This is a genomic window from Burkholderia sp. Bp8991, assembly GCF_003853795.1.
Taxonomy (GTDB): Bacteria; Pseudomonadota; Gammaproteobacteria; order Burkholderiales; family Burkholderiaceae; genus Burkholderia.
In genome coordinates this window covers 1-57,281 of record NZ_QTQJ01000040.1, presented here as the reverse complement: position 1 = coordinate 57,281, position 57,281 = coordinate 1, and the positions used below count along the sequence as shown (strand labels likewise).

The following is a 57,281-nucleotide window of genomic DNA, read 5'->3' as shown; positions in this document are numbered from 1 at the left end:
TACGCGAGCGGCAGGCCCGGGTTCGCCGCGCCGGCGAGCGTGTAGCCGGCCTGGTTGCGGTTGCGCAGGTACGACAGCGCGCCGTAGAAGCTCGTGCGCTTCGACAGGTCGTATTCGTACATCAGCCCGAACTGGTCCGCGTTGTCGCCCTGCGAAGTCTGGTCATGCAGGTACGCATAGCCGAGCGCGACGTAGTTCGCCGGATTGAGCTGGTACTTGACCGACAGCCCGTACACGCGCGAATCGATCCCGAGGTCGGCCCACTTCACCGCGGAGAAGCCGCCGTACACGGTCGCCTTGCCGATTGCGTACGACGCGCCGGCCATGATCGTGCGATCGGTCGTGGTCGCGGTCTTGTTCTTCAGCCACTGGCCTGCGACGAATGCCGCGAACGGCCCGTGCTCGTAGGTCAGGTCGAACTGCTGGCTCGAGCCTGCCGAGCGCACGCCGCCCGCGTCGCCGAATCCGAAATACAGGCCGGCCTGGAAACCGGCGATCTCGGGGCTCTGGTACGACAGCGTATTGCTGGTGCGGAACGCGAACACGGTCAGGTTGTCCATGCCGGACGCCTGCGTGACGCCGCCGAACGCGTCCTGCCCGCCCTGGTCGTTGAACAGCGGCGAATTCTGGCGGCCCGCGCGCACCTTGCCCCACTGCCCCGCGATGCCGACCCACGCCTGCCGGTTGAACATGCTGCCCGAGCTTGCCAGCGAACCGTCGTTCGCGTTGAAGCCGTTCTCGAGCGCGAACTCGATCTTCTGGCCGCCGCCGATGTCCTCGCCGCCCTTCAGCCCGAAGCGGCTGCCCCACTGGCCGCCCGAGCCGATCGCCGCCGTGTAGCCGTTGCCGGTATTCACGTACTGCGCGAATTCGTCGATCACGCCGTACAGCGTGACGCCGTCCTGCGCGAGCGCGGCGCCCGACCCACCCAGGCATGCGGCCGTAACGGCCATGCGAAGACCGGCATGCGCCGATCGCGCCCGGGAACGATTGTCTCGTGCGTTCATCTGCTTAGTCATACTATTCAATGAAAGGAGAATGGAACGATGCCGGGCACGGTGGTCTGCCATGCCGGCATCGCGGATAACGAAGGTGAGGTACAGCGCGGCAGCCGGTCGCGCCCGGTTCGGCGCGGCGGGCCGCTCAGGCCGGCTGCAGGCCGGCCCGGCGGACGACGCGATGCGTCAGTGATGAACCTCGCCGCGTTCGAGCGGCAGGATCAGGCGCTCGGGGATGCTGCGCCGCGACGCACGCGCGCCGACGTAGTACAGCACGGCCGGCACGATGAGGCCGAGGATCCACGAGATGTCTGTGCCGCCGAGCGCGTCGACGAGCGCACCGGTATAGATGTGCGTCGACATGAACGGCAGCTGCACCAGGATGCCGACCACGTAGATCGTGATCGCCATCGCGTTCCAGCGGCCATAGCGGCCGTCCGGATCGGACAGCGCGGGCACGTCGTAGCGCGAGCGCGTGAAGCAGTAGTAGTCGACCAGGTTGATCGCGCTCCACGGCGTGAAGAACGCGAGCAGGAACAGGATGAACGCGGTGAATTCCTTCAGGAACGAATGGCGGCCGGCGAGCGCGATCAGCGTCGACACGCAGATCATCCCGAAGATGTACACGAGACGGCTCTTCGACGACACCGCGCCCTTGCCGCGGAAGCCGCTGACGATCGTCGCCATCGACATGAAGCTGCCGTACGCGTTGAGCGCGGTCACCGTCACCTTGCCGAACGCGATGCTGAAGTACAGCAGCGCGGCCACGGCGCCCGTCGAGCCGAGGCCGACGATGTACGACACCTCGTGGTGCGCGAACTGGCTGCCGGCCAGCGCCGCCGCGAACACGCCGAACACCATCGCCGCCTGCGCGCCGATCACCGAGCCGAGGCCGACCGCGAGGAACGTGGCGACCGACGACGTCGAGCGCGGCAGGTAGCGCGAGTAGTCGGCGACGTACGGGCCGAACGCGATCTGCCACGACGCGGACAGCGACATCGACAGCAGGAAGCTCGCGAGCGAGAAGTGCCGGTTCGCGAGCAGTGCGCCGACGTCGTGGTTCGCGAACAGCTGCGTGAACATGTAGACGAACGCGACGATGCCGATCACGCTCGCGATCCGGCCGACGAAGTGGATCGCGCGATAGCCGAACACCGTCAGCACGACGATCACGGCCGCGAACAACAGGATGCCGGCCGCGTCGTCGACGTGCAGCAATTGCGCGACGGCCTGCCCGGCGAGCACCGAGCCGCTGGCGGAAAAACCGATGTACATCAGGCACACGAGCACGATCGGGATCATCGCGCCGTAGACGCCGAACTGCACGCGGCTCGAGATCATCTGCGGCAACCCGAGCTGCGGCCCCTGCGCGCCGTGCAGCGCCATCACCGCGCCGCCGACGAGCTGGCCGAGCAGCAGCGCGATCAGCGACCAGAACACGTCGCCGCCGAGCACGACCGCCAGCGCGCCCGTGACGATGGCCGTGATCTGCATGTTCGCGGACAGCCACAGCGTGAACTGGCTCAGCAGTCCGCCGTGGCGTTCGGCGTCGGGAATGAAATCGATCGAGCGTACCTCGATCAGACCGCCGGCTTTTCCACTGGGATTCGTTGACACGGGTAAATCTCCAAGATACTGAGGATCACAAATGGTTGGGACGAGACGGAAAACGTGCCGAGCCGCCCTTTCGGCTCGCCGGGTGCGGGGCGCCGTGGATCGCCGGCATGCGCCACGCACGCACGGTCAGCACGCTGGCGCGCAACGGGCACGACGTGTGCCGACATTGCCAGCGGATGATCTTGTATATACAACTTGGCTGATATCGGTGATTACCCGGAATCCGGGAATTTTAGAAATCGTCTGAGAGAACGGGATACGTCCGACCTGCGCAGCAATCGGTTGCGTATGGAAAGTGTATGCAAAATGAAAGCTCAGGCGCCGGCGGGCGACACCTGATCGGGTGCGGCGACCATGTCGGTCGCAGGAAGGAGTGTCAGCATGCGCCGCACGGCCTCGACGTCGCGCGCATGCAGCCATTCGTCGTAGTCGTCGCGACGCAGGATCACGACGCCCCGCTTCTCGTCGCCGGGCCGGTGCATGCGCGCGAACACCGGATGATCGTCGGCGTTGATCGTGAGCATCGTCATGCCGATCCGCTCGCGGCCGTCGGCCGCTTCGTAGCGCCGCCAGAGGCCGGCGACGCAGCACGGTTGCCAGCCGTCGACGCCGATCCGGTGCCACACGTTGCGGCCCGTCTCGTAGCACGGCTCGAAGATCCAGCGCGCCGGAATCAGGCAGCGCTGGCCATTGCGCCAGGCGTTGCCGTAGAGTCGCGACTCACCGACCGTCTCCGCGCGCGCATTCACCGTATCGAGTTTCTTTCGTTTGCGGCCGTGCTCGTCGAGACGCTCGGGCTGCATGAACTTCGGCCAGAAGCCGAACACCGCGCTGACGACCGCGAGACCGTCGCCGTCGGCACGCGCGATGGGCGCTGCGTAATCGGGATATACGTCGGGTTCCCACGGATCGCGGCGGAACAGGTCGCCGATGCCGATCCTCAGCTCGCTGATGCCCGGGTCTTCATCGGGGGCGCGGTAGTGGGTGCACATGGTTGGGCAGACGATGGACGCGATGTCTTCATCGTAGGTCAGCATGCACGCCGCATGTCCGCTATTGCCTGGTATGACGAAACAGTCTTGCAACGGGTCGGCCCGCTTGACGGCGTCGTGCGCGAACCGCCGGTGCTGGCCGTCCGTTCGTTCAGCCGTGCCGCCGGCAGCTTGGCGTCGCCGGTTCCGGTTCAGGCCAAGCGTTCCGAACCGATCACATGCGCGCCCGGGCGCGCGTCGAGCGCGGCGTCGGCCTTGACCGATCGTCGGCAATCCGGATAGTCGAAGCGCGAACCGTCATGTCGAATCCGGCGCGGGAGACACGAAGCCGACGCCCGCGATCGACACAAACAAGAAGCCCCGCCGTGGCGGGGCTTCGATCAGCCGCGCGGGCCGGCTGATGCTCACACGTGCAGCGCATGTCCCAGCGCGCGCAACGCCGCCTCCTGCATCGCTTCGCCGAGTGTCGGATGCGCGTGGATCGTGCCGCCGATGTCCTCGAGCCGCGCGCCCATCTCGAGCGACTGCGAAAACGCGGCGGCCAGTTCCGACACGCCACGCCCCACCGCCTGCCAGCCGACGATCAGGTGCGTGTCGCGCCGCGCGACGACGCGCACGAAACCGTCGGTCGCCTGCAGCGTCATCGCGCGGCCGTTCGCCGCGAACGGGAACGACGCGCCGATGCAGTCGACACCGGCCGCCTTGGCGTCGTCGGGCGACCAGCCGGACGTGACGACCTCGGGATCGGTGAAGCACACGGCCGGGATCGAGGCCGGCGTGAACTTGCGGCGCCGTCCCGCGATCAGCTCGGCCACCATCTCGCCTTGCGCCATCGCGCGATGCGCGAGCATCGGCTCGCCGGCGACGTCGCCGATTGCCCATACGTTGCGCATCGACGTCCGGCATTCGTCGTCGATACGCAGCGCGCGGCCGTTGCGATCGAGCGGCATCGATTCGAGCCCGAAGCCGTCGACGCGCGGCCGGCGGCCGACCGCGACCAGCACGCGATCGGCCGGCAGGGTTTTCTCCGAGCCGTCGGGTGCCTGCACGCGCACCGCGCCGTCGCTCGCGAGGCCCAGCACCTTGTGGCCCGTCCATAGCCCGACGCCCAGCCGCGCGAGCGAATCGGCGACCGGCTTCGCGAGTTCCGCGTCGTATGCGGGCAGCACGCGCTCGGCCGCCTCGACGATGCTGACGTCGACGCCGAGCTTGCGATAGACGAATCCGAGTTCGAGCCCGATGTAGCCGGCACCGACGACGACCAGCCGCTTCGGCAACGACGCGGGCGACAGCGCCTCGGTCGACGAGACGACGTGGCCGCCGAACGGCATCGACGGCAGCGCGACCGGCTCCGAACCCGTCGCGAGCAACAGGTGCTCGCAGGCGATCCGCGTCGTGTGGTCGCCGGCGACGACGTCGACCGTCTTGCCGTCGACGACGCGCGCGTCGCCGTGCAGCACGCGCACGCCGTGCTTCTTCAGCAGCGCGCCGACGCCGCGCGTGAGCCGCTCGACGATGGCGTCCTTCCACGCGACGCTTTTCGCGATGTCGATCTCCGGCGCGCGCACGCGAATCCCGAGCATCCCCTCGCCGGCCTGCCCGCGCGCCTGCTCGAACGCATCGGCGACATGGATCAGCGCCTTCGACGGAATGCAGCCGATGTTCAGGCACGTGCCGCCGAGCCGGTCGCGCTCGACGAGCACCGTCGGAATGCCGAGCTGCCCCGCGCGAATCGCGGCGACGTAACCGCCCGGCCCGCCGCCGATCACGAGCAGCGTGGTGTGTTCGTTCTTCATCGGGCTCACTCCACGAACAGCAGCGCCGGGCGCTCGAGCACCTCGCGCACGGCCTGGATGAATTCTGCCGCGTCCGCGCCGTCGACGACGCGATGGTCGAACGACGACGACAGGTTCATCATCTTACGCGCGACGATCGCGCCGTCACGGATCATCGGCCGCTCGACGATCCGGTTCACGCCGACGATGCCGACCTCGGGATGGTTGATGACCGGCGTCGACACGATGCCGCCGAGCGCGCCGAGGCTCGAGATCGTGATCGTCGAGCCGGTCAGCTCGTCGCGCTGCGCACGGTTCGCGCGCACCGCGTCGGCGAGCCGCGCGATTTCCGCCGAGATCGACCACACGTCGCGCGCTTCCGCATGACGCAGCACCGGCACCGTGAGGCCGCCGTCCGTCTGCGTCGCGACGCCCATGTGCACCGCGCCGTATTGCGTGACGACACCGGCTTCGTCGTCGTAGCGCGCGTTGATCTGCGGGAAGTCGCGCAGCGCGATCACCATCGCGCGGATCAGCAGCGGCAGCGGCGTGAGCCGGCCGCGCGTGTCGCCGTGGCGCCGGTTCAGCTCGGCGCGCAGCGCTTCGAGCTCGGTGACGTCGATCTCCTCGACGTAGCTGAAGTGCGGAATGCGGCGCTTCGCTTCCTGCATCTTGCGCGCGATCGCGCGCCGCAGGCCGATCACCGGCACCTCGGTTGCGTCGTTGCGCTCGGCGTAGCCGCGCGCTTGCGATCCGCGCGCGGCGCCCCCGCCCGTGCGCGCATACGCGTCGAGGTCCGCATGCAGGATCCGCCCGGCCTCGCCGGTGCCGCGCACGTAGCGCAGCTCGATGCCCATGTCCCAGGCGCGCTGGCGCACCGCCGGCGACGCGAGCGGCCGTTCGCCCGGCGCGAGCGCCGCGCGCGGCGGCGCCGCATGTTCCGCGCGGCGCGGCTCGGCCGGCGCGCGGGACGCGGCGTGCGTCACCGCCTTCGACGACGCATGTGTTTCGGATCCCTCAGCGGTAGAAGATGAATCGGCAGGCATGTCGACCGCCGCCGCTCGCTGCGTCGCATCCGGGCCTGCATCGTGTGCTTTCGCGCCCGATTTCAGGTTGCCGTCGCCTTCAACTTCGAGACGAATCAGCTCGCTGCCGACCGCCATCATCTCGCCGATCCGGCCGCCGAGCTCCAGCACCTTGCCCGCCACCGGCGACGGAATCTCCACCGCCGCCTTGTCGGTCATCACATCGGCGAGCGGCTGGTCTTCGGCGATCGTCTGCCCCGGTTGCACGTGCCAGGCCACCAGCTCGACCTCGGCGATCCCTTCGCCGATATCCGGCATCTTGATGACATGAATCCCCATCTCAGGCCTCCATCACGCGTCGCAACGCTTCGCCGACCCGGGCCGGCCCGGGGAAATACGCCCATTCCTGCGCGTGCGGATACGGCGTGTCCCAGCCCGTCGTCCGCTCGACCGGTGCCTCCAGATGGTAGAAGCAGTGCTCCTGGACGAGCGACACCAGCTCCGCGCCGTAGCCGCAGGTGCGCGTCGCCTCGTGCACGACCACGCAGCGGCCGGTCTTGCGCACCGACGCGACGATCGTGTCGAGATCGACCGGCCACAGCGTGCGCAAGTCGATCACTTCCGCATCGATGCCGGTCTCCTCGGCGGCCGCCAGCGACACGTGGACGGTCGTGCCGTACGTCAGCACCGTCACGTCGTTGCCGGGCCGCACGACGGCGGCCGTGTCGAGCGGCACCGTGTAATAGCCTTCCGGCACCTCGCTGCCCGGATGCTTGAGCCACGACGTGACCGGACGCTCGTGATGGCCGTCGAACGGCCCGTTGTACAGGCGTTTCGGCTCGAGGAAGATCACCGGATCGTCGTTCTCGATCGACGCGATCAGCAGTCCTTTCGCGTCGTACGGATTCGACGGCATCACCGTGCGCAGTCCGCAGACTTGCGTGAACATCGCTTCCGGGCTCTGGCTGTGCGTCTGGCCGCCGTAGATGCCGCCGCCGCACGGCATCCGGATCGTCATCGGCGCGGTGAACTGGCCAGCCGAGCGATAGCGCAGCCGCGCGCCTTCCGACACGATCTGGTCGGAGGCCGGGTAGAAGTAGTCCGCGAACTGGATCTCGCAGACCGGCCGCAAGCCATACGCGCCCATCCCGACCGCAGCGCCCACGATCCCGCCTTCCGAGATCGGCGCATCGAACACGCGCGACTTGCCGTACTTGGCCTGCAGCCCCTCGGTGCAGCGGAACACGCCGCCGAAGTAGCCGACGTCCTGCCCGAACACGACCACGTCGTCGTCGCGGCCGAGCATCACGTCCATCGCGGAGCGCAGCGCCTGGATCATCGTCATCGGCTGGGCCGATGCCGTCGTTGTTTCATGTTGCGCCATGATCACGCTCCCAGTTCCTGGCGCTGACGGCGCAGATGCGCGGGCAGCTCCTTGTACACGTCGTCGAACATCGACGCGGGCGACGGAATGCGGTCGTCGGCCAGCGTCCCGAACTTCTCCGCTTCCTTCTGCGCGGCGATCACCTCGGCTTCCAGTTCGGCCGTGAGTGCATCGTGCGCGCTGTCCGACCAGATGCCCTTCGCGATCAGGTGCTGCTTGAAGCGCGCGATCGGATCGCCGAGCGGGAAATGGGCCCAGTCGTCGGCCGGCCGGTATTTCGTCGGATCGTCCGACGTCGAATGCGCGCCGGCGCGATAGGTGACCCACTCGATCAAGGTCGGGCCGAGATTGCGGCGCGCGCGTTCGGCGGCCCAGGTCGACGCCGCGTAGATCGCGAGGAAGTCGTTGCCGTCGACGCGCAGCGAAGCGATGCCGCAGCCGACGCCGCGCCCGGCGAAGGTCGTCCCCTCGCCGCCCGCGATCGCCTGGAACGTCGAGATCGCCCACTGGTTGTTGACGACGTTCAGCACGACCGGCGCGCGATACACGTGCGCGAACGTCAGCGCGGTGTGGAAGTCGGCTTCCGCGGTCGCGCCGTCGCCGATCCAGGCGGACGCGATCTTCGTGTCGCCCTTGATCGCCGACGCCATCGCCCAGCCGACCGCCTGGATGAACTGCGTCGCGAGATTGCCGGAGATCGAGAAGAAGCCGGCTTCGCGGTCCGAGTACATCACCGGAAGCTGGCGCCCCTTCAGGGGGTCGCCTTCGTTCGACATCAGCTGGCAGATCATCCGTTCGAGCGGCACGTCGCGCGCGATCAGGATGCTTTGCTGGCGGTAGGTCGGGAAGCACATGTCGCCGTGACGCAGCGCCATCGCATGCGCGGCGCCGATCGCCTCTTCGCCGAGGCTCAACATGTAGAAGGAGATTTTCTTCTGACGCTGCGCGATCATCATCCGCGCGTCGAAGATGCGGGTCTTCAGCATCGCGCGCATCCCGGCGATCAGGCGCGCATCGTCGAGATCCGGCGCCCACGGGCCGAGGGCTTCGCCGTGATCGTCGAGCACGCGCACCAGGCTGCGGGCGAGATGGGCGGTGTCCGCCGGCGCTACGTCGATCGGCGGGCGGCGAACCGCGCCGGCCGGCGATAGATGCAGATAGGAAAAATCCGTCTTGCAGCCCGGGCGCCCGGTGGGCTCCGGCACATGCAGACGCAATGGCTCTGACAGGCTCATCGTGTCGTCTCCACGCTCGATTGTGTCTCACGCTGATTGGAACGCGCGGCCGGTTGCCGGCTCACGCGCGGGCTGGCACGCGGATAAGCACGCCAACCTTGGGAATGTATGCCTTGCAGTACCGGACGTCGATGCCCAACCCGCTCGTTCGGGGTGAGCAGATTTGCCATGGCGGCGACGATGGGCGAGCGGCATTGCCGGTGGGTTTGAAGGACGGTTGCGTGTGCTGCGATGCGTCAACGCGTCGGGGAGCGCGGAATCGATGCGCGTCTGTCACGCGTGTCGGAGGGTACGAAGCGAAAGACCCCGCGAAATCCTGGATTTCGGCGGGGTCTTTGTCGGTGCGCGTCCGCGTGCTTCAGCGCTCGCGCGCCGGATCGTTCCGGCGCGTAATGGTGCGATGGGCGCGAAAGCGCGAAAGCGCGATGGCGCGATGCGTCGATGATGCAATGCATCACGCGTCGGGGCGCGCGATGTCGAAGCGGCTGTCGGGCGTCACGTGCACATAGGCGGACGGGCCGCCCGCACGCAGAATGATGCCCGCGCCGAACGTATCGAAGATGCCGTCCTTCAGCAGGTCGTGACGGATATGCACGGCGACGACCTCGCCCAGCACCAGCGTGGCCGGCGTCTCGACGCCGCGGTGATCGCGCAGCCGGATCACGTCGGTCACCTTGCATTCGAAGTTGACGCCGCTTTCCGCCACGCGCGGCACGCCGACGAGGCGCGACGGAATCGCGGTCAGGCCGCCGAGTTCGAATTCGTCGACGTCGTACGGCACGGCGGCACAGGTCTGGTTCATCCGGTCGGCGAGGTCGCGCGTCGCGAGGTTCCAGACGAACTCGCCGGTTTCCTGCACGTTGCGCAGGCTGTCCTTCGCGGCGGTGCTCGAAAAGCCGATGATCGGCGGACGATAGTTGAATGCGTTGAAGAAACTGTACGGCGCGAGGTTGAGCGTGCCGTCGTTGCCGCGGGAGGAAATCCAGCCGATCGGGCGCGGGCCCACGATCGCGTTCAGCGGATCGTGCGGCAGCCCGTGGCCTTGCGACGGTTCGTAATAGTGGTAGTTCGAGTCGGTCATGGCGGGTGGTCTTGCGGGAGGGAAACGTCGTTTGATTCCATCGGCCGCGTCACGTGCGCGACGATGGTGGCGACGGCCTGTGCGACGTACGTGCCAAGTATCACACGGCGGCGCTTTCGTCGCAGCGAAGTGGCCCGCCATGGCCCGTCGAGCCGACATTTCCCTTCAAGCCCGAAGTTCAGGACTTTTTTACCCACACATGACCGATAACCGCCCGGATAGCAGCGTCAGAAATGATGCAGCAGCGCGACTCGCGCGACGAATTGATTCGGGCCCGACGAGATATCGGCGGCGCCCGGAACGTACGCGTAGTCGAAGTCGGTTCCAGTGTGCGCGTTCAGCGCATGCTGATAGACACCTTCGACGAATACCGACGTGCGTTTCGACAAGTCGTAGTTCAGCTTCGCGCTCAGTTGATGCCACTTCGGATTGAACGCGCCGACCGTCGACGCGACGCGGGCCTGCGTGTACGTATATGCCGCGCCGACGTAGAACGCGGTCGTGAAGTGATAGAGGCCGTTCACCTCGAAGTTGTCGAATTTCCACGACTGCCACGCACCGCCCGCCGGCTGCGTCGTACCGGTGAAATACGCGTTCGAAGTCGGATCGTAGACGTCGACGTGCGAATACGTGAATCCCACGAGGGCATTCGAGAACGCATAATTCACGCCGATGCCGATGTTCTGCTGCGACGATGCATCGAACGTGTTGTCGCCGGTGATCGCCCCGTTCGAATCGGCATTGCGTGCGTTGTTGATCTTCAAATACGAGGCGCCGACCGTCAGCCCGCCCTGCTGGTATTGCAGCGCGGCGCCATATAGACGGTTGTTCGCGAAGCCGCCCGCCTGATTGCTGAATCCATACATCGCCTCCGCGGTAACGCCGTGCCATACGGGCGACACGTACTTGACCGCATTGTTCACGCGGAACGAGTAGTCGGTGTTGTCGTTGTCGTACGGATGCGAGAACAGGTAGCCGGTCCAGTTGCCGTTTGCGGTGAGCGGCGAGAAGATGTCGACGCTCGGATCGTACTGACGACCGAACGTCAGGGTGCCGTATCGGTCCGACGCGATGCCGACGAACGCCTGACGGCCGAATTCCCGGCCGCCCTGGCTCATTTTTCCGTTGTTGACGTCGAAGCCGCTCTCGAGCGTGAAAATCGCCTGGTAGCCTGCTCCGAGGTCTTCGGTGCCCTTGATGCCCCAGCGGCTGCCGTAGTCATAGCCGCTTTGCAGTTGCACGGTGCCGTGGCCGCGTGCGTTGCTCGTGTAGTTGATACCGTCCTCGATCTTGCCGTACAGCGTCACGCTGCTTTGTGCATGCGCCGCGGCAGCAAGCAAGGCGGCGGGTGCGATGATCCCCAAACGCATGTTCATGACGATTTACCCCCAGGTCTTTCGTTTGCTGGTCGCAACGGTTGCGTGCTGCGAATGTGCGTCGCATCGATGTTTCCCCGCGATGCGACGGGCGCAGTGTAATGAGCCGTTTTTCTGCTGTTAGTGGCCTGCAGCGGAAAGGTGCTCTCCAGAACGCCGGCTGTTTTTCGGCGCGGAAAGCGGATAGCCGGGTGTTGAAGCGCGCCTCATTCGGGCGACGAGCGGACGCCTGAAGCAAATCGCGGGGAATCGATATTTCAATCGCCGGTACGTTTGCGTTTGGCCAGCGCGGGGGATCTACGGGAACCGGCCGCCGCCATCGAAGCGAAGCACGACCTGAAAAACAAAAAACCCGCGAGCGGCTTGTTTCTCGCGGGTTTTCGGAACGTCATGGAATCGCATGGAAGCGATCTTGGTGCCGGGGACCGGACTCGAACCGGCAAGCCAGTTAAGGCGGCGGATTTTCGTCACACTGCTTCTTTCAAAGCCGGCGTCGTCGAAACGACGCCGTTCGTGCGCTGGACTATGCCTTCGCCGTCGCGCGCGGGCGGTATTACCGCCCGTGCGCCTTAGGCGCCCCCCGTCTAGTCTCTACACCTTCCTCGCTGCAGTCGTACCGCGAGGCTTGGCTCGGCGTTGCCTCGACGCACGGCGCGCGTCAGGGGTTTCACCGAATTTGAAGGGTTCTGCACCGGTCGTTTCCGGCCGGGCACTCAATCGTTTAAGTCCGCTATGTTTACCAATTTCATCACCCCGGCAAAAGGGCGGACGCGATTCTACCATTGCTTGCGCATGCATTAGCTGATTCGCGCGCATTGCATCGCGATGCAGCATGTCGGCCTGCCCTGTCCATACCCGAACTCGAGCGCCGCAATCGACTTCGGCGCGACACCGTCGCCGATTTCCTCCCGCGCCGCAGCATCCGTCGATACAATCGAATCCGCCCCGCTCGCCGGGCGCCAACCGTCTGATGTTTGTATCGCATCTTTTACGAAACAGACGTCTCGTCAGTCATCGCGAAGTCACAAACGCTTTCGATAATTCTCCCGTCGAAAACGTTTACATCGCGTAACTTCATGCCCCCGACCATCAAGGACGTCGCCGCGCTCGCCGGCTTCTCGATCGCCACCGTCTCGCGTGCGATCAACGCGCCGCATACCGTCAGCCCCGCCACGCTGGCGACCATCCGCACCGCCATCGACACGCTGCAGTTCCGCCCGAGCCCGCTCGGCCGGCAGTTGCGCGGCGAGCGCACGCGGCTCGTCGGCGTCGTCCTGCCGACGCTGTCGAACCCTGTATTCGCCGACTGCCTGCAGGGCATCGACGAACTCGCGACCGCGGCCGGCTTCAAGCTGATCCTGATGACGACCGAATACGACGCGGCGCGCGAGCGCCACGCGATCGAGACACTGCGCGAGCAGCGCGTCGAGGGGCTGATCCTGACCGTCGCCGATGCGGACACGCATCCGCTGCTCGACATGCTCGACCGCGACGGCCCGCACTACGTGCTGATGCACAACGACACGCAACGCCGCCCGTCGGTGTCGGTCGACAACCGCAGCGCCGCCTACGACGGCGTGCGCATGCTGACGGCACGCGGTCATCGCCGCGTGCTGATGCTGGCCGGTTCGCTCGCCGCGTCGGATCGCGCTCGCCAGCGCCATCTCGGCTACGCGCAGGCGCTCGAGGAGGCCGGCGTCGCGACGCTGCCGCCGGTCGAGGTCGACTTCAACGCGGCCGAGCTGCCCGACGCGGTGCTCGCGCACCTCACCGCGCGAGCCACGCGCCCGACCGCCCTCTTCTGCAGCAACGACCTGCTCGCGATGGTCGTGATGCGCGGCTTGCGCCGCGCGGGCTTCTCGATTCCCGACGACCTGTCGGTGCTCGGCTTCGACGGCATCGCGATCGGCGAGCTGCTCGCACCGCCGCTCGCGAGCGTCGCGACGCCGAACCAGGACATCGGCCGTCATGCATGGCAGCGCCTCGTCGAATGCATCGGCGGCGCGACGATCGAGCGCACGTCGCTGATCCTGCCGCATACGGTGCGCGACGGCGCGACGGTCGCGCCGCCGGCCGCCGACCTGCAGTTGCACCAAGCCTGAACGCGCGCGCCGCGCCATCGTGCACGGCGCGCGCAAGCTACCCCGCCCCCGCCCGGAGATCCATCGTGTCCTTTCGCCTGACCTCGCTGCTGCGCGTGCTCGCAGCCCCCGTCGCCTGCGCCGCGCTCGTCGCGTTCGCACCCGCGGCCCATGCCGACGAATCCGCGATCTGCTACAACTGCCCGCCCGAATGGGCCGACTGGGCCGCGCAGATCGCGGCGATCAAGCAGAAAACCGGCATCCGCGTGCCGTTCGACAACAAGAACTCGGGCCAGGCGATCGCGCAGCTGATCGCCGAGCAGAAGAGCCCGGTCGCCGACGTCGTCTATCTCGGCGTGTCGTCGGCGTTCCAGGCGAAGGACAAGGGCGTGATCGCGCCGTACAAGCCCGCGCACTGGAACGACATCCCCGCGAACCTGAAGGACCCGCAGGGCTACTGGTTCGCGATCCACTCGGGCACGCTCGGCTTCTTCGTGAACAAGGACGCGCTCGACGGCAAGCCGGTCCCGCGCTCGTGGGCCGACCTGCTGAAGCCCGAATACAAGGGCATGGTCGGCTACCTCGATCCGTCGAGCGCGTTCGTCGGCTATGCAGGCGCCGTGGCCGTCAACCAGGCGCTCGGCGGCAGCCTCGACGACTTCAAGCCGGGGCTCGACTGGTTCCGCAAGCTGAAGGCGAACGCGCCGATCGTGCCGAAGCAGACCGCGTATGCGCGCGTGCTGTCCGGCGAGATTCCGATCCTGCTCGACTACGACTTCGACGCGTATCGCGCGAAGTACAAGGATCACGCGAACGTCGAGTTCGTGATTCCGAAGGAAGGCACGATCGCGGTGCCGTACGTGATGAGCCTCGTGAAGGGTGCGCCGCACGACGCGAACGGCAGGAAGGTGCTCGACTTCGTGCTGTCCGACGAAGGCCAGAAGCTGTGGGCCAATGCGTACCTGCGTCCGGTGCGCGCGCAGACGCTCGGCGCCGACGTCGCCGCGAAGTTCCTGCCGGCGAGCGAATACGCCCGGGCGAAATCGGTCGACTTCGGCAAGATGGCGGCCGGCCAGCAAGCGTTCGGCCAGCAATACCTGCAAGTGATGCAGTAAGCGCCGGACCACGCCATGCTCGACCTGACTTTCCCGCTGCGCTGGCGCTTCGCCCTCGTCGCGCCGGCGCTCGCGGTGTTCGCCGCGTTCTGGCTGCTGCCGATGGCGGCGCTCGTGCGGGTGTCCGCCGACGGCGCGTTCTTCACGCAATACGCGGCGCTGCTCGGCAACGCGCGTTACATGACGAGCCTCGGCGAAACGATAGCGTTGTCGGCCGGCGTCACGCTCGCGACGCTGGCGCTGTCGACGATCTCGGGCCTGCTGCTCGCGCGCCGCGAATTCGCCGGCAAGCGCGTGCTGCTCGCGCTGCTCACCTTTCCGCTCGCGTTCCCGGGCGTCGTGGTCGGCTTCATGGTGATCATGCTCGCCGGCCGGCAGGGGCTGATCGGGATGCTGTCCGCGAAGCTGACCGGCGACAAGTGGGTGTTCGCGTATTCGGTTGCCGGGCTGTTCGTCGGCTACCTGTACTTCTCGATCCCGCGCGTGATCGTCACCGTGATCGCGGCCGCGTCGAAGCTCGACGCGTCGCTCGAGGAAGCCGCGCGCTCGCTCGGCGCGTCGCCGTGGCGCATCTTCGTCGACATCGTGCTGCCGGCGCTCGCGCCGGGCCTGGTCGCGGCCGGCGCGATCTGCTTCGCGACCGCGATGGGCGCGTTCGGCACCGCCTTCACGCTCGCCACCGACCTGAACGTGCTGCCGATGACGATCTACACCGAGTTCACGCTGAACGCGAACATCGCGACGGCCGCCGGCCTGTCGATCGTGCTCGGCATCGTCACGTGGGCCGTGCTCGCGCTCGCGCGCCGGTTCACCGGCCACACCGCCGCCGCCGCGGCCTGAGGATTCCTTCATGCAATCGCTTTCCGGTTCGTCCGCGCCGTCGCCGGCGCCCGCTCCGTCGCACGCGAACGGCACCGCCAGACGCGCGCCGCGCGTGTCGGGCGCGCGCGCGATCGCCGCGCTGCAATGGGGCGTCACGCTGCTGCTGTGCGCGTTCCTGATCGTGCCCGTCGTGATGTCGGTACTCGCGGGCCTCACCGTCAACTATTTCCGCGGGCTGTCGAGCGGCCTCACGCTGCGCTGGCTCGAACAGGTGTGGCAGCAGTACCAGGGCTCGGTCGCGCTGTCGCTCGGCGTCGCGTTCGCGACGCTCGCGATCGTGCTCGCCGTCGGCGTGCCGGCCGGCTATGCGCTCGCGCGCAGCAAGAGCCGCGTCGCCCGCGTGATCGAGGAAGCGCTCGTGCTGCCGGTCGCGCTGCCGGGCCTCGCGTCGGCGCTCGCGCTGCTGGTCGTGTACGGCGGCTTCACCGCGTTCCGGATGAGCCTGTGGTTCATCGTCGTCGGCCACGTCGTGTTCACGCTGCCGTTCATGGTGCGCGCGGTCGCGGCGGTCGCCGCCGGCGCCGACCTGCGCACGCTCGAGGAAGGCGCGGCGAGCCTCGGTGCGTCGTTCGTCACGCGCTTCGTCACGATCGTGCTGCCGAACCTGCGCCCCGGCATCGTCGCGGGCGCGCTCGCGGTGCTCACGCTGTCGATCGGCGAATTCAACCTGACCTGGATGCTGCATACGCCCGACACGAAGACGCTGCCCGTCGGGCTCGCCGATACCTATGCGTCGCTGCGCCTCGAAGTCGGCAGCGCGTACACGATCGTGTTCCTGCTGATGACGCTGCCGCTCCTCGTCGCGATGCAGTGGCTCGGCGTCGATCCGTCCGGCACGCGCGCGCTGACGCGTCGCCCGCGCTGACCCTGCGCTGACCTTACCCTTCCCATGAAACTCGATTCCACCCCCATCACCCTGACCCGCTGCGCGAAGACGTTCCGCGGCACGCGCGTGCTCGAACCGCTCGACCTGTCGATCGGCGCGGGCGAGACGCTCGTGCTGCTCGGCCCGTCGGGCTGCGGCAAGACGACGACGCTGCGCCTGATCGCGGGCCTCGACACGCCGGATGCCGGCGGCACGATCCGGTTCGGCGGCGACGACGTGACCGCGCTGCCGATCGAGCGCCGCCAGGTCGGCATGGTGTTCCAGAACTACGCGCTGTTCCCGAACCTCACGGTGCGCGGCAACGTCGGCTACGGACTGAAGATCCGCAAGACCGAGCCGCGCGCGCTGCGCGAACGCGTCGACGAGCTGCTCGCGATGATGCGGCTCGACGCGCATGCGGACAAACCGGTCGATCAGCTGTCCGGCGGCCAGCGCCAGCGGGTCGCGCTGGCGCGTGCGCTCGCGGTGCGCCCGCGCGTGCTGCTGCTCGACGAGCCGCTGACCGCGCTCGACGCGAAGCTGCGCGACGTGCTGCGCCGCGAGATGAATGCGCTGTTGCGCGAGCTCGGCGTGACGACCGTCTACGTCACGCACGACCAGGCCGAGGCGATGGAACTCGGCGACCGGATCGTCGTGATGGGCGCGGGCCGCATCGAGCAGATCGGCACGCCGCGCGACATCTACTACCGCCCGGCGAACCGCACGGTCGCGCAGTTCATCGGCACGCTGAACCGGCTTGCAGGACAATGGCAGGACGGCGCGCTCGTGACGACGGGGGGCGCGATCGTCACGCCGCATGCCGCCGACGAGTGGTTCTTCCGTCCGGAGGATGCGCAGCTCGCCGATCCCGCGCATGCGCCGCTGCGCGGCGCGATCGGCGCGTGCGCGTTTCTCGGCGAACGCACGCGGCTCACGATCGAGCATGCGGCACCCGACGCGCTCGTGATCGACGTGCCGGGCCGCATCGAGCTCGCGCGCGGCACGGCGGTCGGCCTCACGATCGCGCCGGAAGGCCTGATCGCGCTCGCCGCGTAACACCGCCCCACGATAACCACACATTCCGAGGAACGACGATGCTGCTTGCTCAAATCAGCGATCTCCACATCAAGCGCCCGGGCCAGCTCGCGTACCGACGCGTCGACACGGCCGCCGCGCTCGCGCGCTGCATCGCGAAGCTGAACGCGCTGGTGCCGCGCCCCGACGCGGTGCTCGTCACCGGTGACCTGACCGACTTCGGCCACGACGACGAATACCGCCACCTGCGCGACCTGCTCGCGCCGCTCGAGATTCCGTATTACCTGATGGTCGGCAATCACGACGATCGTGCGGGGTTGCGCCGCGCGTTCGCCGATCGTCCCGAATTGCAGGACGGCGAGTTCGTGCAGTACGCGCTCGACGTCGGCGCCGTGCGCGTGCTCGCACTCGATTCGCAGGTGCCCGGCACGAGCCATGGCGACCTGTGCGATGCGCGGCTCGCGTGGCTCACCGCGCAACTCGACGCTGCGCGCGACCGGCCGGTGATCGTCGCGCTGCATCACCCGCCGTTCGTGTCCGGGATCGGACATATGGACGCGCTGCGCCTCGCGCCCGCCGCCGCCACGAAACTCGACGCGCTGCTGCGGCGCTATCCGAACGTCGAGCGCGTGCTGTGCGGCCACGTGCACCGGACGATGTTCACGCGCTTCGGCGGCACGCTCGCATCGGCCGTGCCGGCGCCCGCGCACCAGGTCGCGTTCGATTTGCGAGCGGACGCGCCGTCCGCGTTCCGGCTCGAGCCGCCCGCGTTCGCGGTGCACGTCCATACGCCGGACACGGGAATGACGTCCCACCACGTGTACGTGGACGAAGGCGACGGGCCGTATCCGTTCTATGAGCCGAGCGGGGAACTGGTCGACTGAACCGTACGCAATCGCGGATGCATGACGAGCGGCTGCGGCCGGTCGGGGCCGCGCCGAATGATTGCGGTTGATTGCGGTTGATTGCGGCTGAGCGCGGCCCGCCATGCTGCGATCGCGCCAGCCGCGCAGCCGACTGCGCTTCTGCGCTTCTGCGCTTCTGCGCTTCTGCGCTTCTGCGCTTCTGCGCTTCTGCGCTTCTGCGCTTCTGCGCTTCTGGGCTTCTGGGCTTCTGGGCTTCTGGGCTTCTGGCCGCTGGGCCCGCTGAGCCGCTGAGCCGCTGAGCCGCTGGGCCGCTGGGCCGTTGGGCCGTTGGGCCGTTGGGCCGTTGGGCCGTTGGGCCGCTGAGCCGCTGGGCCGCTGGGCCGCAGCACCGCCGGCACGATTCCCGGTGCTCCGGTATGATCGGCACGCTCGCTCGGCGCCCGGCCGCCTGCGCCACCGACGCCGCGCCGCGCGCCACGCCGCCCAACTCCGTTCCGTTGCCGCCATGTCCGCCGCCTCCACCGACCGTCCGACCGACGCCGCCTCGCCCCACTACTCGCGCAGCCTGCTGTTGCTGCTCGCGACGATCGCTGGCGTGTCGGTCGCGAACATCTACTACAACCAGCCGCTGCTCGACAGCTTCCGCTCGGCCTTCCCGGACGGCGCGTCATGGATCGGCGCGGTGCCGACCGCGACGCAGCTCGGCTATGCGGCCGGGATGTTCCTGCTCGCGCCGCTCGGCGACCGCTTCGATCGCCGCGGGCTGATCCTGATGCAGATCGCGGGCCTGTCGATCGCGCTGATCGTGGCCGCGGCCGCGCCGTCGCTGGCGGTGCTGGCCGTGGCGAGCCTTGCGATCGGCGTGCTCGCGACGATCGCGCAGCAGGCCGTGCCGTTCGCGGCCGAGATCGCGCCGCCGGCCGAGCGCGGGCATGCGGTCGGCACCGTGATGAGCGGCCTGCTGCTCGGCATCCTGCTGGCGCGCACGGCGGCCGGCTTCGTCGCCGAATATTTCGGCTGGCGGGCGGTGTTCGGCGCGTCGGTCGCGGCGCTCGTCGCGCTGGCCGCGGTGATCGTGCTGCGGCTGCCGCGCAGCTCGCCGACGTCGACGCTGCCGTACGGCAAGCTGCTCGGCTCGATGTGGCACCTGGCGGTCGAACTGCGCGGGCTGCGCGAGGCGTCGCTGACGGGCGCCGCGCTGTTCGCCGCGTTCAGCGCGTTCTGGCCGGTGCTCACGCTGCTGCTCGCCGGTGCGCCGTTCCACCTCGGCCCGCAGGCCGCAGGGCTGTTCGGCATCGTCGGCGCGGCCGGTGCGCTGGCTGCACCGTACGCGGGCCGTTTCGCGGACACGCGCGGCCCGCGCGCGATCATCTCGCTCGCGATCGCGCTGCTCGCGGCGTCGTTCGTGATTTTTGCGCTGTCGGGAACGAGCCTCGTCGGGCTCGTGATCGGCGTGATCGTGCTGGATGTCGGCGTGCAGGCCGCGCAGATCTCGAACCAGTCGCGCATCTACGCGCTGAAGCCCGAGGCGCGCAGCCGCGTGAACACCGTGTACATGGTGTGCTACTTCATCGGCGGCGCGCTCGGCTCGTCGGCCGGCGTCGCGGCGTGGCACGCCTTTGGCTGGATCGGCATGTGCGCGGCCGGCCTGCTGTTTACCGCACTCGCCGGCTGGTCCCACCATCGCGGCGCACGTCGCGACTGAACGCCGCCCCGCGCGCCGGCGTCATGCGTCGGCCCGCGACGCGGCCGGATTGACGGCCGGCGGCGGCGTGAATGCCTGCGCGGGATCCATGACCGCGGCCGGGTCCACGACGGCGGCCGGTGCGGGCACCGCAAGCGGTACCGCGGAAGGCGCGAGGATCGGTGCCGGCTCCGGCATCGCCGCCTGAGCCGGTACTGACGCCGCATCCGCCGTCGGTTCGGCGGCGACGGTTGCCGCGGTCGCCACGGTCACCACGCCCGGCGCGGCATCGGCCGCCGCGCGCACCGCGGGCCGGCGCGCGGGATCGAACAGGAACGACAGCCCGACGCTGCCGAGGATCGCGACGGTGGCGACCACGGTTGCCGTCGTCACGGGCTCGCCGAGCATCAGCGCGCCGAGCGCGACCGCGACGATCGGGTTCACGTACATGCAGCTGCTCGCGATGATCGGGCTCGTGTGGCGAATCAGGTAGCCGTACGCGACGTACGCGGCCATCGTGCAGAACACCATCAGGTACACGAACGCGAACACCGGCGCGACCGCGACCTGCTCGATGCGCTCGCCCATCAGCCACGCCCCGATCGTGGACATCAACCCGCCCAGGCCGATCTGCAGCGACGTCGACAGGAACAGGTCGGACGGCAGCTTGAGCCGCGTCGCGAGATGCGCGCCGCCCGCCCAGAACAGCGCGCCGGCCAGCACGCAGATCGTGCCGAGCGCCGAGTTCGCGGCGGCCGCGCCGCCCGAATTCAGCACGACGATGCCGACCATCCCGAGCGCGACGGCCGCCCACTCGCCCTTCGTCACCGCGCGCCCGGCGACCGCCGCGATCACGGTCGCGAATAGCGGCACCGTCGCGACCATCACCGCGGCCGAGCCGCTGCTGACCGTGCGCATCCCGAGCGCGATCGTGCCCGACGACAGCGCGACCAGCATCGTGCCGACGATCGCCGAGTTGCGGATTTCGAGCAGCGTCGGCCATTCGGGCTTGCGCCGCAGCGCGAAGATGAACAGGCCGATCCCGCCGAGCAGGTTGCGCAGCCCCGACAGCAGCAGCGGCGGGAACGACTGCAGCGCGAAATGCAGGCCGCTGTAGGTCGAACCCCAGACGAAATAGATGAAGACGAGGGCGAGCGCGACGCGGCCGCCGCGGCTTTGCGGCAGGCGGATCCGGATCGGCAGGCGGGCGAGGAAATCGAGGAGGCGGTCGAGCGGGGTCATCGTTCAGCCCGCCCGCACGACGTGTCGCGTGCTCCGCTGAAAGACGCCGGAGAGACCGGCAAACGGCCCTGACTGGACCGGGAAGGCGGAGACGGACGTGCGGAACGACATGGCAGTGCGAACGGCGACGAATAAGAACCGGCAAGCGGCGGCAGAGGGTCGAAAAGCGGGCGCGAGCCGCTTCGGCTACGCACGCTCGGCATTATGGCATCAAGGATTCGAAAGCATCATCAGACCAGTCTGAAAGCTTATCGACTGACGTTTCGGCGCGACATTTTTCGGCATCCGGACCAACCGGATCGGGAGCCGGATACGCGCGGCGCGGGCGTCGCGCGGGCCGCCCGGCATCCCGTCCTGCAGCAGCGATCGCTCCATCGGCCTGATGGCCAGTCATGCGCTTCAGCGGTCGCTTCGCGCTTATGGTGATGATCGGCGACGGTCGGCAGGCGCATCCGGCCGCCGACATTCGCCCTTTCGACCCGCACACCACCCATACAAAATTTTGTATAATTCCACCATTCTCGCGCCGAAGCCCGTCGTGTTCGTCGGCACCGCACTCGACGACCTGCGCGGCTTTCCGCTTCTCGCGCGCCGCGAAGCCGGCCACCAGATCGACCAGGTTCAGCGCGGCCTCGCGCCCGACGACTGGAAGCCGATGCGCACCGTCGGCCCGGGCGTGCGGGAAATTCGCCTGCGCGATGCGAGCGGTGCGTTCCGGATCGTCTACGTCGCGACCTTCGCCGACGCGATCTACGTGCTGCATTGCTTCCGCAAGCAGTCGGCACGCACCTGCAAGACCGATATCGACCTGGCGGCCCGACGCTACCGGGCGCTGATGATGGAGAGGAAACGATGAGCAACGAACGTCATGCGAGCGTCTGGGACGCACTCGAAGGCCGGCCGGCCGAAGCCGAGAACATGAAGCTGCGCTCCGAGCTGATGATCGCGCTCAAGCAGCGCATCGCGCAGCTCGAGCTCAGCCAGGCGCAGGCCGCGCAACGGCTGGGCGTCACGCAGCCGCGCGTGTCCGATCTGCTGCGCGGCAAGATCAACCTGTTCGGGCTCGACGCGCTCGTGAACATGGCGGCGGCGGTCGGCCTGCGCGTCGACCTGCAGGTGCGCGAATCCGTGTGACACGCCGCGACGCAGGCAGCACGCGTTCGCGCGCCGCCGCTTCACGATCCGCCGAACCAGTTGTACCCCTGATCGACCCAGTAGCCGCCCGGGAAGGTATCGGTCACGAAGATTTCCATGATGTGTTTCGGATTCTTGTAGCCGAGCTTGGTCGGCATCCGCAGCTTCATCGGGAAACCGAATTCCGGCGGCAGGCGATGGCCGTCGTAGTCGAATGCGAGCAGCGTCTGCGGATGCAGCGCGGTCGGCATGTCGATGCTTTCGTAGTAGTCGTCCGCGCATTTGAAGCCGACGTATTTCGCGTGCGTATCGGCGCCGGCACGCGCCAGAAACGCGCCGAACGGCGTGCCGCCCCAGCGGCCGATCGCGCTCCACCCTTCCACGCAGATGTGCCGCGTGATCTGCTCCGCGTGCGGCAGCGCATACAGCTCGTCGAGCGTCCACACGCGCTTGCCCGTCACGCGGCCCGACAGCACGAGCCGGTACGTCGATGCGTCGACGTGCGGCACGTCGTCGATGCCGTAATACGCGTTGAACGGGAACGGCCGCGTGATGTCGGCCTCGGTGTAGGTCGGCGCGAGCCGCTCGCCGCTGAAGAGCCACGCCTGCACGCGGTCGTTCATGCGCGACACCTTCTCGAGGAACGTGTTGACCGACGCGTCGTCCTTCAGCGTGCAGCCGGTCAGCATCGTCAGGCCGCCGAGCGTCAGGATGCGGCGATTGAACAGCCGCCGCGACGGCATCTCCAGCTCGCGGCGCACGTCGAGTTCGAGCGACTTGCGGTCGAGCGTCCAGCGCGAATCAGCGCGCCTGTATTCGGAATCCGACATGATGATTTCCTTCACCCGGAGTTGACGGGTCAGCGCCCGCGCAGCATCGCGAGCAGCGAGCGCGGCACCAGCAGCGCCATCGCGACGTGCACGACGAAGAACGCGACGAGCAGCGACATCGCCCAGAAATGCACGACGCGCGCGTTGTCGTAACCGCCGAACAGTTCGCGCAGCAGCGGAAACTGCACCGACTTCCAGATCGTCAGCCCGGACAGCACCAGCACGATCAGATCGACGATCGCGACCAGGTACGCGGCACGCTGCACCGCGTTGTAGACGCTCAGATCGTCGTGCGCGAGCCGGCCGCGCAGCGCGGCGCGCACGTCGCGCCACACGGACGCCGGCGTGACGGGCAGCATCTTGCGCGCGAGGCGCCCGGTCGCGATCGACATCGTCAGGTAGAACAGCCCGTTGCCGACCAGCAGCCACATCGCCGCGAAATGCCATTGCAGCGCGCCGCCGAGCCAGCCGCCGAGCGTGATGCCGTGCGGAAACACGAACGGCGGATAGATCGGCGACGCATCGTAGATGCGCCAGCCGGACAGCGCCATCAGGATCGCCGCGAGCGCGTTGAGCCAGTGGCTCACGCGCACCCACAGGGGATGAATCTTGCGGGCGGGCGGCGTGACGGCCGCGCGCCCGGTAGCGGGAACGGTTTGCATGATGAAGACTCCCGGAACGGGTCGACGAGACGAGTCGAGTCGAGACAAAACGAGACGCGGGCGGCCGTCGTCGAGCACATGCGCCGGCCGCACGCCCTGCCCGGCTCCGTCAGTTCGACGGCGCCATCTTGTCGTCCGACTTCGCCTTGCCCATCTCGTCGTGCGACATCGCGTCTTTCTTCATCGCGTCCTTCTTCATCGCATGCTTCTTCATGGCGTCCTTCTTCATCGCGCCGTCCTTCGCCATCGCGTCGTGCCCCATCGCGTCCTTCGACATCGACGAGCCGTTTTGCGACATCGCGTCGTTCTGCGCATACGCGCCCGTTGCAAGCGTGGCGAAAGCAGCGACACAGGTGGCGATCAGTACGTTTTTCATGACATCTCTCCAAAACATGGGTTTAAGGAGCCGAATAGACGGACGACGTCGCGGGAAATGACAGCCGCTGCGAAATTTTTTTTTGTGAGGTCGCGCGAAGGCGCGCCATGTTGCACCGCTTCGCCGCGGCCGGCCGAGCCGTGGGGCCGCGCGGCGGCGACGCGCGCTGTCATTTCGACGGGCCATCACACCGCCCGCCATGCTGCGGCCGCACCGGGACGGCCGATCCCGTCCCGGTTGAAACCGCCGCCAAGCCAGTGTATCGTGTGCGCTGCTAACGCGGGGGTCCTGCAATGCGTTCGGTCAAACAACCGGCATTGCGGGTGAGAAATACCCTTTGAACCTGATCTGGATAATGCCAGCGCAGGGAAGCGTACGGATTTCACCGCCATCCTTCTGACGAAATCCGCCGCCTCACCAAGCCTCGTCTCCTGCTTAGCTCGAGCCCCACATTCGTCAAGGGCTCCGGGCAAGCGCCGAAGCGCCTGTCCGGCGCTCACACAGGAGATTGCATGAACGCCAATCCGAAGTTTCTGTCTGCCGACGCCCACGTCGACGCCGCGGCCGTTGCCCCGCTGCCCAATTCGCGAAAGGTGTATGTAACCGGCTCGCAGCCCGACATCCGCGTGCCGATGCGTGAAATCACGCAGGCCGACACGCCGACCGGCTTCGGCGGCGAAAAGAATCCGCCGATCTACGTGTACGACACGTCGGGCCCCTACACCGATCCGGACGCGAAGATCGACATCCGCGCGGGCCTGCCCGCGCTGCGCCAGCGCTGGATCGAGGCACGCGGCGACACCGAAGTGCTCGACGGCCTGTCGAGCCAGTACGGCCTCGAGCGCGCGGCCGACCCGGCTACCGCCGACCTGCGTTTCCCGGGCCTGCACCGCAACCCGCGCCGCGCGCAGGCCGGCAAGAACGTCACGCAGATGCACTACGCGCGGCAGGGCATCATCACGCCGGAAATGGAATACATCGCGATTCGCGAGAACCAGCGCCGCGCCGAATACATCGAGAGCCTGAAGTCGAGCGGCCCGAACGGCGCGAAGCTCGCTGCGATGATGGGCCGCCAGCACCCGGGCCAGGCGTTCGGTGCCGCGGCCTTCGGCGCGAACGCGCTGGCCGAGATCACCCCCGAGTTCGTGCGCGACGAAGTCGCGCGCGGCCGCGCGATCATCCCCGCGAACATCAACCACCCGGAATCCGAGCCGATGATCATCGGCCGCAACTTCCTCGTGAAGATCAACGCGAACATCGGCAACTCGGCCGTCACGTCGTCGATCGGCGAGGAAGTCGACAAGATGACGTGGGCGATCCGGTGGGGCGGCGACACGGTGATGGACCTGTCGACCGGCAAGCACATCCATGAAACGCGCGAGTGGATCATCCGCAACAGCCCGGTGCCGATCGGCACGGTGCCGATCTACCAGGCGCTCGAGAAGGTCAACGGCAAGGCCGAGGACCTGACCTGGGAAATCTTCCGCGACACGCTGATCGAGCAGGCCGAGCAAGGCGTCGACTACTTCACGATCCATGCGGGCGTGCGTCTGCAATACGTGCCGCTCACCGCGAACCGGATGACGGGCATCGTGTCGCGCGGCGGCTCGATCATGGCGAAGTGGTGCCTCGCGCATCACAAGGAAAGCTTCCTGTACGAACACTTCGAAGAGATCTGCGAGATCATGAAGGCGTACGACGTGAGCTTCTCGCTCGGCGACGGCCTGCGCCCCGGCTCGATCTACGACGCGAACGACGAAGCGCAGCTCGGCGAGCTGAAGACGCTCGGCGAGCTCACGCAGATCGCGTGGAAGCACGACGTGCAGGTGATGATCGAAGGCCCCGGGCACGTGCCGATGCAGTTGATCAAGGAGAACATGGATCTCCAGCTCGACTGGTGCAAGGAAGCGCCGTTCTACACGCTCGGGCCGCTGACCACCGACATCGCGCCGGGCTACGACCACATCACGTCGGGCATCGGCGCCGCGATGATCGGCTGGTTCGGCACCGCGATGCTGTGCTACGTGACGCCGAAGGAGCACCTCGGGCTGCCGAACAAGGACGACGTGAAGGAAGGGATCATCACGTACAAGCTCGCCGCGCACGCGGCCGACCTCGCCAAGGGTCACCCCGGCGCGCAGGTCCGCGACAACGCGCTGTCGAAGGCGCGCTTCGAGTTCCGCTGGGAAGACCAGTTCAACATCGGCCTCGACCCGGACAAGGCGCGCGAATTCCACGACGAGACGCTGCCGAAGGATTCCGCGAAGGTCGCGCACTTCTGCTCGATGTGCGGCCCGCACTTCTGCTCGATGAAGATCACGCAGGACGTGCGCGAGTTCGCGGCGCAACAGGGTGTGTCGGAAAGCGAAGCGCTGAAGAAGGGGATGGAAGTCAAGGCGGTCGAGTTCGTGAAGACCGGCGCCGAGATCTATCACCGTCAGTAAGTCGGCCAGCGAGCGCGGCGATCCGCACGGACCGCATCGTGGCGCACTGCACCAAGCCCGCTTTCGAGCGGGCTTTTTTGCGTGCCCGCGCATGCGTCGTGCCTGCCGGCGCAAGGGAAACAATTGATTACGAAACCGTCGGAGTCTTAACAAGTCCTTACAGCAGCCCGGTGGGACGGCAGGTAGATTGGTTTCATGCGCGGCCGCAATCCGGCCATGCGACCTTCCGTTCACTACCGCAAGGACAACGATCATGAATGCTTCGATTCGGCGTTTTGGGGTATGCGCGCTGCTCGTCACGACGGTGGCCAGCCTGTCGGCCTGCGATTCGATGACGCGGCGCCAGCGCGATACGGCAATCGGTGCGGGTGTCGGCGGCGTCGCGGGCGCGGCGATCGGCGGCAACGCATTGTCGACGCTGGGCGGCGCAGCCGCCGGCGGCATCATCGGCAACCAGGTCGGCAAATAAGCCGGCCGGCTTACCCGGCTGCCGCGCGACGCGCGGTAAGCTCCGGCCTGACGGCGTTTCCGCGCGGCGGAAGCGCCGTTTTTCGTATGCGGCGCCGCAACACGACGCAGCGGCCCGGAAATGATCCGTTACCGTTTTGCGCATCTTGTCATCGCCGCGCGGCCTAAGCTTAAGCATCTGCCGATTGCCGGCTCCGCCGGAGAGACATCATGAACAGGACCCTCGTCGCACTCGCCGCCGCGGCGCTCGCGTGCACGACGCTCGCCGGCTGCTACTACCCGTACGGCTATTATCCCGGCGGCTATTACGCGGCCGCACCGGTACAGCCGGCGCCCGTGTACGTCGATCCGGGCCCCGCCTACTACTACCCGGCGCCCGCGTATGCGCCGGCATGGGGCGGTTATTGGGGACCCGCGCTGTCGCTCAATTTCGGCTTCGGCGGACGCGGCGGCTGGCACCACCATCACTGAGCGCGCCGCTCCATGCGCAGCCGGTCTCGCGCAGCCGGTCTCGCGCGGCCGGTCGCCCCGGGCCGGCGACCGGCGACATTCCCGTTTCTGGCCGTTTCTTGCCGTTTCATCCGATCGTGAAACGACGGCGCGGTAACGCGGTGTAAGATCCTTTGCATCCCGTCCCCTCGCCCGCCACGCTCGATGTCGCCCAAGAACGCCTTTCTGCTGACCGTCCTCGCCGCCCTGTGGGGCGCGTCGTTCCTGTTCATCCGGGTCGGCGTCGCCGACTTCGGTGTCGCGCCGCTGATGGCGCTGCGCGTGGGTATCGGCGCGCTGTTTCTCACCGGCTTCGCGCTGACGCGCTTCAAGCCCGCCGAGCTCGGCGCGCAGCTGCGCCGTCGCGCATGGCCGTTGTTCGTCGTCGGCGCGCTGAACTCGGGCATCCCGTTCTGCCTGTTCGCGTTCGCCGAACTGACGCTGTCGGCCGGCGTGACGTCGGTGATCAACGCGACGACGCCGCTGTGGGGCGCGCTCGTCGCCTACCTCTGGCTGAAGGACAAGCTGTCGCTGCCGCGCGCACTCGGCCTCGTGATCGGCTTTGCCGGCGTGCTCACGCTCGTGTGGGACCAGGTCGCCAACGCAAACGGCAGCACCGGCGCCAGCGCCACCGCGCTGGCTGCCGCCGCCGCGCTCGGCGCGACGCTGCTGTACGGCATCGCGGCCAACTACACGAAGCGCACGCTCAGCGGCGTCGACCCGCTCGTCAACGCGACCGGCAGCATGATCGGCTCGACCGTGCTGCTGCTGCCGTTCGCGATCGCGACCTGGCCCGCGGCTGCCGTCAGCGCGCATGCGTGGGGCGCCGTGCTCGCGCTCGGCATCGCCTGCACGGGCATCGCGTATTTCATCTTCTTCTACCTGATCGCGCATATCGGCCCGGCCCGTGCGATTACGGTGACGTTCGTGATCCCGGTGTTCGGCCTGCTGTGGGGCGCGCTGTTCCTCAGCGAACATGTGTCGGTCGTGATGATCGAAGGCTGCGCGATCGTGCTCGTCGGCACCGCGCTTGCGACCGGCGTGATCAAGCGGATTCCCGGATTGGGCCCGCGCGGCGGCGAAGCGGCCTGAGCGACGCGCAGGGCCCGCACCCTGCCGGTTGCAGGTTTCCCGCGACGCGCCGGCCACCGTTCGTCGAGCACCGCGCATGGACCGGAGCGCGACGGCGCAGGTCGTTTTGCATCTGATGCCGATGCAGCCGCATGGCTTGTCCGTTTTTCCGTTTTCCTGATCCGCCGGCCTTCTTCGCACGCAATGCACGCGGCACACGCGGCGCTGTCGCCGCGTGCACGACCGGCGGCCCTTGCGTGTCGCGCTTGCGGGCTGACAGCCCGGTCCACGCGACGGTGTAGCGTTTGCGTCTGGAGTTACCCTGATACGCGCGCCGCGCCATTCCCGTTACACTCGTAGCACTCATCCGCAGAAGGCGGTCACGATGCACCACGTTCTTTCGCGTCCACCTGCGCGTGCGACGGCTTCTGCGTGGCGCGCACGATACCGCCCCCCGATCGCCCCAGGGCATCGTTGACATGAAGCCCGCCCGCGACCTCTCGCTCGATTCCCTGCTCGAACGCCTGACACCGACGCCCAGCGGCTGGATCGCCACGTATCGCGACACGACGCTGCGCAGCGTGTTCCAACCCGTGCTGTCGATCACGCACAAGCGCGTGGTCGGCTATGAAGCGCTGCTGCGCGTCGTGGACGAGAACGGTACGCTGGCTTCGCCTGTCGCGCTGTTCGACAAGACGCGCGCTGCTGCCGACGCGCTGCTGCTCGACCGGCTCGCCCGCTGCCTGCATACGGCCAACTTCGTCGCGCAGGGCATCGGCGACGGCTGGCTGTTCCTGAACGTGACGCCACGCGTGCTCGATTCGGGTCTCGTGCAGCGCGAATTCGTCGAGGCGCTGTGCCGTCATTTCGCGCTGCCGCCGAACCGCATCGTGCTGGAAGTCGTCGAGCAGCCGTCGCGCGACGAAGCCGCGCTCGCCCGCACGATCGACATGATCCAGCATCGCGACTTCCTGATCGCGATCGACGATTTCGGCACCGGATTCTCGAATTTCGACCGCGTGTGGCGCGCGCGACCCGATATCGTCAAGCTCGATCGCTCGCTCGTCGAGCGCGCGAACGCGTCGGCCGACGATCGCCGCATCATGCATCACCTGGTATCGATGCTCCACCAGGCCGGCGCAATGGTGCTCGCGGAGGGTGTCGAAAGCGACGACGCGCTGCAGACGCTGATGGAAGCCGATATCGATTTCGTCCAGGGCTTCCAGTTCGGCCAGCCCGATGCGTCGATCGCGCACGCGAGCGCCGCGGCGCCCGCGATGCTCGACGCCGCGTGGCAACGCTTCATCGCGCGCCGGCATACGCCTGCGATCGCCGAGCAACCTGGCTTCGATGCGATCGAGCGGCTCGTGCTCACCGGCGCGGCTGCCTTTTCCGCGAGCGGCAACCTGCAGGACGCCGCGCAGCGCGTATTCGCGGTGCCGGCCGCGCGCCGCGTGTTCGTCACGGACGAGATCGGCGAACAGTTCCTGCCGTCGATCGGCGCGCGCCCCGAGGATGGCCAGGCGAGCGGCACGCGGCTCGCACCGTTGTTCCCGGAGACGCACAGCAACTGGTCGCGGCGCCCGTACTTCCAGCGCGCGATCGCGGCGCCGGGGCGCGTCGCGCTGATGGGCCCGCACTTCTCGCTGACCGAAGGCCGCGACTGCTACACGGCGGCCGTCGCGATTCGCGCGCAAAGCCGCCTCGTCGTGTTCTGCGTCGACTTCGTGCTCGACAGCGCGGGCACCGTGATGCGCTGACGGGCGCGGCGGCGCCCCGCCATGCCGGCCGGGCCGATCTTCCGTCAGTCGATCACCTTCCCTCTTCCGGATTTCACCACGCTGCGGCGCGACTTGTGTTCGAGCCGCCGCTCCTTCGATGCACGCGTCGGCCGTGTCGCCACACGCGCGCGCGGCGTGAGCGCGACGCTGCCGATCAATGCATCGAGCCGCGCGAGCGCCGCCTCGCGGTTTTTCTCCTGGGTGCGGTATTCCTGCGACTTGATCACGACGATGCCGTCGCGCGTGATGCGCTGGTCGGACAGCGCGAGCAGCCGCTCCTTGATGACGGGCGGCAGCGACGACGCGCGGATGTCGAAGCGCAGGTGAATCGCGCTCGATACCTTGTTGACGTTCTGGCCGCCCGCGCCCTGTGCGCGCACGGCGGTCCATTCGACCTCGGCCGGATCGAGCGTGTAGCGGATCATCATCGCGACGTCTCCTTGCGGCGCCGCGCGAGTGCCTCGTCGACGCGGGCCGCGAGGCCCGAATCGCGTTGCGTGCGCGTCGCGACCGCCTGCGCCAGCACACGCCGCGGGCCGATCACCTGCACGCGCGTACGCGCGCGCGTGACGGCCGTATAGACGAGTTCGCGCGTGAGCACGCGGCTGAACGACGCCGGCAGCACGAGCGCGGCCTCGTCGAATTCGGAGCCTTGCGATTTGTGGACGGTCAGCGCGAACGCCGTTTCGTGCGGCGGCAGCGCTGCAGGCGACACGGCGCGCGAGGAGCCGTCCGCGCGGCGGAACCACACGCGCAGCACGCCGTGCGCGTCCGGCAGCGCGATGCCGATGTCACCGTTGAACAGCCCGAGCGCATAGTCGTTGCGCGTCACCATGATCGGCCGCCCGGTGAACCAGTGTGCGCCGACCGCGAGCGGCACGCGTGCGGCATGCCGCACATGCGTGGCCACCAGCGCATTGACGTGCTCGGCGCCGCGCGAGCCCGTGCGCGTCGCGCACAGGATCCGGAAGCGGTTGAGCGCATCGAACAACGGCAACGGGTCGGGCACCGGCGCGGACAACGCGGCGCGCAACGCATCGCGGTAGGCGCCGAACCGGCGCGCGAGCCGCTCGACGGTCGACGCCGCAAGCGTGTCGCCCGCATCGTCATGAAACGACGCGGCCGCGGCTTCGTCCGTCGGCAACGCGTCGAGCGCGCCCTGCACGTCGCCGCGACGGATCGCGAGCGACAGGCGGCCGATCGCCGAATCGAGACCGAAGCGGTAATTGCGTTCGAGCCACACGACGCAGTCCGCGAGCGGTGCGGGTGCGGGGGACGCGGCGGCAACGCCGTCCGCGGCGCGCGTTGCAACGGTCGACGCCCATGCCGAATCGCCCGCAGCGGCCGGATCGAACGGCGTGAGCTCGACCGCGTCGAGCCACGCGAGCTCGCCGGCCTCGATCCATGCAGGATCGGTGGCCGCCGAGGTGCGATCGGTGTCGGTCGGCGCAAGCGCCGCAGGCGGCAACGAAGCCGCAGGTGGCGCGGCATCGGCAGGCGAAACCGCTTCAGCCTGCGGCTCGTCGTCGAACAGCGACGCCTGGCGCGTATCCACGTTCCGCCGCGCCGACGCCTTGCGCGCGGGAGCAGCCGGTAACGGAACGGATGCTGGCGCTGGGATTGGCGCGGCAACCGCCCCGGCCGCCCCCGCCGCCTCGCCGTCCGGCACCGGCAGCGCCGCGACGAACGCCGCCTCGTCGACCCCGAGCGCGTCCGCGATGCGCGTGCGCGCCGTGGCGGTAAACGTCGGCCGGGCGCTGAGTTCGGCGAACACGGCGCCTGCTTCGACCGCGGCAAGCTGGTCCTTGTCGCCGAGCAACACGAGCCGTGCGCCGGGCGCGAGCGCATCGAGCAGATGCGCGGCGAGCGCGACGTCGATCATCGACGCCTCGTCGACCACGATCAGGTCGTACGGCAACGGATTGTCGCGATGATGGCGGAAGCCCGCCGCGCCGCCGCCACCCAGCAGGCGGTGCAGCGTGTAGGACGTGTCCGGCAGGCGCGCGGCAAGTTCCGGCGGCAGGTCGCCCGCCCGCCCGTGCAGCGCTTCCTGCATCCGCTGCGCGGCCTTGCCGGTCGGTGCCGCCAGCGCGATGCGCAAGCCCGGATGCGCGTCGAGCAGGCACGCCAGCACGCCGACGACGGTCGTCGTCTTGCCGGTGCCGGGGCCGCCGCTGACGATCGTCACGCGTCCCGTCAGCGCAACGATCGCCGCGACGCGCTGCCAGTCCACGTCGCCCGTCGCGGGCCCGAAGTAACGCGCGAGACTGTCGCGCAACCGGTCCGGCGACAGCGCGTCGCCCGGCGCGGCGATGCCGGCCTGCGCGACGAGCGCATCGGCGAGCCGACGTTCGTAGTCGAAATAGCGCGACAGATACAGATGGTCGAGCCGGTCGACGATCAGCGGCCGCTCGTCGCCGCGCGCGAGCGTGCCGAACGCCACCACGCCGCTCGCGGCAAGCGCCGCGCGCACATCGTCGACCGGTTCCTCGTAGCGCTGCGCGAGCGCGCCGAGCGACACGCACACGTGACCGCCCGCGGTCGCCCGGCTCGTCGCGAACGCGGCGCGTGCCGCCCAGCGCGCGGCCGCGGCCGGCGCACCCGCGCGGCGCGACAGGTCGCCGATGCGCCGCGCGAACCCTTCCGCGAGCGCGATGCCGAAATCCGCGGGCTCGGGCAGGCGCGCGACGAGGCCACCGGTGAATTCGAGCGTATCGTCGGTGACGTTCATGCGCGCCCCCCTTCCATCATCCGGTCGAGCGCATCGACGAGTTCGCGCGCGGGCCGCCGCGCATGCACGCCGGCCGGTTCGCCGCCGCTGCGCCAGCCAGGCCGCACGCCGCGCACGAACAGGTACAGGTAGCCCGCCATGTGCGTGTCGTAGTCGTAGTCGGGCAGCCGCCCGCGCAGATAGCGATGCAGCGCGACCGTATAGAGCAGTGCCTGCAGGTGATACGCGTGATCGGCCATCGCGACGTCGAGCGCGCGCGGACCATAGGCATCCGGCGTATTGCCGAGGTGGTTCGACTTCCAGTCGACGATCCAGAAGCGGCCGTCGTGTTCGACGATCATGTCGATGAAACCCTTGATGAAACCGGCGAGCATGCCCGCGTCCAGCGCAACGTCCGGATAGCCGTGCGCAACCAGCAACCGGCGCAGCGCGCGCAGCTCGAGCGACGGCGCCGGGAACAGGAAACCCATTTCGTCGAGCCGCCTGGCGGGATCGAGATCCGCAAGCCGCATGCCCGGCACGAGCTCCGTGCGCACGACATCGCCGACGAGCCGCGCCATCATCGCCGGCAGGCGCGTCGCGAGTTCGGGCTCGGCCTCGACCGGCCGGTCGTGCAGCGCGCCGAGCGCCGCCCGGTGCCACGAATCGGGCTCGGTGAACCGGCTGAGTTCGAACAGGCGGTGCAGGCATTCGCCCGCTGCCGCACCGCGCGGAAACACGAGGATGTCATCGTCCGGCGGCTCGACCGCAGCCGTGTCGGCCACGACGAACGCGCCGTCCGGCGCCACGGCGGCAAGCGCATCGTGATCGGGCCGCAGCTCGTCGTCCGGCACGAGCGCGACGCCTGCTTCCTCGCGTGCCATCGACGCGGTCAGCGAACTGAAGCTCGCCATCCGCCACGCGTCGCGCAACACGCGCGTCGCATGACGTGCCGCGAGCGTCTGCGATGCATCGTGCCCGGCCGCGAGCCGCTCGCGACGCGCCGGCACCGGCAACGGTGCAACGCTCACGGGCCCGCTCGCGAGTGCTTGCCACGCCGCGTCGAGCGCCGCTTCGTCGGGCGGCTCGTCGAGCCACGCGTCGAACGACTGGCCGGCGCCGGCCACGAGCCAGTTCAGCACGCTGCGCCTCGCCTCGCGGGTCGAGCGCGACGACAGATAAGGCCCGGCGACGAGATAGCACCGATAGACCGCGCGCGTGAGCGCCACGTAGACGAGCCGCGCGCGTTCGGCCGCCTGTTCGCGCAGCGCCTGGCGTGCGGCATGCTCGGCGGCTTCGTCGTCGCACCCGTAATGCAGCACGGCGTCGCCCGCGTCGTCGTGATACTCGCGGGCGTCGGGCAGCGCCGACGCGGGCGGCTCGCGCAGCCCGCCGTCGTTCAGGAACGGACAGAACACGACCGCGTATTCGAGGCCCTTCGACTTGTGCACGGTCACGATCTGCACGAGGTTGCGATCGGATTCGAGACGCAACTGGGCTTCCTCGCCGCCGCCGTCGAGCCGTTGCGCGGCGAGCCAGCGCAGCGTCGGCGCGATGCCCGGCTGCGCGGACGCGCGCGCCTGCGTCAGCTCGGCCAGATGGTTGATGTCGGTCACGCGGCGTTCGCCGTCCGCGCCGGCCATCAGCCGCTCGGCGATCCGCAACTCGCGCGTGAACGTGCGCCACATCACCGCGAAGCCGCGTTCGCGCCACAGCAGCCGATAACGCGAGAAGCGCTCGACCCAGCTCATCGCGTCCGCACTGTCGTCAGCTTCGCGCGACGCGTCGCCGTCGCCCTGCTCCATTCGCCACAGCGCACCCGCATCGAGGCCGAACCAGTCGGCCGCCAGCGCCGCGCGCAGGCGCCGCAGGTCGCCCGGCGCATCGATCGCCGCCAGCACGCGCTCGAGCTGCTCCGCGTCGCCGGTCGAAAACACCGACGCCTGCGCGAGCTCGACGCTGCCGATGCCCCACGTCGCGAGCACGCGCTTCACGAGGCTGCCCTGCCGGTGCGTCTGCACCAGCACCGCGATGTCGCCCGGCGACAGCGGCGTACGCCCGAGCCGCACGTGCCCTTCGCGCGCGCCGCGCATCAGCCGGGCAATCTCGGCCGCGCACGCCTGCGCGGCCTGTGCCTGTGCGTCGCGCTTGAGCAGCGTGCCGTCACCGCCCGGCAGCGCCCAGATCCGGAAATCGCCGGCCGGGCCCGGATCGGTGCCGTCGACGAACGGTGCACGCACGCGCGTGCCGGCCCGCACCGCGTAATAGTCGAGCCCGTCGAGCACGAACGCGCGCGGGTTCGACATGAAGAAGCGGTTGCACGCATCGACGATCGCCGGCGTCGAGCGCTGGTTGACCGCGAGCGTGTAGCACGCGCTCGCGCTGGCTCGCGCGGCGAGATACGTGTGCAGATCCGCCGCACGGAAGCTGTAGATGGCCTGCTTCGGATCGCCGACGAGAAAGAGCGGGCCGCCCGGCGCGAAGATCCGGTCGAAGATCGCGAACTGCAGCGGGTCGGTATCCTGGAATTCGTCGATCAGCGCGGCCGGATAGCGCGCGCGCAGCGTCTCGGCGAGCCACGGATGCGCATGCAGCGCGTGATACAGGTTCGCGAGCAGGTCGTCGAACGACACGACGCGGCGCGTGCGCTTGCGTTCGGCCAGCGCGCCCGGCGCGGTGTCGAGCCAGTCGGCGATCAGCGCGAGCCAGCGCGCGCGCTGCGCGGCCTCGGCCGCGGCCACCGCCGCTTCGAGCGCATCGGCGACATCGAAGAACGCATGCTCGGGCGTTGCGCCGCCCTTTTTCGTCGCCTTCACGAGTGCGGTGCGCGTGAGCTTGAGCGCCGCCTTCGGCAGCGCGGCCGCGGCATTGCCCTGCGCGAAATGCGCGGACCATGCTGCGAGCGCATCGGCGAGCGCGTCGGGCTTGTGCGAACGCTGGTTGAGCGCGGGCTGCGCGGTGCGCAGCAACGCGTCGATCGCGTCGCGCTCGGCGGCCCACATCCGCGCGGCTTCCGCAAAGCACTCGGCGGCAGCGGCCTCAGCCGATTCGTCCGGTTCGTCGACGCCGTCCCAGCGCAGCGCGGCGAGCGGCTTCTTCAGCCGGCGCGCGAGCTGCGCGTCGAGCGCGGCCGGGCCCGCGCCCGAATCGACGAGCCACGTCGCGAAGCCCGGCCAGCGTGCGGCCAGCGGTTCGACGCGCGTGCGCCAGAAGTCGGCCGCAAGCTCGAAGCGCAGCGCCGCGTCGTCGGCCTGCATGTCGAACGCGAACGGCATCGCGGCCGCGAACGGCGCTTCCTGCAGCGCACGCTGGCAGAACGCGTGGATCGTGTGGATCGCCGCCTGGTCGAATGCGCGCAGCGCACGCCGGATCCGCTTCGCGGCAGTCTCGGGGTCGAGCGCGCCGGCTGCGCCGAGCGTCGTCTCGAGCAGGCGCGCGACGAACGGGTCGCCGCCGTCGTCACCGGTATCGAGCACATGGGCGAGCTGCGCCAGCCGGCCGCGGATCCGTTCGTGCAATTCGGCCGTCGCCGCCTTCGTGAAGGTCACGACGAGGATTTCGTCCGCGCCGAGATCCTTCTCCAGCAACAGGCGCACGTAAAGCGCGCAAATGTTCCAGGTCTTGCCGGTACCGGCCGACGCCTCGATCTGGTTGACGCCGTCGAGCGGGCACGCGAACACGTCGAGTTCGAGCGCCGCCTGCGGCTGGGATGCGGCGCTCATGCGACCTCCTTCAGGTGTTCCAGCATCGGCTCGAACACGAGCCGCGCGAGCGTGCCGAACGGCTCGTCGAGCGATGGATGCGCGCCGCGCCATGCGATCGCGATGGCCGGATCGTCGGCTTCGCTCACCACGCGCTCGTTGATCCATACGCTCGCGGCCTTCGCCTCGCCGTCGGACACGCACGCCCATGCGCTGCGCGGGAAGAAGCGCAGCGGCATGCGCCGCCCCGCGCGAAACAGCGCGGCCAGCGGCGCGAGGCGCTCGAGCGGCGCCGCGACCGGCGTCAGCTCGAAGGCGCCGCCGCTGCCGAACCACAGCGTGCGGCGCGGACCGCCGGGCTCCACCGCGCAATAGACGAGATGCGCGAGCCACGCGGACAGGTAGTCGCGCGCGCTCGGCCGTGCATAGCGATAGATGATCTGGCCGGCCGGCGTCAGCCGGTTCAGCGTGCCGTGCAGCTCGAGCGGCGCACTCACCGCATCGCGCGACAGCATCGCGTCGTCGGCGCCGAACAGCGCCTGGTCGGTGTCGGGCCATGCGGGCGCGATCGCGAGCGTGAACGGCCGCCGTTCCATGCCGTCGGCCAGCGCACGCCGCACGTTCGACGCGAGCTGCGTCATCGAGCCGAGCGCCTGGTCGCGCCACACCGCGCCCGTCGCGCCGCCCGGCAGTTCCGGGCTGGCGTCCGCGATGCGCAGCGCATGATCGTGCACGCCGCCTTCGTCCGATTCGATCAAAAGCGGCAGCACGCGCTCGGCGAGCGCGTCGCTGCCCGCGAAGTCGAGTGCGAACGGCTCCGTGTCGAGCAGTTCGGCCTGCGCGTCGGACAGCACGATGCCGAGCCGCGCACGCAGCAGCGCGCGGGCCGGATGCCGCCAGAAACGTTCGAATTCGCTGAACGCGACGGGCTCGACCGGCTCGGCCGGCAGCGGCTGCGCGAAAAACGGCTGCTCGCGCGTCGCGTCGCGCGCGGCTTCGGCTGCCAGCAGCGACGCGAGTGTCGCGCGCTCGGCGTCGTACGAAGCCAGTTCGCTGCCGGGCCGGAAATACTCGGCCGCGAACGGTTGCAGCGGATGTTCGACGATGAACGCGCGCCGCGCGGCATCGACCGCGTCCGGTGGGGCGTCGTCGCCGGCCGTGACGAGCGCGAGATGGTCGAGCAGTTCGTCGACGAGCGCCGCGGGCGGCAACGGCGCGTTGTCGCGAATGCTGCGCCCCGTATAGGCAATCAGCAGCCGGTCGCGCGCGGCGAGCAGCAGGTCGAGGAACAGGTTGCGCTCGTCGTCGCGGCGCTGCCGGTCGCCGAGCTTCGGCAACACGGCCATCAGGTCGAACTCGTCCGCGCGGGCAAGGCTCGGCAGCACGCCGTCGTCCATCCCGAGCAGGCACACGACGCGGTACGGCAGCCCGCGCAAGCTCGTCAGCGACGAGAACGTGACGCCGCCCCACGGCACCCCGCCGCGCGCCGGATCGTCGAGCGCGGCGGCCAGCCCCGCGCGCACGACGGCCGCGGGCAACGCCTCGTCGGGCGCACCTTCCGTCATCGCGGCGAGCATCGCGTCGAGCGCGTCGCGCACGCCCGAAAGCGCATCGGCATACGCGGCGCCGGAGTCGAAGAACCGTGCGAGCGTGTCGGCGAACAGTTCGCTCCATGCGCGCGGCGTGTGTGCGTCGGCAAGCCGTCGCGAGAAGCCGTCGAGATCGTCCGTGAAGCGCGCGAGCCGGCCGAGCAGTTCGGCCTCGCTGCCGGTTGCCGCCTCGATCGGCAGCCACGCGCCGACCGGTGCCGCGCCTTCGGGCATCGCATAGCCGAGGAACAGCCGCGCGAGCGCATCGGAAAACGTATGGCGCGGCGCAGGCACCGCCGCATCGTCGCTCGCCGTCGGCGACAGCCCGCGCCGCGCGCCGGCGGCCGCGAGCCAGGTCTGCACCGTCTCGAGCGCGGCCGCGTCGATGCCGTAACGGGCCGCCACCGCGTCGACGCGCAGCCATTCGACCAGCTCCGGCGCGCCGACCTGCCGTTCCGGCAACGCGAGCCATTCGAGCAGCACGCGCGCGACCGGGTTCGCCTGCGATGGCGGCAGGCCGGTGATCCGGTAAGGCACGCGCGCGCCGCCGGCGCCCGCCGTGCCGAACACGGCATCGATCAGCGGCCCGGCCGCCGCGAGATCCGCGACCGCCACCAGCACGTCGGACGGCTGCAGCGTCGCGTCCGCATCGAACCATGCGAGCAGGCGGTCGTGCAGCACCTCGAGCTGGCGCGCGAGGCTGTGGCACACGTGCACCTCGATCCCGCGCTCGACCGGCGCTTCTCCGAGCGCGGCCTCCGGCTGCAGGTCGAGGATCGCGTTCTGTACGCGCGCAAGCCAGGTCGGCGCGGGATTCCCGACGAAACGCGACGCATCGCCCGACGCGGCGCTTTCAGTCAGTTCGTGCAACATGTGCAGCTGCGCCTGCGTCTGCCGGCCCCACTCGGCGAGCAGCGGATGGCCGACTTCCTGGTAGTCGAGCCGGCCGGCCGCGTCGAGCGCCTCGGCATGCGCGGCGGTGACGATGTCGAACCAGAATTCGCGGCACGGGTTGAGCGCATAGACGCGCACGTCGATCCAGCGCGACAGCTCGCGCAGCAGCGCGACGTGCAGCGGCGGCATCGTCGGCAGCGCGAACACGCTGACCGATTCCGGCCAGTCGGCACGCGGGACGGTTTCGGGATCGAGGTTGCGCGCCTCCACGAGGAAGCGATGCGCGGGCGGCGTGCCGCTGTCGCTCAGCTCCGCGAGCAGCGCGCGCCACAATGCGGCTTGCCAGCGCTCGTCGTCGCGTGCGGCGTCGCTGATCCCGCGCGGCGCGGCGTCGCCCGCGAGCACCGATTCGCCGGCCTGCCATGCGGCCAGCCATTCGGGCCGGTAAGTCAGGTAATGATCGAGCACGGCCGCGACGCGCTGCGCGAGCTCGTAGCGCATTGCATCGTCGGACGCGGACAGATACGCGGCCAGCCGCGGCGACGCGAGCCACGGCGCGCCGCCCGCGCCCTGCGCGAACAGCCGGTAGCAGCGCCACACGAGGCGATCGGGTGCGAACGGCGAGCGTGCCGGCACCGTCAGCACGCGGCCGATCTGCGCCCACAGCCATTGCGCGAGATACGTGAACTCGACGTTCGCGCACACGCCGTGGCGCGCGGCGATGTCGAGTTCCAGACGGCGGCGCAGCGCCGCGCTCGGCACGATGACCTGCTGCGGCGCCCACGGGCCGTTGCGGGCCGGGAACGCGGCCAGGTCGTCGAGCAGCGCGTCGGCCAGCGTCTCGTGACGGTTCGAATAGAAGAGATGGAGCATGAAGCGGGTGTCGGAGCCTCGCACCGGACGGGCCGGGCGCACAGGAGCACCAAGGATAGCAAAAGGGCCGTCGCGATGAACCTCGTCCGAACGGCCAGGTTTTGCGGACCGCGAAATACGATAGACTCGTCGCCAGTCAATACGCCGCCCCGGGCGTCTTCGTCTGTCATTCAGCCCATCGATGCGCTATTCGGTCGAAATCAGAAAGTTTTTCTACAGCCAGTACTTTTTCGGCGGCCTGCGGATCGCGGTCGGCGTATCGCTGCCGGCCGTGCTGTGCCTGATCGTGTTTCACAACCGGGAGCTTGGCTTCACGATCTCGACCGGCGCGCTCGGCGCGTGCGTCGTCGACATGCCGGGCCCGCTGAAGTACAAGCACAACGAAATGCTCGCGTGCAGCGTGATCGGCTTCCTGGCCGCGCTCGCGACCGGCCTCGCCACGCCGAACATCTTCGCGCTGTGGCTGACGATCGTGCCGCTCACGTTCGTGCTGTCGCTGATCGTCGTCTACGGCAACCGCTGGCCGCAGATCAGCTTCGCGACGCTGTTCATGATGGTGATGACGCTCGAGGAGAAGTTCACGCCGCTGCAGGCGTTCATCAATGCCGGCTGGATTCTCGCGGGCGGCCTCTGGTACACGTACTGGGCGACGCTCGTGTCGCAATGGCAGGCGCGCCGGATCGAGCAGCAGGCGCTCGCCGAAAGCCTGTTCGCGTGCGCCGACTACCTGCTCGCGCGCGCGCGGTTCTACGATCTCGACGCCGATCTCGACGAGTGCTACCGCAATCTCGTCGCGAAGCAGATCACCGCGGTCGAAACGCAGGAAACCGCGCGCGACATCGTGTTGCGCAACCTGCCGAAGCTGCGCCGCGGCAAGCTCGATCCCGGCCGCGCGACGATGTACAACCTGTTCATCAACAGCGTCGACCTGCACGAACTGTTCGTTGGCGCACACACCGACTACCCGCTCATACGCAACACGTTCGGCGGCTCCGACCTGATCATTTTCTATCGCGACCTGATCTGCAAGGCGGCCGCCGATCTCGAGGAGATCGGTCTCGCGGTGCTCGAGAACCGCGCGCCGCATTCGCGCATCAGCGTGAAGGCCGAACTGCGCGCGATCGAGTACGAGATCGAGCTGATGCGCAAGAAGAGCTTCCCGGCCACCAACGCGGAAGCCTACGCGGCCGTGCTCGCGACGTTCCGGCGCATCTGGAGCGCGACGCGCCTGATCGACCGGATGCGCCGCAACCTGTCGGGCCATGCCGACCCGCAGCAGACCGAACTGAAGATCGACAAGGCGCTCACGCGCTTCCTGCAGCGGCGCCGGATGTCGCCCCTGCTGATCTTCTCGAACCTGAACATGCGCTCGCCGAGCTTCCGCCACGCGCTGCGCGTGACGATCGCGGTCGCGGTCGGCTTCTGGCTCGGCCGGCTGCTGCCGCTCACGAACGCGTACTGGATCGTGATGACGACCATCATCATCCTGAAGCCCGGCTACTCGCTCACCAAGCAGCGCAACGCCCAGCGTATCGTCGGCACGCTGATCGGCTGCGCGGCGAGCATCGCGCTGATCTACACGGTCAAGGAGCCGCACCTGCTGATCGCGATCATGTTCGGGTCGATGGTGATGAGCTACAGCCTGCTGCTGTTCAACTACGCGGCGAGCGTCGTATTCACGTCGTCTTATGTACTGCTGATGTTCCACCTGCTCGCGCCGGGCAGCATGCGGATCATCGGCGAGCGCGCGATCGACACGGTGGTCGGCTGCATGATCGCAATCGCCGCGAGCCGCCTGTTCCCGTACTGGGAATACCGGCTGATGGGCAAGCTCGTCAGCGACATGCTGACGTCGACCCGCAAGTATTTCGAGGCCGTCTGGCGCGCCGGGCGCGGTGCATCGCCTCCGCCGGTGCCGGCCGCCGACGGCGCGGCGGTCGTGCCGGTCGTCGCCGCGGCGATCGAGACACCGGCCGCCACCCTCGACGACGACTACCGCTACCGCCTTGCGCGCAAGGACGTGCACATCGCGTTCGCGAACCTCGGCCAGGCGTTCCAGCGGATGATGATCGAGCCGAAGGCGCACCAGCGCTTCGTGCCCGAACTGAACGACCTGCTCGTGCAGACGCACGTGCTCGGCGCGCAGATCACCGCCGCCGCCCCGCTGATCCGAAGCGCATGCGCGGCCGACGCGCACCTCGTCCACGACGATGCGCTGCGCCGCGGCCTGTCCGCCGTGCTCGAGAATCTCGAGAAGGCGGAAGCCGGCGAGCCGCCGCCGGCCGACCAGCTCGACGCGACGAAGCAGATCACGCGTGACCTCGACGCGATGGTCGTGTCCGCGGAAAAATCCGACGCGGTGGGCGCCGAGCTCACGCACGACCTGAAGGTGCTCGCGCACCAGTGCAAGCAGATGCTCGCGTCGTCGCTGCTGATCCGCAAGGACGCAAGCGTCATTCGCCTGCCCGCATGACGGCATGAAGTTGTCCCGCCGCCGGCCGCCCGCGCATGCAGGCCGGCCGGCGGCGCGCCCCGCTCCCGCAATCCCCTTCCGACGCATGCCCCGCCCGCCCCGCACGCCCCACAGGGCCCGCGCGCCCGCCGCGCGATGGCCCCACGCCCGATTCCGCCGGTTGCGCCAGTCAGGGAATACCCGATTCCGGTCACATGGCCCGGCTTGTTATCATTCGTTCACATTTAAGTTGTATAGACAACTTGAGCCATCGGGACCGGCCCCGCTCGCCCGGTCCGTCGCATAAAACGATATCGGAGACTCGATGAAAAACTTGCAGCGCCACCTGAGCGCGCGGCACATCCGCTTTCTCGCGCTGGGCTCGGCGATCGGCACCGGCCTGTTCTACGGCTCGGCGTCCGCGATCCAGCTCGCGGGCCCGGCGGTGATCCTGGCCTATATCCTGGGCGGCGCGGCCGTCTACATGGTGATGCGCGCGCTCGGCGAGATGGCCGTGCGCGAGCCCGTCGCCGGCTCGTTCGGCCACTACGCGACGGAAAACCTCGGGCCGTTCGCGGGCTTCGTCACCGGCTGGACCTACACGCTCGAAATGGTGATCGTCGCGATCGCCGACATCACCGCGTTCGGCATCTACATGGGCTTCTGGTTTCCGGACGTCCCGCAATGGATCTGGGTGCTCGGCGTCGTCGCGGTCATCTGCGGGCTGAACCTGTGCCACGTGAAGGTGTTCGGCGAGCTCGAATTCTGGCTGTCGATCATCAAGGTCGGCGCGATCGTCGCGATGATCGGCGGCGGCGTCGCGATCCTGCTGAGCGGCATGCATTTCGGCCATTCGGCCGACGCGCCGACATTCGCGAACCTGTGGAACCACGGCGGCTTCTTCCCGAACGGGATCGGCGGGTTGATCGCGTCGCTGTCGGTCGTGATCTTCGCGTACGGCGGCATCGAGGTGATCGGGATGAGCGCCGGCGAGGCGAAGGACCCGGAGCGCGTGATTCCGCGCGCGATCAACGCGGTGCCCGCGCGCATCCTGCTGTTCTACGTGCTGACGATGGTCGTGCTGATGTCGATCAGCCCGTGGACCGGCGTCGGCAGCGACGGCAGCCCGTTCGTGCAGATCTTCTCGGCGCTCGGCGTGAAGTCGGCCGCGACGATCCTCAACCTCGTGGTGATCAGCGCGGCGATCTCGGCGATCAACAGCGACATCTTCGGCGCGGGCCGGATGATGTTCGGGATGGCGCGGCAGGGCCAGGCGCCGCGCGTGCTGATGACGACGTCGCGGCACGGCGTGCCGTGGGTCACGGTGCTCGTGATGGCCGGCGCGCTGCTGGTCGGCGTGCTGCTCAACTACCTGATGCCGAAGGACGTGTTCCTGGTGGTCGCGGCGATCGCGACGTTCGCGACCGTGTGGGTGTGGCTGATGATCCTGCTGTCGCAGGTCGCGATGCGCCGTCGCCTGTCGAGCGCGGAAGTCGCGGCGCTGAAGTTCAAGGTGCCGCTGTGGCCCGTCGCGCCCGCGCTGACGATCGCGTTCATGGGCTTCGTGATCGTGATGCTCGGCTGGTTCGAGGATACGCGTGTCGCGCTCTACGTCGGCGCGGCATGGCTCGCGCTGCTCGCGGCCGTGTTCTACGCTCGGATCCGCCCGAAGTTTGCGCCTGCGTCACGATGACGCACGCCTGATCCTTGCATGCGGCGCGCCGGCTTCGGCGCCCGCGTCTCTCCCGGCACGGCGCGACGCCTCGCGCATCGCCCGCCGCGGCTTCTACCCTTCCCGCCGTTTCCGCGCATCGCCGGCTGCCCGACCGGGCCACGAAGCGATCATGCGCATCCGCATCCGCGTTGGCATCCGCGTTGGCGTTGGCGTCGGCGTCGGCGTCAGTGCGACGCGGCGCTCGCGGCCTCGGCCGGATGGGCCTCGTCGTACGCACGCTTCTGCGAGATCGCGTTGTACAGGATCGTCCCGATCACGAACAGCACGACCACGACGATCAGGATGCTCACGTTGCGGACAGGGTTCTTCTTGCGCTGATCGTTCATGGTCGGTGCGGCTCCGTCGAATTCGTTGAAGCGGGCATTCTACGCGCTTGCGCCCGTGCCGCGACGCCCCGTCGCCGTGCCCCTCCCCGTTCCTTCCGAAGCACTTTCCATCACCTTTCATTTGATAATCATTCCCATTTCGATCTAGAATCCGAAACTTTCGCTTTGTAATGTTTCGGGTCGCTCGGGCGGCAGGCTCGCCCCGGAACGCTTCCTCGTCCGCCTGCCTCATTGGAGTCTCCATGTCGAATCCGCGCACATGCCTGCTGCCGCTCGCCGGCGCCCTCGCCCTTGCCGCCGCCACATTCGCGCCGCTGGCCCACGCGGCCGAGGAGGTGAGCCTGTACACCACCCGCGAACCGAAGCTGATCCAGCCGCTGATCGACGCGTTCACGAAACAGAGCGGCGTCAAGGTCAATACGGTGTTCGTGAAGGACGGCCTGCTCGAGCGCGTGAAGGCGGAAGGCACGCAGTCGCCGGCGGACGTGCTGATGACGGTCGACATCGGCAACCTGCTCGATCTCGTCGACGGCGGGCTCGCGCAGCCGGTGCGCTCGAAGGTGCTCGACGACGCGATCCCAGCGAACCTGCGCGGCGCGCAGGGCGACTGGTACGCGCTGTCGCTGCGCGATCGCGTGCTGTACGTGGAGAAGGACCTGAAGGTCGACGCGTTCCGCTACGAGGATCTCGCCGATCCGAAATGGAAGGGCAAGGTCTGCATCCGCTCGGGGCAGCATCCGTACAACACGGCACTCGTCGCGGCGATGATCGCGCACGACGGCGAAGCCGCGACCGAAAAGTGGCTGCGCGGCGTGAAGGCGAACCTCGCTCGCAAGGCGACGGGCGGCGACCGCGACGTCGCGCGCGACATTCTCGGCGGCATCTGCGACGTCGGCCTCGCGAACGCGTACTACGTCGGTCACATGAAGAACGCGGAAGCCGGCAGCGACGCGCGCAAGTGGGGCGACGCGATCAAGGTCGTGCGGCCGACGTTCGCGAACGCGAAGAGCGGCGGCACGCACGTCAACATCAGTGGCGCGACGGTCGCGAAGCACGCGCCGCACAAGGCCAACGCGGTGAAGCTGCTCGAGTACCTCGTGTCGCCGGAAGCGCAGGCGCTGTATGCGCAGGCGAACTACGAATACCCGGTGCGCGCGAACGTGAAGCTCGACCCGGTGATCGCGAGCTTCGGTACGCTGAAGGTCGACCCGCTGCCGCTGGCCGACATCGCGAAGCACCGCAAGGCGGCCAGCCAGCTCGTCGACAAGGTCGGCTTTGACAACTGATGCAGCGTTCGTCCGCGCGCGCCGCCGGCCGCTCGGTTCGCGCGCGGGCAGCCTCTGGCTGGGCGCGGCCGTCGCGATCGCCGCGGTGGTCGCCGCGCCGCTCGCGGTGCTGGTCGCCGCCGCGCTCGGCGCCGATCTCGCGCACTGGCAGCACCTCGCCGAATTCGTGCTGCCGCAGGCGCTCGTCAATACGCTGCTGCTGCTCGCGGGCGTCGGCGCGATTGTCACGGTCGTCGGCACCGGCTGCGCGTGGCTCGTCACCGCGTACGATTTTCCGGGCCGCCGGATGCTGACCTGGGCGCTGCTGCTGCCGCTCGCGGTGCCCACCTACATCGTCGCGTTCGCGTATCTCGACCTGCTCCACCCGATCGGCCCCGTGCAGGGCGCGATCCGCTGGCTGCTCGGCTTCGACAGCCCGCGCCAGCTCCGCCTGCCCGACCTGCGTTCGCTGCCCGGCGCGATCTTCGTGCTCGGCTTCGTGCTGTATCCGTATGTGTACCTGAGCACGCGCGCGATGTTCGTCACGCAGTCCGCGAGCCTGCTCGAAGCCGCGCGCACGCTCGGCGCCGGACGCATCGCGACGTTCTGGCGCGTCGTCGTCCCGCTCGCGCGGCCCGCGATCGCGGTCGGCGTGAGCCTCGCGCTGCTCGAAACGCTGAACGACATCGGCGCATCGGAATTCCTCGGCGTGCAGACGCTGACCGTATCGGTCTACACCACGTGGATCACGCGCTCCGATCTCGCGGGCGCCGCGCAGATCGCGCTCGCGATGCTCGCGATCGTGGTCGGCATGATCGTGCTCGAACGCCACGGGCGCCGCCGCCAGCGCTACGCGCACGGCCGCCGCATGCGTCCGCTCGCACCGCGCAGGCTGACGGGCGCGGCCGCGTGGAGCGCCGCCACGCTCGGCTGGCTGCCGGTGCTGCTCGGCTTCGGCGCGCCGGCCGCGTACCTCGCGGTCGAGACCGGCAAGCGGCTGCATCTCGTCGGCGGCGTATCCGCGCAGTTGCTGACCGGGCTTGCGAATACGCTGACGATCGCCGCCGCCGCAACGGTCGCGACGCTCGCATGCGGGCTGGTCGTCGCGTGGGCGGCGCGCGCGCAGCGCGACAGCGCGCGCGCGGGCCCGGCCCGCGTGTGCGCGCGAATCGCGAGCCTCGGCTACGCGGTGCCGGGCACCGTGCTCGCGATCGGCCTGCTGATCCCGTTCGCGGCCGCCGACCGGCTGCTGAGCGCCGCGCTCGGCCGCGACGGGCTGCTGCTGATGGGGTCGGCGGCCGCGCTCGTGATCGCGTACACCGTGCGCTTTCTCGCGATCTCGGCCGGCAGCATCGAAGCCGGCCTCGCGCGCATTCCGCCATCGCTCGAACAGGCCGCGCGCTCGCTCGGCGAGACGGCCGGCGGCACGCTGCGCCGCGTGCACCTGCCGCTGCTGCGGCCCGCGCTCACGACGAGCGCGCTGCTCGTGTTCGTCGATGCGATGAAGGAGCTGCCGGCGACGCTGCTGCTGCGTCCGCTGAATTTCGACACGCTCGCGACCTGGCTGTATGCGGAAGCCGCGCGCGGCACCTACGAGGAAGGCGCGGTCGCCGCGCTCGCGATCGTGCTGGCCGGGCTCGTGCCCGTGATCCTGCTCGCGCGCACCCGTCACAAGATCGGAGCCTGACACCGTGAACCTGCTCGAACTCGACGACCTCTGCGTCGCCTACGATACGCCGCACGGCCGCCGCTCGGTGGTCGACGGGCTGAGCCTCGCGCTGCCGCGCGGCGACATCGGCTGCCTGCTCGGCGCATCGGGCTGCGGCAAGACCACCGTGCTGCGCGCGATCGCGGGCTTCGAGCCCGTGCGCATGGGGCGCATCGTGCTGGACGGCACGCCCGTCTCGGCGCCGTCGCTCGACGTGCCGCCCGAGCGGCGGCGCATCGGCATGATGTTCCAGGACTATGCGCTGTTCCCGCACCTGAGCGCGGCCGACAACGTCGCGTTCGGCCTGCGGCGCATGCCGAAGGCCGAGCGGCGCGCCCGCGTCGCGGACCTGCTCGAACTCGTCGGCCTCGCCGCGTCAGGCAGCGCGTATCCGCATGAACTGTCGGGCGGCCAGCAGCAGCGCGTCGCCCTCGCCCGCGCGCTCGCGCCGTCGCCGGAGCTGCTGCTGCTCGACGAGCCGTTCTCGAATCTCGACGTCGATACGCGCGAGCGGCTCGCGTTCGAGCTGCGCGACATCCTCAAGCGCACGGGTCACACCGCGATCCTCGTCACGCACAACCAGGCTGAAGCGTTCGCGATCGCCGACCGGATCGGCGTGATGAAGGACGGCCGGCTCGCGCAATGGGACACGCCGTACGCGCTGCATCACCATCCGGCCAGCCCGTTCGTCGCGGAGTTCGTGCGCCGCGACGCGCTGGCGGACGAACGTGCACGCGCCATGTCGCGCGGCCGCTGAGCGGGCCATTACGACGACGTCGGGCCACGGCGGCGGGAACACGCAACCCGCCCGCACCGACGCGATGCGCCACGACGCATTGCCGTCCCCCGCGCTACGCCGGCTCGGCCAGATCGCGCACCGGCAGCGCGGTCGAATACTTGATCTGCTCCATCGCGAACGACGAGCTCACGTCGAACAGCGGCACCGCGCGGATCAGTTGCTTGTACACGCGATCGAAATCGTCGATGCCGGCCACCACCACCCGCAGCAGATAGTCGGTCTCGCCGCTCATCCGGTAGACCTCGACGACTTCCGGCATGTCGCACACGACCTGCGTGAAACGCTGCGCCCACTCCTCGGTGTGCTGGTTCGTGCGGATCGCGACGAACACGGTCGTGCCGACCCCGAGCTTGCGCGGATCGCACAGCGCGACCTGCGCGCGGATCGCGCCGGTTTCCTTGAGCCGCTGCACGCGCTTCCAGCAGGGTGTCTGCGACAGGTTCACGCGCTGCGCGAGTTCCGCGATCGGCAATGTGGCATCTGCCTGCAACAGCTCCAGCAGCTTGCGATCGATGGCATCCATTTACCCAGTCCCTCGTAGATAGAAATTTTTTCTATGCATCCTGCATGACGGGGAACAATATGGAAACCGCTGCGCGGCGTCGACCGGGATAAATACCAATCAGGCGGGGAAGGATCCGCGTCGCGCACGGGTCGCGTGCACGTCGGTCCATGAATCATCGGCGCCCATACGAAAACGGGCGATTCCACCCGTCGAGATGGAATCGCCCGTGGTCACTGCGGCTGCGCTGCCCGCCGCGCGCCGCTCACGGCGAATGCGGCACTTGCGTGCCGCCTCGCCACGATGCCGCTCAATACGCGACGGTCGCGATCTCGCGCACGAAGCTGTCTTGTTCGAGCGCATCGACGAACGCGACCGCGTAGTCTTCCGCCGAGATCCTGCTGTTGCCCTGCGCGTCCACGATCAGCTTGCCGACGCCCGTGCGGAACGTGCCCGTGCGCTCGCCCGGTGCGATCAGCGCGGCCGGCGCGAAGAACGTCCAGTCGAGATCGCCGACCGTCTTCAGATAGTCGAGCGCGTCGCGGTGCGCGAGCGCGACCGCCTTGTACGCGTCCGGGAAACCTTCGGTGTCGACCAGCTGCTTGCCCGGCGCGACCTCGAGCGACCCGGCGCCACCCACCACCACGAGCCGCTTCAGGCCCGCCTGGCGCGTGCTTTCCACCAGCGCCTTCGCCGCGGCGACGACCTTGGCGGGATCGTCCTGTTTCGGGCTGTACGCGCTGGCGACGACGTCGTGGCCCGGCAGCGCGGCCGCGATGCTGGCCGCATCGAACAGGTCGGCCGCCTTCGCGGTGATGCCGTCGGCCGCCGCCGCCGGATGGCGCGACAGCGCGGTCACGCGATGGCCGCGGCGCGCGGCTTCCGCGGCAATGCGCGAGCCGATCATCCCGGTGGCGCCAAACAGTGCGATGTTCAAGGAACGTTGCGTCATGTCGATTCTCCAGAAATAAATAAGTAACTACAGCAATTACATATAAGACCGAAAAAAAACGGAGCCGCACTCCGTCGTGCCGGGCGCCACGCAATGCGCGCCATCCGGCCTCCTGCCCTGCCTCATCCGCTGCCTGCGCTCAGCCGCTCGCGTTCCCCGCCGGCCGGCCGCGCTGCTCCGATGCGAGCACGTCGGCCGTGACGTCCGCGAGCGTGCGCGTGGCAAGCGATGCTTCCATCGCGCGCTGCGCGTCGCCGATATAGTCGATCAGCACGCCCTGGATGTGCCGCCCGACGAGACACGCGGGATTCGGCGCCTCGCGGTGCAGCGCGAACAGCTGCGCGTCGTCGACCGCTCGATACACGTCGAGCAGCGTGATCTCGCCCGGCTCGCGCGCCAGCAGCGCCCCGCCGCCCGCGCCGAGCTGCGACGTGGTCAGCCCCGCGGCCGCCAGCATCGACAACAGGCGGCGAATCAGCGCCGGATTCGTGTTCACGCTGCCCGCGATGATGTCGGACGACAGCGGCGCGCCTTCCTGCATCGACAGCAAGGCGAGCACGTGAACGGCAAACGCGAACCGGCTGCTGGTATTCATTCCTCACTCACTCGGCGACGCCGGCCCGAACGGCAGCCGGCGACAATGTGTAACCACTATAATTACATTTCGCGAATTGCGCAAGGCCCGCTACTCGCCGCTGGCCGGCTTCGCACCCGACGCGTTCTGCTGACTCCACTGCTGAAGCTTCTTGCCGGCCTCCGCGATCTTCGCGCCGGCTTCCGATGCCGCGTGCGCGACGACCGCGGAAGCGGCCGCATCGATCTGCGCCTGCGCGGCGGACGCGAGGCCGCTCGCGGACAGCGGCGGCACGGCCGATGCCGCGCTCGCGATGCCGGCCTTCGCGGCGTTGATCTGCTGGTTGACGGTGCTCGCCACCTGGTCGAGCGCCTTGGCCGCGTTGTTTGCGGCATCGGCGGCCGCGCTCGCGGCCGTATCGGGTTGCGTGGCCGGCGTGCCGGACTTTTCGCAGCCTGCGAGCAACAATACCGCGCCGACGGCCGCGGCCGCCAGCACGGACCCGGGCATGCGACGCGCCCGCGAAGTCTTCATCTTCATCAGCAATCTCCGGCCGTGCGCCGCACGGCCTGCAGGGTTGGACCGGTGTCGATGATACCGCCTGTGGAACAGGGCCAATGCCGACTCCCGATTAAAAATGCCTTTCAATTTCGGACTTGTCTGATTCAATCGCACGCGCGCCAGCACTAAAGTGAGCAGGCTTCCATTCGCTCCACCCGCTTTCCGCTTTCTTCATGGCTTTCCTCATCGACTGGTTCATCACGCTGGCCGCCGTGCTCGCCGCCACCCTGTTCCTGTGCCTTCGCTCACCCTCCGCGGCACGCCTGCGTGACGCCGGGCGCCCGCGCCGCGTCGCCTGCGCCCGGCTGCTCGTGCAGGCGGTGATCGGCTTCTGGACGGCGGCGCTGATCGTGCTGCAAGGCATCCTCGGCCCCGCCGGCGACGACCAGTCGTACGCGGGCCTCGCCGCGCTTTCGTTCGCGGCGCTCGGGCTCTCGGCCGTCGCCGCCTACTGGTCCGCGAGCGCGTGGCGGCTGCGGCGCCCGCGCGCGCTGTTCGCGCGCCGCTGACGCGCCAGACCGGTGCATCGCGGCGCACCACGCCGCACCGCGGCGCGCATCGTACGCACCAGTTGCGCACGTACCGCACCACACACGTGCATCCGTCACGGCATTCGCGCCGCACGCGGCCTGCCCCGTCATCGTGCAGGCATCACCGGAATGCCGCACCAAACGGCGCTTCGCACCAATTGCACGCAGCCGTTCACCAAGTTGGCTCGATACTTGCGTTCCTCGCCCGTTTTTTGCGCAAGGAAGCCACGGCATGGATGGTCTGAAATCCGGCGTCGATACACTGTTCCTGTTGATCGGCGCCGTCATGGTGCTCGCGATGCACGCGGGCTTCGCATTTCTCGAGCTCGGCACGGTCCGCAAGAAGAACCAGGTCAACGCGCTCGTGAAGATCCTGGTCGACTTCTCGGTGTCGACGCTCGCGTACTTCTTCATCGGCTATACGATCGCGTACGGCGTCGAGTTCTTCGACGACATCGGCACGCTGTCGCAGCACAACGGCTACGCGCTCGTGCGCTTCTTCTTCCTGCTCACGTTCGCGGCGGCGATCCCCGCGATCGTGTCCGGCGGCATCGCGGAGCGCGCGAAATTCAATCCGCAGCTCGTCGCGACGCTGATCATCGTCGGCTTCATCTATCCGTTCTTCGAAGGGATCGCATGGAACGAACGCTTCGGCGTGCAAGCCTGGCTCACGCACGCATTCGGCGCGCCGTTCCACGATTTCGCGGGCTCGGTCGTCGTGCACGCGTTCGGCGGCTGGGTCGCGCTGCCGGCCGTGCTGCTGCTCGGCGCCCGCCACGGCCGCTATGCGAAGGATGGCCGGATCGCCGCGCATCCGCCGTCGAACATCCCGTTCCTCGCGCTCGGCGCGTGGGTGCTCGCGGTCGGCTGGTTCGGCTTCAACGTGATGAGCGCGCAGACGCTCGACAAGATCAGCGGCCTCGTCGCCGTGAACTCGCTGATGGCGATGGTCGGCGGCACGCTCGCCGCGTGGATGGCCGGCCGCAACGATCCGGGCTTCACGTACAACGGCCCGCTCGCGGGCCTCGTCGCCGTCTGCGCCGGCTCCGACGTGATGCACCCGATCGGCGCGCTCGTCACGGGTGCCGCGGCCGGCGCACTGTTCGTCGCGATGTTCACCTGCGTGCAGAACAAGTGGCGCATCGACGACGTGCTCGGCGTGTGGCCGCTGCACGGCATGTGCGGCGCGCTCGGCGGCATTGCCGCCGGCGTGTTCGGGCAACCCGCGCTCGGCGGCCTCGGCGGCGTGTCGTTCGTGTCGCAGCTGATCGGCACGCTCGGCGGCATCGCGATCGCCACCGCGGGCGGCACGCTCGTGTACGGCGCGCTGAAGGCGACCGTCGGGCTGCGCCTCGATCGCGAAGCCGAATTCGACGGTGCCGACCTGTCGATCCACCGCATCTCGGCGACGCCCGAGCGCGACTGAGCGCAAAGGCTTGCGACCGGCGTCCGGCAGCCCGCCTGACGGACGCCCGACACATCATTACGTTTTCTATTCAAAAAACTTTCATCTAGCGTCCCTACACTTCTGTCCAGTTTTCAACTTGCCTTCGCCTTGCTTGCTGATCGCCTGCTTCGCGGAAGGCCATTCTTCCAATATCTGAAACTGGACTCCACATGCCCGCGTTGCCCAATGCTTCCCGTCGTCAGGCCCTGAAGATCCTCGCCGGCGCGCCCATGCTGCCCCTCTCCGGCCTCGCGCTGCCGGCCTTGCTGACCGGCTGCGGCGGCGACGACAATCCGGTGGCGGCGACGCCGGCCGCCGCGTACACGTCGGCGGCGTTCTCGGCGATGGCCGCGCCCACGCTCGACAACGCGGCCGCGATGGCCACGACGACGGTCGGCTCGACGCTGTCGGTGTCGTTCTCGGACGGCTCGTCGCGCAACTTCAAGCTCGCGTACCGGCCGTTCTTCGTGACGGGGGACATGGTGCCGGACGGCAAGGGCGGCACGACGCTCGCAGGCGGCTATTACGACATCAACAACCAGCCGATCATCGACCGCTCGGTGGCGGGCAAGGAGCGCCAGTTCTACTCGGACTGCCCGGACGGCAGCTCGCTGCTGACGCTGAAGAACGCCAGCGTCGCCGGCGTGAAGGGCAACACGGTCTTCGCGGTCGTGCAGTTCGAATACACGACGCGCGACCAGGCAAGCGCGTCGCAGTACGGCCAGCTGCCGTCGCCGATCGCGGTGATCACGCTCGACCAGGATCCGTCCAGCGGCGCGCTGAAGGTCGTCAAGTATCACAACGTCGACACGTCGAAGGCGCACGGCCTGTGGATCACGTGCGGCGCGAGCCTGTCGCCGTGGGGCACGCACCTGTCGAGCGAGGAATACGAGCCGGATGCGACGAAGGCCGCGACCGACGCGCAGTTCAAGGCATTCAGCCGGAACACGTTCGGCGACGAGACGAAGGCGAACCCCTACCACTACGGCCACCTGCCCGAGATCACGGTGAATCCGGACGGCACCGGCACGGTGAAGAAGCACTACTGTCTCGGCCGCATCTCGCACGAGCTGATCCAGGTGATGCCGGACCAGCGCACCGTGATGATGGGTGACGACGCCACCAACGGCGGCCTGTTCATGTTCGTCGCCGACAAGGCGGCCGACCTGTCGGCCGGCACGCTGTACGTCGCGAAGTGGACGCAGACGTCGTCCGCCGGCGCGGGCAGCGCGACGCTCACGTGGATCAAAATCGGACACGCGACGAGCAGCGAGATCGAGACGCTCGCGAACACGCTGAAGGCGTCGGACATCATGGACCTGACGACGACCGACCCGAACGACGCGAGCTACACGACGATCCACTTCGGCGGCAAGTTCAACTGGATGCGCGTGAAGCCCGGGATGGAAAAGGCGGCCGCGTTCCTCGAGACGCACCGCTACGCGGCGCTGATCGGCGGCAGCATGGCGTTCACGAAGCTCGAAGGCACGACGGTCAACGCGAAGGACAAGATCGTCTACACGGCGATGTCGCGGATCGAGACGTCGATGGTCAAGGGCAATGCGGTGTCGCGCGACGTCGCGGTGGACAAGAAGATCGCCGCGGGCGCCGTCTACGCGCTGAACCTGAAGGCCGGCCAGCGCGACACGTCGGGCAGCGCGATCGACAGCGAGTGGGTGCCGGTCGACATGAGCGCGCCGGCCGCGCTCGTCGGCGAGGACCTCGCCGCGGCCGATGCGCTCGGCAACCTCGCGAACCCGGACAAGATCGCGAACCCCGACAACCTGAAGTTCTCCGAAAAGCTGCGCACGCTGTTCATCGGCGAAGACTCGGGCATGCACGTGAACAACTTCCTGTGGGCGTACAACGTCGACACGAAATCGCTCGCGCGCGTGCTGTCGTGCCCGGCCGGCGCCGAATCGACGGGCCTGCACGCGGTCGACGAGATCAACGGCTGGACCTACGTGATGAGCAACTTCCAGCACGTGGGCGACTGGGAGACGCCGCTGCACGACAAGGTCAAGGCGACGCTCGACCCGCTCGTGCGCGCGAACTACAAGGACCGCTTCGGTGCCAGCGTCGGCTACCTGACCGCCGAGCCGACCAGCATCAAGCTCGCGAAGGCCTGAGCCACCTAACCGGGCGTCCCTGGCCGGGCGCCCCTGGCCGGGCGCCTCTTTCTTCATCACGTTTCATTCGTCGGCGCTCCACGCCGTTTTACGCGCGATGCCCGTTGCGGGCGTCGCGCTTTTTGCGTGCGGCCTGTATCGCGTGGTGCCGAATCCGCGTCAACGCAGGCCCGTCGGCACCTGTCCGGGCAGCGAGCCGCCCGGAAAACCGGACAGGCTCGGCGCACTGGCCGGCCGCGCCGGCGCCGCCGGCGACGCTTCGTCGGCCGATGCGGCCATACCCGGTGCGAGGTAAAGAAACTTCCATTGCCGATAGGTTTCGAGGCCCTCGAAGTCCCTGTATCGATCCGGGAATCCCGCGCGCTTGATCGGCGCGCCATCCGAGCTGCTGGATACGCCGTAGAACCGGTCGGCCCGCCACAGGAACGACCAGTCGTTCTTGCCGCTGACCGGATCCGGATATGCGCGGCGCAGATGATGCATGGGCGTGGCAAAGCGCGTATCGTCCAGCAGGTCGTCGACCGTTTGCGGATATACGCGCCCGACACGGTAGTACGCGACGATGGCCCTGCGGTACTGGTCGCCGACGAACAGCAATTGCCGCTCCTGTTCGCGGCGCCGCTGCAGCGACCAGACGTCCAGCGCGCCGGCCAGCGCGATCGACATCAGCATCAGCGCGATCAGCAGCGCGAGCAGCACGAGCCCGCGCTGCCGCCCGCCGCGCAGGCGGGCATGCATCGCACGCGCGCGCGCGGCCCGGCCGGACCGGCTCATTTCACAGCTCCGGCCACGCCCGCCGTTGCCGCCGTTGCCGCCGTTGCCGCCGTTGCCGCCGTTCCCGCCGTTCCCGCCGTTCCCGCCGTTCCCGCCACGCCCGGCGGCGCGCCTTGCACACCGCTCGCGGGCCCCACGTCGTAGACGCCCGGCTTGGTCTCGTCCGGCGATGCGATCGTCGCCCATTTGTCGTCGCCGTTCACCGGATCGACCGGAACCGCCCGCAAGTAGTGCTTCGCGACCAGTTCGTCGAGCGTGTCGGGGTATTGCCCGTTGTCACCGTAATACTGGTCGATCGCATTGCGCATCACCGCGAGGTTCTGCCGCCGCACCTGTTCCTTCCCGCGCTCGATGCTGTGCATGTAGCGCGGCACGGCCAAGGTCAGAAGCAGCCCGATGATGGCCATCACGACCACGATTTCGATCAGCGTAAAGCCGCGGATCCTGCGCATGCGAGCGGGTTTCATGATGAACCGTCACCATTGTTTGTACGGAATGCCGTTGATGCCGACACGAGCGGATTTCGAGGTCACGTCGAACACGTCCTTGCCGGGCTCCATGGCGGCAGGAGCCGCGTCGGCCGACGGGTCCGGCGGCGTGCCGTACGCGCGCACATCCCAGGTGTCCTCGGCCGGCGTATCGGGATCGCCGGCGAAGAACGGATCGCGCGGCACGCGGCGCAGGAACGTCATCATGCCGCCCTTCGGGTCGCGGACGTTCTTCACGCCCGTCACGAGCACGGCCAGCGACGGCGGATAGCCGGACGCTTCCGCCTCCTTTTCGATCTGCCCCGCATCGCTCGCATCCTTGTACGCATCGAGCGCCGTGCGAATCTCGCGCAACGCGGCACTCAGTTCCTGCTCCTTCTGACGCTGCACGATCAGTTCGGAGAACGGCATGATCGCGAGCGCGAGGATCGACACGAGCGCGAGGGTGATGACCATCTCGATCAACGTGAAGCCGCGCCGGCCGACGCGGCCAATGCGAGGCGCTGCGCGGCGGGCGTTCACGGCTCACTTCCCGATCGGGCGAAGCGGGTTTTCGTTCGGGATATCGCCCGCCGGCATCTGCAGCGTCGGAGCGGGCGACGCCGGCGCGGCGGCCGGCGCATTGGCCGCCGCGGCCGCCTGCTCGGCCGGTGCCGGCGACGCAACCGGCGTCACGGTGGTGCCCGGCGCGGGCGCCACTTCATTGCCCGCCGGCGCGGCCGCCTGCGCCGCGCCGCCAGCCGGCTGCTCCGCCGCGGCGGTCC

Annotated in this window: 48 protein-coding genes, 1 pseudogene and 1 riboswitch (1 of these 50 running past the window's edge); of the genes and pseudogenes, 23 read left to right on the top strand and 26 right to left on the bottom strand. The window is 68.7% G+C overall.

Annotated elements, in window-relative coordinates; genetic code table 11:
* From DIE02_RS31235 to DIE02_RS31220, 3 genes are all read right to left on the bottom strand, one after another.
* Positions 1-1,019, bottom strand: partial view of a porin gene (locus tag DIE02_RS31235; RefSeq protein ID WP_124487550.1) — the 5' portion only. The gene continues 52 nt to the left of window position 1, outside the view; only the first 1,019 of its 1,071 coding nucleotides appear in the window; it begins with the start codon at positions 1,017-1,019; its stop codon lies beyond the left edge, outside the window.
* Between the two features lie 165 nt (positions 1,020-1,184).
* Positions 1,185-2,615 (bottom strand): cytosine permease, encoded by a 1,431-nt coding sequence (locus DIE02_RS31230; RefSeq protein ID WP_124487549.1) that lies wholly within the window; start codon positions 2,613-2,615, stop codon positions 1,185-1,187.
* Positions 2,616-2,929: 314 nt separating this feature from the next.
* Complete coding sequence (locus tag DIE02_RS31220) at positions 2,930-3,607, bottom strand: SOS response-associated peptidase family protein (protein ID WP_124523916.1); 678 nt, start codon at positions 3,605-3,607, stop codon at positions 2,930-2,932.
* A 54-nt stretch (positions 3,608-3,661) separates the two neighbouring features.
* Between DIE02_RS31220 and DIE02_RS31215 the strand changes: the two genes are divergently transcribed.
* On the top strand, positions 3,662-3,889 hold the full coding sequence (locus tag DIE02_RS31215) for a hypothetical protein (protein WP_124523896.1): 228 nt from the start codon (positions 3,662-3,664) through the stop codon (positions 3,887-3,889).
* 122 nt (positions 3,890-4,011) lie between these two features.
* Here DIE02_RS31215 and lpdA read toward each other — a convergent pair whose 3' ends face one another.
* The 6 genes from lpdA to DIE02_RS31185 all read right to left on the bottom strand — a co-directional run bounded on the left by lpdA (position 4,012) and on the right by DIE02_RS31185 (position 11,483).
* Positions 4,012-5,403 carry a dihydrolipoyl dehydrogenase gene (gene lpdA, locus DIE02_RS31210; protein WP_124523894.1) on the bottom strand — a complete coding sequence of 464 codons (1,392 nt, stop codon included), beginning with the start codon at positions 5,401-5,403 and terminating at the stop codon, positions 4,012-4,014.
* Between the two features lie 5 nt (positions 5,404-5,408).
* A complete protein-coding gene (locus tag DIE02_RS31205) occupies positions 5,409-6,746 on the bottom strand; it encodes a dihydrolipoamide acetyltransferase family protein (RefSeq protein ID WP_124523892.1) in 1,338 nt (445 codons plus the stop codon).
* A gap of 1 nt (position 6,747) precedes the next feature.
* Complete coding sequence (locus DIE02_RS31200) at positions 6,748-7,791, bottom strand: alpha-ketoacid dehydrogenase subunit beta (RefSeq protein WP_124487546.1); 1,044 nt, start codon at positions 7,789-7,791, stop codon at positions 6,748-6,750.
* Between the two features lie 2 nt (positions 7,792-7,793).
* Positions 7,794-9,026 carry a 3-methyl-2-oxobutanoate dehydrogenase (2-methylpropanoyl-transferring) subunit alpha gene (locus DIE02_RS31195; protein ID WP_044844942.1) on the bottom strand — a complete coding sequence of 411 codons (1,233 nt, stop codon included), beginning with the start codon at positions 9,024-9,026 and terminating at the stop codon, positions 7,794-7,796.
* A gap of 454 nt (positions 9,027-9,480) precedes the next feature.
* Positions 9,481-10,107: a flavin reductase family protein gene (locus tag DIE02_RS31190; RefSeq protein ID WP_124487545.1), complete on the bottom strand. Its 627-nt coding sequence runs from the start codon at positions 10,105-10,107 to the stop codon at positions 9,481-9,483.
* 227 nt (positions 10,108-10,334) lie between these two features.
* A complete protein-coding gene (locus DIE02_RS31185; protein WP_124487544.1) occupies positions 10,335-11,483 on the bottom strand; it encodes a porin in 1,149 nt (382 codons plus the stop codon).
* Positions 11,484-12,559: 1,076 nt separating this feature from the next.
* Between DIE02_RS31185 and DIE02_RS31180 the strand changes: the two genes are divergently transcribed.
* The 7 genes from DIE02_RS31180 to DIE02_RS31145 all read left to right on the top strand — a co-directional run bounded on the left by DIE02_RS31180 (position 12,560) and on the right by DIE02_RS31145 (position 20,032).
* On the top strand, positions 12,560-13,585 hold the full coding sequence (locus DIE02_RS31180; protein ID WP_044844945.1) for a substrate-binding domain-containing protein: 1,026 nt from the start codon (positions 12,560-12,562) through the stop codon (positions 13,583-13,585).
* Positions 13,586-13,650: 65 nt separating this feature from the next.
* Complete coding sequence (locus tag DIE02_RS31175; RefSeq protein ID WP_124487543.1) at positions 13,651-14,679, top strand: ABC transporter substrate-binding protein; 1,029 nt, start codon at positions 13,651-13,653, stop codon at positions 14,677-14,679.
* A 15-nt stretch (positions 14,680-14,694) separates the two neighbouring features.
* The gene (locus DIE02_RS31170) at positions 14,695-15,519 is read left to right on the top strand and encodes an ABC transporter permease (RefSeq protein ID WP_124523890.1); all 825 of its coding nucleotides are present in this window, start codon (positions 14,695-14,697) and stop codon (positions 15,517-15,519) included.
* A gap of 10 nt (positions 15,520-15,529) precedes the next feature.
* Entirely contained in the window at positions 15,530-16,426 is an 897-nt protein-coding gene (locus DIE02_RS31165) for an ABC transporter permease (protein WP_124487541.1), read from the top strand.
* Between the two features lie 24 nt (positions 16,427-16,450).
* Entirely contained in the window at positions 16,451-17,482 is a 1,032-nt protein-coding gene (locus DIE02_RS31160) for an ABC transporter ATP-binding protein (protein ID WP_124487540.1), read from the top strand.
* A 38-nt stretch (positions 17,483-17,520) separates the two neighbouring features.
* A complete protein-coding gene (locus DIE02_RS31155) occupies positions 17,521-18,345 on the top strand; it encodes a phosphodiesterase (RefSeq protein WP_124523888.1) in 825 nt (274 codons plus the stop codon).
* A 487-nt stretch (positions 18,346-18,832) separates the two neighbouring features.
* The gene (locus tag DIE02_RS31145; RefSeq protein WP_044848004.1) at positions 18,833-20,032 is read left to right on the top strand and encodes an MFS transporter; all 1,200 of its coding nucleotides are present in this window, start codon (positions 18,833-18,835) and stop codon (positions 20,030-20,032) included.
* Positions 20,033-20,053: 21 nt separating this feature from the next.
* Here the strand turns inward: DIE02_RS31145 and DIE02_RS31140 are convergent, their stop codons facing one another.
* Entirely contained in the window at positions 20,054-21,253 is a 1,200-nt protein-coding gene (locus DIE02_RS31140) for an EamA family transporter (RefSeq protein ID WP_124487538.1), read from the bottom strand.
* A gap of 502 nt (positions 21,254-21,755) precedes the next feature.
* Between DIE02_RS31140 and DIE02_RS31130 the strand changes: the two genes are divergently transcribed.
* Positions 21,756-22,109 carry a type II toxin-antitoxin system RelE/ParE family toxin gene (locus DIE02_RS31130; RefSeq protein ID WP_124487537.1) on the top strand — a complete coding sequence of 118 codons (354 nt, stop codon included), beginning with the start codon at positions 21,756-21,758 and terminating at the stop codon, positions 22,107-22,109.
* Positions 22,106-22,387, top strand: coding sequence for a helix-turn-helix domain-containing protein (locus tag DIE02_RS31125; protein WP_124487536.1), 282 nt, complete (start codon positions 22,106-22,108; stop codon positions 22,385-22,387). The genes DIE02_RS31130 and DIE02_RS31125 overlap by 4 nt, the downstream gene beginning before the upstream one ends.
* 41 nt (positions 22,388-22,428) lie before the next feature.
* On the opposite strand, the gene DIE02_RS31120 is transcribed toward DIE02_RS31125, so the two are convergent.
* From DIE02_RS31120 to DIE02_RS31110, 3 genes are all read right to left on the bottom strand, one after another.
* The gene (locus DIE02_RS31120) at positions 22,429-23,217 is read right to left on the bottom strand and encodes a molybdopterin-dependent oxidoreductase (RefSeq protein ID WP_124487535.1); all 789 of its coding nucleotides are present in this window, start codon (positions 23,215-23,217) and stop codon (positions 22,429-22,431) included.
* 29 nt (positions 23,218-23,246) lie between these two features.
* Complete coding sequence (locus DIE02_RS31115) at positions 23,247-23,879, bottom strand: cytochrome b/b6 domain-containing protein (RefSeq protein WP_124523886.1); 633 nt, start codon at positions 23,877-23,879, stop codon at positions 23,247-23,249.
* 109 nt (positions 23,880-23,988) lie between these two features.
* Positions 23,989-24,255 (bottom strand): pentapeptide MXKDX repeat protein, encoded by a 267-nt coding sequence (locus DIE02_RS31110; RefSeq protein WP_044848009.1) that lies wholly within the window; start codon positions 24,253-24,255, stop codon positions 23,989-23,991.
* A gap of 271 nt (positions 24,256-24,526) precedes the next feature.
* A riboswitch (TPP riboswitch) is annotated at positions 24,527-24,643 on the top strand.
* A 124-nt stretch (positions 24,644-24,767) separates the two neighbouring features.
* Between DIE02_RS31110 and thiC the strand changes: the two genes are divergently transcribed.
* From thiC to DIE02_RS31080, 5 genes are all read left to right on the top strand, one after another.
* Positions 24,768-26,699, top strand: coding sequence for a phosphomethylpyrimidine synthase ThiC (gene thiC / locus DIE02_RS31105; RefSeq protein WP_044848010.1), 1,932 nt, complete (start codon positions 24,768-24,770; stop codon positions 26,697-26,699).
* 253 nt (positions 26,700-26,952) lie between these two features.
* Positions 26,953-27,168 (top strand): glycine zipper 2TM domain-containing protein, encoded by a 216-nt coding sequence (locus DIE02_RS31100; protein WP_044848011.1) that lies wholly within the window; start codon positions 26,953-26,955, stop codon positions 27,166-27,168.
* Between the two features lie 209 nt (positions 27,169-27,377).
* Positions 27,378-27,638 (top strand): hypothetical protein, encoded by a 261-nt coding sequence (locus tag DIE02_RS31095; RefSeq protein ID WP_044848012.1) that lies wholly within the window; start codon positions 27,378-27,380, stop codon positions 27,636-27,638.
* 183 nt (positions 27,639-27,821) lie between these two features.
* Entirely contained in the window at positions 27,822-28,748 is a 927-nt protein-coding gene (locus DIE02_RS31090; RefSeq protein WP_124523884.1) for a DMT family transporter, read from the top strand.
* A 458-nt stretch (positions 28,749-29,206) separates the two neighbouring features.
* The gene (locus tag DIE02_RS31080; protein WP_124523883.1) at positions 29,207-30,487 is read left to right on the top strand and encodes an EAL domain-containing protein; all 1,281 of its coding nucleotides are present in this window, start codon (positions 29,207-29,209) and stop codon (positions 30,485-30,487) included.
* A gap of 44 nt (positions 30,488-30,531) precedes the next feature.
* On the opposite strand, the gene arfB is transcribed toward DIE02_RS31080, so the two are convergent.
* The 4 genes from arfB to recC are packed head-to-tail and all read right to left on the bottom strand — an operon-like array spanning position 30,532 to position 40,275.
* Positions 30,532-30,936: an alternative ribosome rescue aminoacyl-tRNA hydrolase ArfB gene (gene arfB, locus DIE02_RS31075; RefSeq protein ID WP_124487531.1), complete on the bottom strand. Its 405-nt coding sequence runs from the start codon at positions 30,934-30,936 to the stop codon at positions 30,532-30,534.
* On the bottom strand, positions 30,933-33,239 hold the full coding sequence (locus tag DIE02_RS31070; RefSeq protein WP_124523882.1) for an AAA family ATPase: 2,307 nt from the start codon (positions 33,237-33,239) through the stop codon (positions 30,933-30,935). The genes arfB and DIE02_RS31070 overlap by 4 nt, the downstream gene beginning before the upstream one ends.
* Entirely contained in the window at positions 33,236-36,940 is a 3,705-nt protein-coding gene (gene recB / locus DIE02_RS31065; RefSeq protein WP_124523881.1) for an exodeoxyribonuclease V subunit beta, read from the bottom strand. The genes DIE02_RS31070 and recB overlap by 4 nt, the downstream gene beginning before the upstream one ends.
* Entirely contained in the window at positions 36,937-40,275 is a 3,339-nt protein-coding gene (gene recC, locus DIE02_RS31060) for an exodeoxyribonuclease V subunit gamma (RefSeq protein ID WP_124523879.1), read from the bottom strand. The genes recB and recC overlap by 4 nt, the downstream gene beginning before the upstream one ends.
* A 181-nt stretch (positions 40,276-40,456) precedes the next feature.
* Here recC and DIE02_RS31055 point away from each other — a divergent pair, with 181 nt between their 5' ends.
* Both DIE02_RS31055 and DIE02_RS31050 read left to right on the top strand, forming a co-directional pair.
* Positions 40,457-42,748: an FUSC family membrane protein gene (locus tag DIE02_RS31055; protein WP_124523878.1), complete on the top strand. Its 2,292-nt coding sequence runs from the start codon at positions 40,457-40,459 to the stop codon at positions 42,746-42,748.
* A gap of 304 nt (positions 42,749-43,052) precedes the next feature.
* Complete coding sequence (locus DIE02_RS31050; RefSeq protein ID WP_124487526.1) at positions 43,053-44,420, top strand: amino acid permease; 1,368 nt, start codon at positions 43,053-43,055, stop codon at positions 44,418-44,420.
* A gap of 206 nt (positions 44,421-44,626) precedes the next feature.
* On the opposite strand, the gene DIE02_RS31045 is transcribed toward DIE02_RS31050, so the two are convergent.
* A complete protein-coding gene (locus DIE02_RS31045; RefSeq protein ID WP_124487525.1) occupies positions 44,627-44,788 on the bottom strand; it encodes a hypothetical protein in 162 nt (53 codons plus the stop codon).
* A 242-nt stretch (positions 44,789-45,030) separates the two neighbouring features.
* Here DIE02_RS31045 and DIE02_RS31040 point away from each other — a divergent pair, with 242 nt between their 5' ends.
* The 3 genes from DIE02_RS31040 to DIE02_RS31030 are packed head-to-tail and all read left to right on the top strand — an operon-like array spanning position 45,031 to position 48,518.
* Positions 45,031-46,074 (top strand): Fe(3+) ABC transporter substrate-binding protein, encoded by a 1,044-nt coding sequence (locus DIE02_RS31040; protein ID WP_124523876.1) that lies wholly within the window; start codon positions 45,031-45,033, stop codon positions 46,072-46,074.
* Positions 46,064-47,740 carry an iron ABC transporter permease gene (locus DIE02_RS31035; RefSeq protein WP_124530176.1) on the top strand — a complete coding sequence of 559 codons (1,677 nt, stop codon included), beginning with the start codon at positions 46,064-46,066 and terminating at the stop codon, positions 47,738-47,740. The genes DIE02_RS31040 and DIE02_RS31035 overlap by 11 nt, the downstream gene beginning before the upstream one ends.
* Before the next feature lie 4 nt (positions 47,741-47,744).
* Positions 47,745-48,518 (top strand): ABC transporter ATP-binding protein, encoded by a 774-nt coding sequence (locus DIE02_RS31030; RefSeq protein WP_044848023.1) that lies wholly within the window; start codon positions 47,745-47,747, stop codon positions 48,516-48,518.
* 94 nt (positions 48,519-48,612) lie between these two features.
* Here the strand turns inward: DIE02_RS31030 and DIE02_RS31025 are convergent, their stop codons facing one another.
* The 4 genes from DIE02_RS31025 to DIE02_RS31010 all read right to left on the bottom strand — a co-directional run bounded on the left by DIE02_RS31025 (position 48,613) and on the right by DIE02_RS31010 (position 51,128).
* A complete protein-coding gene (locus DIE02_RS31025) occupies positions 48,613-49,083 on the bottom strand; it encodes an Lrp/AsnC family transcriptional regulator (RefSeq protein ID WP_044848024.1) in 471 nt (156 codons plus the stop codon).
* Positions 49,084-49,372: 289 nt separating this feature from the next.
* Positions 49,373-50,014, bottom strand: a complete 642-nt coding sequence (locus tag DIE02_RS31020; RefSeq protein ID WP_124523872.1) for an NAD(P)-dependent oxidoreductase — start codon at positions 50,012-50,014, stop codon at positions 49,373-49,375.
* A gap of 139 nt (positions 50,015-50,153) precedes the next feature.
* Positions 50,154-50,609, bottom strand: coding sequence for an Rrf2 family transcriptional regulator (locus DIE02_RS31015; RefSeq protein ID WP_124487520.1), 456 nt, complete (start codon positions 50,607-50,609; stop codon positions 50,154-50,156).
* A 90-nt stretch (positions 50,610-50,699) separates the two neighbouring features.
* A complete protein-coding gene (locus tag DIE02_RS31010) occupies positions 50,700-51,128 on the bottom strand; it encodes a hypothetical protein (RefSeq protein WP_124487519.1) in 429 nt (142 codons plus the stop codon).
* Positions 51,129-51,322: 194 nt separating this feature from the next.
* On the opposite strand from DIE02_RS31010, the gene DIE02_RS31005 reads away from it, so the two are divergent.
* The 3 genes from DIE02_RS31005 (at position 51,323) to DIE02_RS30995 (ending at position 55,255) form a co-directional block, all read left to right on the top strand.
* The gene (locus tag DIE02_RS31005; protein ID WP_124487518.1) at positions 51,323-51,658 is read left to right on the top strand and encodes a hypothetical protein; all 336 of its coding nucleotides are present in this window, start codon (positions 51,323-51,325) and stop codon (positions 51,656-51,658) included.
* 253 nt (positions 51,659-51,911) lie between these two features.
* Positions 51,912-53,105, top strand: coding sequence for an ammonium transporter (locus tag DIE02_RS31000; RefSeq protein ID WP_124523870.1), 1,194 nt, complete (start codon positions 51,912-51,914; stop codon positions 53,103-53,105).
* A gap of 191 nt (positions 53,106-53,296) precedes the next feature.
* Positions 53,297-55,255, top strand: a complete 1,959-nt coding sequence (locus DIE02_RS30995) for a PhoX family phosphatase (RefSeq protein WP_124530175.1) — start codon at positions 53,297-53,299, stop codon at positions 55,253-55,255.
* A gap of 159 nt (positions 55,256-55,414) precedes the next feature.
* Here DIE02_RS30995 and DIE02_RS30990 read toward each other — a convergent pair whose 3' ends face one another.
* The 4 genes and pseudogenes from DIE02_RS30990 to DIE02_RS35705 all read right to left on the bottom strand — a co-directional run.
* Positions 55,415-56,029: a type II secretion system protein gene (locus DIE02_RS30990; RefSeq protein WP_082088716.1), complete on the bottom strand. Its 615-nt coding sequence runs from the start codon at positions 56,027-56,029 to the stop codon at positions 55,415-55,417.
* Positions 56,026-56,496 (bottom strand): type IV pilin protein, encoded by a 471-nt coding sequence (locus tag DIE02_RS30985; RefSeq protein ID WP_260441539.1) that lies wholly within the window; start codon positions 56,494-56,496, stop codon positions 56,026-56,028. Before DIE02_RS30985 ends, DIE02_RS30990 begins: the two co-directional genes overlap by 4 nt.
* Before the next feature lie 9 nt (positions 56,497-56,505).
* Positions 56,506-57,039 carry a type II secretion system protein gene (locus DIE02_RS30980; RefSeq protein ID WP_124487514.1) on the bottom strand — a complete coding sequence of 178 codons (534 nt, stop codon included), beginning with the start codon at positions 57,037-57,039 and terminating at the stop codon, positions 56,506-56,508.
* A 3-nt stretch (positions 57,040-57,042) separates the two neighbouring features.
* Positions 57,043-57,281, bottom strand: a pseudogene (locus DIE02_RS35705) (hypothetical protein); the annotation flags it as partial.

Bases quoted from the DNA above. Each gene is read 5' to 3' on its own strand.
- DIE02_RS31080 (WP_124523883.1), top strand. From the start codon at position 29,207: ATGAAGCCCGCCCGCGACCTCTCGCTCGATTCCCTGCTCGAACGCCTG.
- DIE02_RS31055 (WP_124523878.1), top strand. From the start codon at position 40,457: ATGCGCTATTCGGTCGAAATCAGAAAGTTTTTCTACAGCCAGTACTTT.
- DIE02_RS31115 (WP_124523886.1), bottom strand. From the start codon at position 23,879: ATGCAAACCGTTCCCGCTACCGGGCGCGCGGCCGTCACGCCGCCCGCC.
- DIE02_RS31170 (WP_124523890.1), top strand. From the start codon at position 14,695: ATGCTCGACCTGACTTTCCCGCTGCGCTGGCGCTTCGCCCTCGTCGCG.
- DIE02_RS31070 (WP_124523882.1), bottom strand. From the start codon at position 33,239: ATGAACGTCACCGACGATACGCTCGAATTCACCGGTGGCCTCGTCGCG.
- DIE02_RS31195 (WP_044844942.1), bottom strand. From the start codon at position 9,026: ATGAGCCTGTCAGAGCCATTGCGTCTGCATGTGCCGGAGCCCACCGGG.
- DIE02_RS31200 (WP_124487546.1), bottom strand. From the start codon at position 7,791: ATGGCGCAACATGAAACAACGACGGCATCGGCCCAGCCGATGACGATG.
- arfB (WP_124487531.1), bottom strand. From the start codon at position 30,936: ATGATGATCCGCTACACGCTCGATCCGGCCGAGGTCGAATGGACCGCC.
- DIE02_RS31050 (WP_124487526.1), top strand. From the start codon at position 43,053: ATGAAAAACTTGCAGCGCCACCTGAGCGCGCGGCACATCCGCTTTCTC.
- DIE02_RS31015 (WP_124487520.1), bottom strand. From the start codon at position 50,609: ATGAATACCAGCAGCCGGTTCGCGTTTGCCGTTCACGTGCTCGCCTTG.
- DIE02_RS31110 (WP_044848009.1), bottom strand. From the start codon at position 24,255: ATGAAAAACGTACTGATCGCCACCTGTGTCGCTGCTTTCGCCACGCTT.
- DIE02_RS31205 (WP_124523892.1), bottom strand. From the start codon at position 6,746: ATGGGGATTCATGTCATCAAGATGCCGGATATCGGCGAAGGGATCGCC.
- DIE02_RS31125 (WP_124487536.1), top strand. From the start codon at position 22,106: ATGAGCAACGAACGTCATGCGAGCGTCTGGGACGCACTCGAAGGCCGG.
- DIE02_RS31010 (WP_124487519.1), bottom strand. From the start codon at position 51,128: ATGAAGATGAAGACTTCGCGGGCGCGTCGCATGCCCGGGTCCGTGCTG.
- thiC (WP_044848010.1), top strand. From the start codon at position 24,768: ATGAACGCCAATCCGAAGTTTCTGTCTGCCGACGCCCACGTCGACGCC.
- DIE02_RS31040 (WP_124523876.1), top strand. From the start codon at position 45,031: ATGTCGAATCCGCGCACATGCCTGCTGCCGCTCGCCGGCGCCCTCGCC.
- DIE02_RS31120 (WP_124487535.1), bottom strand. From the start codon at position 23,217: ATGTCGGATTCCGAATACAGGCGCGCTGATTCGCGCTGGACGCTCGAC.
- recC (WP_124523879.1), bottom strand. From the start codon at position 40,275: ATGCTCCATCTCTTCTATTCGAACCGTCACGAGACGCTGGCCGACGCG.
- DIE02_RS31020 (WP_124523872.1), bottom strand. From the start codon at position 50,014: ATGACGCAACGTTCCTTGAACATCGCACTGTTTGGCGCCACCGGGATG.
- DIE02_RS30990 (WP_082088716.1), bottom strand. From the start codon at position 56,029: ATGAGCCGGTCCGGCCGGGCCGCGCGCGCGCGTGCGATGCATGCCCGC.
- DIE02_RS31155 (WP_124523888.1), top strand. From the start codon at position 17,521: ATGCTGCTTGCTCAAATCAGCGATCTCCACATCAAGCGCCCGGGCCAG.
- DIE02_RS31140 (WP_124487538.1), bottom strand. From the start codon at position 21,253: ATGACCCCGCTCGACCGCCTCCTCGATTTCCTCGCCCGCCTGCCGATC.
- DIE02_RS31215 (WP_124523896.1), top strand. From the start codon at position 3,662: ATGTCCGCTATTGCCTGGTATGACGAAACAGTCTTGCAACGGGTCGGC.
- DIE02_RS31190 (WP_124487545.1), bottom strand. From the start codon at position 10,107: ATGACCGACTCGAACTACCACTATTACGAACCGTCGCAAGGCCACGGG.
- DIE02_RS31045 (WP_124487525.1), bottom strand. From the start codon at position 44,788: ATGAACGATCAGCGCAAGAAGAACCCTGTCCGCAACGTGAGCATCCTG.
- DIE02_RS31095 (WP_044848012.1), top strand. From the start codon at position 27,378: ATGAACAGGACCCTCGTCGCACTCGCCGCCGCGGCGCTCGCGTGCACG.
- DIE02_RS31165 (WP_124487541.1), top strand. From the start codon at position 15,530: ATGCAATCGCTTTCCGGTTCGTCCGCGCCGTCGCCGGCGCCCGCTCCG.
- recB (WP_124523881.1), bottom strand. From the start codon at position 36,940: ATGAGCGCCGCATCCCAGCCGCAGGCGGCGCTCGAACTCGACGTGTTC.
- DIE02_RS31220 (WP_124523916.1), bottom strand. From the start codon at position 3,607: ATGTGCACCCACTACCGCGCCCCCGATGAAGACCCGGGCATCAGCGAG.
- DIE02_RS31180 (WP_044844945.1), top strand. From the start codon at position 12,560: ATGCCCCCGACCATCAAGGACGTCGCCGCGCTCGCCGGCTTCTCGATC.
- DIE02_RS31000 (WP_124523870.1), top strand. From the start codon at position 51,912: ATGGATGGTCTGAAATCCGGCGTCGATACACTGTTCCTGTTGATCGGC.
- DIE02_RS30995 (WP_124530175.1), top strand. From the start codon at position 53,297: ATGCCCGCGTTGCCCAATGCTTCCCGTCGTCAGGCCCTGAAGATCCTC.
- DIE02_RS31185 (WP_124487544.1), bottom strand. From the start codon at position 11,483: ATGAACATGCGTTTGGGGATCATCGCACCCGCCGCCTTGCTTGCTGCC.
- DIE02_RS31025 (WP_044848024.1), bottom strand. From the start codon at position 49,083: ATGGATGCCATCGATCGCAAGCTGCTGGAGCTGTTGCAGGCAGATGCC.
- DIE02_RS31100 (WP_044848011.1), top strand. From the start codon at position 26,953: ATGAATGCTTCGATTCGGCGTTTTGGGGTATGCGCGCTGCTCGTCACG.
- DIE02_RS31090 (WP_124523884.1), top strand. From the start codon at position 27,822: ATGTCGCCCAAGAACGCCTTTCTGCTGACCGTCCTCGCCGCCCTGTGG.
- DIE02_RS31160 (WP_124487540.1), top strand. From the start codon at position 16,451: ATGAAACTCGATTCCACCCCCATCACCCTGACCCGCTGCGCGAAGACG.
- DIE02_RS31145 (WP_044848004.1), top strand. From the start codon at position 18,833: ATGTCCGCCGCCTCCACCGACCGTCCGACCGACGCCGCCTCGCCCCAC.
- DIE02_RS31005 (WP_124487518.1), top strand. From the start codon at position 51,323: ATGGCTTTCCTCATCGACTGGTTCATCACGCTGGCCGCCGTGCTCGCC.
- DIE02_RS30985 (WP_260441539.1), bottom strand. From the start codon at position 56,496: ATGAAACCCGCTCGCATGCGCAGGATCCGCGGCTTTACGCTGATCGAA.
- lpdA (WP_124523894.1), bottom strand. From the start codon at position 5,403: ATGAAGAACGAACACACCACGCTGCTCGTGATCGGCGGCGGGCCGGGC.